The following is a 57,671-nucleotide window of genomic DNA, read 5'->3' as shown; positions in this document are numbered from 1 at the left end:
CGGGGTATGCCCGAATTTTCTCAGCTCGGGGCGCAAAAGGGAATGTTCTCCACCTTACCCTTGCATTCTGCCACGATCGACCGTCTCCGCAAGGATGATGCGATCTATATCGTTGGAAACGGCAGGATCAATCTGGCCGGCCTTACAACTGACGACGTGCCACGCTTTGTCGACAGTGTCCGGCGAGCAGTTTAAGCTGTCGAAATGCAACTCGGAAACGGATCCGCCTGTGGCACCTATCTGAAGACGTACACCTTAAGCGGGCGTCGAATATGACGCATCATCAGAGCCGATGCATCAGCATACCGGCGGGCCTCCAGGACGTCGAGCAGCCTCAGGTGTTCCTTCACGTGCCGGCGCATGCCGTCGCGATCAGCGAAGCTTCGGTATGCAAACAAGCGACGAATCGAATTTACGCGCTTAAGTGACTCGACGAAGAAGGGATTCTTGGCACCGCGCGCGATCTCCTCATGGAAATCACATCCCCATTGAAACACTTCACCTATCGTGAATTTTTCCAGCTCGCCATCAAAAATGCGCAGCTGGCGCTCGCGAAGTCGCTCGATGACCTCTGGCGCCAGAGCGTAACCAGGTTGAGCAATTGCTGCTGGTTCGATCACCGCGCGGAACGCCATAACTTGTGTCTGCGCTTCGGGACTTGATACAGTTTCAGCAAAACGCCACCCGTAGCCCGGTGAGCGCGCGATCCACCCTTCCGCTGCGATCCGATCCAGCAGTCGTTGTAATTCGGTGCGTGTTAGATCGTAACGGCGCAGCAATTCGGCTTCCGTGACATCGGCGGGAAGGCGCTTTGCGACCACGTCCGTTGCAATCGTCGCGTAGGCCTCTTCCGCGCGGCTTACCGCCGCCAGTGTGGATTGTGCGGCTACGCTCGTAGGGTCTCTTGTCAAGACAAAGCCGCGGTGCAATTCACCGCGCGCGAACCCCGCCTCTTCTAGAGCCTTTAAGCCTAGGCGAATTGGCGCGCGCGACAGGCCAAGCGCATCGGCAAGCTTTTGCTCGATGAGGCGATCGCCGGTCTTCATCCCATCGCGACGGACAACGGACAAAATGAGCCCAGCCAAGTGCTCGGCACGACCGAGCGGGCTCTTTTTCTTGGGCCGTCGTGAGATGGGCGACAACGGCCGAGCATCTCGATTCAAAGGTCTTTCTTTCCCGTTTGCCAGCATGTGGATGTAACTCGTGGCCAAGAGCGAAGTCAACTTGGAGCTATTGTACTAAGGATGCGAACATTGCCGCTGTGGCAAGGCTCCAAGTCCGCCGCCTTCCAACTTAAGGAGGCGCAACGCGAAGTTTGGCGAAGCCAGTTGCGGCTTTCGGATGGACGCGTCTGATTTCGCGCTCAATCTCGTCGAGGCGCACTTCGATCCGGCGTACTCCTGGTTCGCGTCCTCCTTTCTACGTAGATGCATCGACAAACTCGGTAACAATCTTATGCGCGAGATGCTGGCATAGCCCTCCTAATCTTGAACGCCTCAAGCCCATCGAGGTAGATTGCGCGACCGTCAACACAAGCCTTCGTCCATGGATCGAGATGAAGCGTCGGCAGATAGAACAGCCGGCGTTCCAGTTCGATGTCCTCTGATGCGGTACTTCCGGCTGCGCTCATGGCACCCCTCAACGTAACCTAATTTTTTGCGAGCAGCGTCAGCTATTTCCCGGAAGGGTATTGCTGCGGCAAGATCGCCAAGAAAGTGCCAGATCCCGAGCTGTCGTTCCAGGAAAGCGGACTTGAGGATGTCAACCATCTGGTTCGGCTGCACCCGTCCTCGGAGCTTGGGTTGCGTCTATGGACTTCTGGCCTGGGCTGCCATTCTTAATGCCGCCCGACCCGCGGGCGCGTCTCACCGCGCCCCAAATACAACCCTCCGCGGACGCACACGCCTGAAGGGGCGGTCGGCTCGGCGAGCCACGGTGAGGAGCAGCCGAATAGTCGCCACTGGTCTGCTGATCTTTCACCGGGAAAATACGGGACCGACGGCATTCATCTCCTGCTGAAATGGCCAAGATTCTGGAGAGGGTAAGATCAAACCGGAAATCAAACGGAATATTTACGCTTCGCCGAAGTGGTCCGGTAACGCATAGAAACTATACTGCCGCTTGTCCGAGTGGCAGGTTGGAATGAACGAGATCGCAGTAACATTAGCTTCCGTCGACGCCTGCGTGAACGGGCGACGGACGCGATCGATCAGATTCCCCCCGGACATCGAACGGCAATTTGAAGCCGACATGCACGACAAGCGGTGTAAGCGCTTGACGATCGGACTGCTCGTTTCGGCTCCCCTCTATAACCTTTTTCTGCTCGGAGATTGGCTGCTGGTCCCGGACGTCGTGCGGCTGGCCATGTGGGTACATTTCTCAATAGTGACTCCGTGGATGCTATTGGTCGCCTGGCTCGTATCGCGCAAACCGAGGCCCTTCGTACGGGAGCTCCTAGCAGCCAGTGTTCCGCTACTCATCATCTTGCAGATCGACCTCGGTTTTGCCCTGACGGCGAGCGAGAGCGCTGCGCACTACCAGTACGTGGTGATTCCAACTTTGCTCTACACCAATGTCTCACTGCACAGACTCGAATTCCGCTTCGCTCGTGTCGTGACTGCCGCGATCCTGTTGCTTCACACCGCGTTCGTCATATCCGCAAGCTACATCTCCGCCCCGATAGCGGTGACCATCATCGTTCAGCTCCTCATCTGCGGTTACATCACTCTGATCGCAAACTATACAATGGAGCGCGATCTCCGTAGAGCCTACCTCTATTCGCTGAGAGATCGGCTCAGGCACGCCGATGCGGACGCCGCTTCACGCCGCGATCCATTGACGGGGTTAGCAAACCGGCTGCATCTTGATGATGAACTGTCGCGAGTTTGGTCTCGCCCCGAGTGCCGAGCATCGCCCGTTTCAGCTGTCATGATCGATATCGACCATTTCAAGCACTTGAACGATCGCTACGGACATGCTGCAGGCGACCTCTGCCTGAAACGAGTCGCCGCCATACTTCAGGCAGAGATACGAAGGACGGGTGACCTCGTCGCCCGATATGGAGGCGAAGAATTCCTGATAATCCTGCCGGATATGGCGATGATGGATGCCGTGCGGCTGGCCGAACGCATTCGCCGATCGATCGAAATTGCTGCGATCCCCAATGAAGGCCGGAGCCTCTTAGGCATCGTCACCGCCAGTTTTGGCGTCGCAGCTTGTTCGCCGTCGGATTTGTCTCCTCTGGAATTAATTGCTGCGGCCGATCACGCCCTGTATGCCGCCAAAGGCAAAGGACGTAATCAGGTCTGGCCTCCACTTGTGGCCGACGCCACCGTTCGCTCGTTGACTGAACCATTGACGTTTATGGCGTCGTCCTCAGAAGCAGCACGAGGGGTTTGATTTTCCTGCTTGGGCAAACCCGTGGGAAGCTGCGTAAGCCAGGGACATACGCTAAGCTCTCGATTGCTTCCGTGCCTCCCCCGATCCGGGCTGGGGTAGCCGATCTCGCGTCGAGTCTGATCCACTTGAGCAGTCATATTCAGATTCCAGGATCTGAAAAAGCGATACTCGCTCGCTGCACGGCAGAGACTTGGCTACGGCTCTGCTTTGCCAAATGAACCTGCGTATAACTGTTCAATCCTCTCGACTTCCTCTTGGGTCAGCGCCGCGAACTCATTGGCTCGTGCGCGGTTTGATAGCTTACCTTGATTTTGCCGAAGAAAGCCGAAGAGGTTATTCAGCGTCCTCTCGGGCATATCGACTAAACGCTCGACGCCGGCGCAGAACGTGTCGAACCCTTGAAGAACTCTGGCTTCATTCGGAAGATCTTTCTCAGTTCAGCTCTCGACCGAGCAGCCACTCATACAGGAACCAGATGCGACGCCTGTAAAGACCGGTCAGCTTCTGTTTGACCAGCTCGACGATTTCGCCTTCGGCCACAGCAAGAAAAAGCCGCTTCAGGACGGCAAGATCCACGCCCTCGTATTTCAGCGCAATGTTAGATGCGCCTCAAGGGAAGCTTCTGGGGCGTGCCGAGGTGTGTAAAGGCGCCAGCCATCCTGCTCTAGGATACGATGCTTGGTCCCGATCGCCGAGAGCGTCCGTGGAATTGGAGCGGAGAGGTGATAAGCGTCGATGAGGGCGGCATAGCCGGCCGGAGCACCGGCTTCGGGCAAACGCCGGTCATGAAAAATCGTCCCTGCTCCTGAAAACTGTGCGCTCAACGACATATTCCCGAAAGTTCAGCGGCATTAGAGGAGGCGGACGTCGCCGATCTTACGAGATGAGATTCTTCAAGGCCGGATAGCTCGCGCCGAACACGAAACCGTCCACGCTGCGGGAATCGAAGGCGAGCAACCAGAGACCTTGGGCTTCATTGCCTGAGAACCTGAGAATTTCAAAGGTGCAAAAGCTGCGCCGTTTGGCCCGGGATTTCAACCTCTTGGATTGATGCGGCACCTCCGGGCACCTTAGGCAGGCCCATCGCTGGTGAGATCCGTCTTTCAAAGGTCGAGCACAATCGAGCTAGCGGACCGGAACGGCAATGGGCGGCGCAATCCGCGCTCGAGCCTCATTGTAGACCTCAATGATGCCTGGCATGGCTACGGTTACAGCAACGCCGAACGGAACTTGCTCGTCTATCTTGCTGCCTCTGTCAGGCTCGCGTTGAATGATCAGCTCGATTTCAGAATCGACTGTCAGAGCCGGCGCCTTGTCGCCCAGCCAGCGCCGAGAGAAAACGGTCCCCTTGCTTGCCTGATTGACATCAGGCTGCGTCTTGGATGGCTGCACGCGGAACTGATCGATCTCATCTGAACTCGCCAAAAGCGAAAGCTTCACTGAGCGATACGATTGTCGACCGGGATGCACGGGCGTGAACCATGCAAGCGTTGCGGTCACCGAGTGGGGGAGAGATTGGCCGCTCATGCAAGCCGGTAACGGAACAACAACCGAACGTCTTGTCTCCTGCGCCAGCGTTCCGACGGCCCAAAACGTCGCCCTGTCGGAAGCGCAATAAATTGCATCGTCCGGACTAACAACGCCGTAGCCTAAGAAGCGCCGGATATTATCCTTCTGCCTGACGAATTGCTTTGCATCAGCTGGACCTAGCACGCTCTTGATGAGCTCGGCGCTATCTTGCGGCCACGAGGCTGTATGCACTAACAGCGCCTTGAGAAGCGCGGCGCGCTGATGGTGGGGCAGGGACAGAAAGTCCTGCCCGTACGTGTCTTCCAAAGCGTCATGAATTCTGTGAGCCGTCCTGGAGGCCAGAGCTGCCGCAGCACTTGTGCCGGAAGTGTAATGCTCCCAATTGCTGCTGCCCTCGCGCGGCGGAGCTGCAACCTTGAGCCCATGCGGTCGAGCAGGTCCACTTGGCCTTACAGCAAGCGCCGTTCCACTGGCCACCATGGTTAAATGCTCACGAGAGCCAGGCATCAAAATATCCGGTTTGACGCCGTTTGCAAATCCTGGACCCAATCCGCTGGATGGATTGGTGATGATCATCGGATGATACGGATCGACCCTGCCTCTAGCGCTACGGCGATCGGCTGCGCTAACGGCGTCGATATTGGCGGAGCCTACCGTGATCCCGTTCACTGTTTCCGACGGTGAAAGCAGCCGGCGAGAAGTGATCAATCGCGACAGCGCGGACAACGTATGTCTGGCCCGATCGGGCTGGTCCGTCGCTTCATAAGCAGCCATGGTGGGGATGGATGCTATCTCGAATGAGCCGGCGTGATTGCCGGCACTCACGCAGAACAGAATTCCATATCGATGGGCCAATCTGTCGACCAACCTCGCCCAGGGCGACAGCCGCCCATGAAATGGCTTTCGGACATTGCCGAGCGAAAGATTGACGATCACAACTGACGGAGCGCTCGGATCGTCGTTGCGCCGCATCGAGACCACAGCTTGATAAACCAGGTCGACAATCAGCCGGTCCTCAGGAAATTGATCAGCAGCCCCCAAGAGCGGTATGCAATGGATGCGGCGCGCCAGCGGCGGCTCATTGGTGTTTCGGTCGCCATGCACGATCAGAGAAGCCATAGCTGTGCCGTGAGCCCTTTCAGCCACGACGGCTGCGCCCTCTAAATCGAATTGATCGTCGACATTCATTCGATCACGAAGCAGAGGGTGCTGGGAAACGGGCACGCCATCCAATAAGGCCAAAATTGGTTGGCCTTCAGAAGGAAGCGGTCCCAGTCCGCCTTGGAGCTGACTGGCGTCTTCGACTTGCACCGGCGCAACAATACTCTGTGGCCGAATGTGCATGACCGGGTCCATGCCGCTCAACCCGGTCGCGGAGCGCTCGGTAATTTGCCGGATCGCGGCAACTGGCAGGTTAGCCAAAAGGGCATGATAGGCGATGTCCGGGATCCGGCACTGCGTCACAAGAGTGCCACCGACCGCCCTAATCTCGCTGATGACTCCTTGTTGGTTCGAAGCCGCCATGTCCTCCGACGATCGAAACACAAGCTCGATCTCAACGGGGAGAATTTCCTCATCTCCCATGAGCTCGATCTCGTGCGCAAGGATCTCTCGATCACCATCTTGAACACGATCTCCCGGCCCCCATACTCTGATGTCACGGAGCGTCGCAAAGACATCCCGCCAGGGTGCGAACCCCTCCCCAATTGCTTGCCCGGATACCCATCTCTTCCAGAGCGACAGGATGTTCTGCAAAGCCGTGACATCTGGCACAAGAAGATAGGCCTCAGGCGACTTGTCCTTCTCATCGCCCTCCAGCTCCTCTTCATCGATGAGCTCCAGACCAGGCACTCTTCGGATCGCATTCGCAAAATTCGCAACTGCCCCCCGAACCTCAAAAACCAGCAGCCGCTCTGGCGCCAGCGCGGACGGGTCTGATCGCAAAGTTAAGCCGCTTGGGTCTCGACCCAAGACTTGTTCGAGGCGACGGAAGCGGGGGCCAAATGCTGCATTCTGTGCAGCAGCCGTGAATTTAGCCGGCCTGGGGATCGGTTGCGGCCTGCCTTTTGGTCTTGCCGCCTGATTGCCTGGCGTCAGTCGCAGCAGAGGCTTCGTTGGATCGGCCGCCATGCAGGTTCTCTGGCTTTACTCTCGATGACCAAAATTCGAGTTCAGTCTTGACCGCAGAATCGATCGAGATCTCACCAAGACCAAGAATTTGTCGCCGTCGAACGTTCTGACAGAAATCAAGCACTTCAGCATAGGAGGTTGCGTCAATCTTTTGCGCGAGTTCAAAAGCCGACAGCGAAGGGCGCTCGGGCCAGCCCATATAAATTCGTTCTATGAAATGTGCGATTTCCGCAACTTGCGGAGCGGGAAATGCAATCTTTATCTGAAAACGTCTCCATACGGCTCGATCAAGCAATTCAGCATGATTCGTAGCCGCTATTGTTACCACGTAACTGGGAAGTTTATCGATCTGCATCAAGAGAAACGAAACAACGCGCTTGATTTCGCCCGTTTCGTGATCATCTCCACGCTCTTTTCCAATCGCATCGAACTCGTCGAAAAACAAAACGCAAGGTTGGGTTCGCGCATAGTCGAATAGCGCGCGAAGACGCGCGTTTGTTTCGCCTAGATAGCTTCCTACGAGCGCGTCGTACCGCACCACGAAAAACGGCAGAGAAAGGCCCTCTGCAATCGCTTCTGCAAAGGAAGTTTTGCCGTTGCCTGGAGGACCAGACAGGAGAACCCGATGCCGCGGCTCATATCCGCTTGCCCGCAGCACGTCTGCCCGCACATGCTCCTCGATCAGCTGCATCCCTTCGGCGCGCGCAGGCAAGGGTAAAACCAGCTCATCGAGAGATATGCGTGGCGTAACTTCTAAAATCGTGTCGCGCCCAGCAGCTTGCGGAGACCGCTGAGAGGCAACCAGACTTGGCGGCGTCACAGCTATCGTCTGCAGCGCTCGCTCAAGCCGATCGGCCAGCGCGTGATGACTCTTTGCGCGCTCATCAGCCACAATCGCTTCGACCGCCGAGCGCATCATTGGCCGATCGCCGGTCACACCGGCGCGCACGAGAGATATGAGTAAGTCGCTCTTGGCCATGACAGACAGCCTATTACAGGATTGCGCGCCCACGCTGCTAGAAATGGTCCCAGCTTGTGAACAACTCGCCGATAACCAAGGTTCCTTGCCGGGGTCGCTCGGCGAGCCTATCCGGCGGGGATTAACATATTGAAAAGCTGCAACAAATAAGACTTCTCGTCCGCCGTCATGACTGGTCGAGTCTGTTCTGCCTGCTCAAGCATTCCCCGTCATCCTGTTGACTGCCTGCCTCTGACAAAACTAGCCAGCCTTCATAGCTAGCGCCGACCGAAAGTCCGGCAGAGCCTTCGAGCACTCGCCTCGCGCGCTTTGGCGCTTTATGCCCATCCGAGAGGGGTCGTCAGGGGATTGTTCACTTTTTGTTCAATGCCGTCAAGTCGCAGTCCAATACCGGCGTTCGACCTGTTCCGGAGCGAGAATCGTGAGCAAATGGATCAAGCCCACCGGGGGCGCCGATGCTCGTATCCGTGCATAGTCGAGCTGCTGCAAGCAATGGATGACCCTAATCCCTAAAAGGCGTTGGAATCGCATGCGCTGAACTTTCTCGCGTCGATGCAAATATTCACGGCCGCCGAGCAAAGTAGCCCCCTATCGAAAGTCATGGTCCCGATTGACCTAAGCCGCAACACTTCCGCTCGCGGAGATCAGCAAATCCGCTGGAATATGGAAACGTTCGCGCAGACGCTTCACCATCGTCATGCTCAATTCGCGCTTGCCGGACATGACCTCACTGACGCGACTAGCAGTGCCCAGAAGCGGCACAAGATCAGCGCGCGTCAAACCATGTTGTTCCACCAGATAGGTTAGCAAATCGGGCAACGGCGGCGCTTTGCGCGGCCAGCGTGCGCGTTCATAAGCCTCGATAAGGCGAGCCTGAGCTACCATACGCGCTCGATCGGCAGCCTCGTTAGATTGCATCAGCTTGCCGACAAGCGCCTTGGCCGCCTCATGATCGGCCTGGTTCTGGATAATTATCAATGTTGCCTTCATCACACCGTCTCCGCGTCCACCTTGTCACAGTCTTCATGACTGCCGAAAAAGCGGATCATCAACACGCCATCACGATATTGAACCATGGCGATCAGGCGGTAGTCATTGGCCTTGATGTTGAACACCACGCGTCCGCCTTTCAGGATGCTTGCCTTGGGATGCGATCGCTTCACCTGTTGCGGCGTCCGCCAGTCCGAAGCCTCAGCAATTGCCAGCCATGCCCTGTATTGAGCGCGCGCTGCATCGATGCCCCGATGACCAGAGCGTTCGGCAAAATAGCGCTCACCAAGGTCCGTGCCGACCACCAGCATGAAGGGATACTACCGTCGATTTCCCAAAAATGGAAGAGGGGAATTTCCATTTTTGGGAAACGCATGCCGCCCGCCGACAGTAAGATAGTCTTGCCACTCGGGGCTAATTCACGATCCGATCGGCTCGCACTTTCGCGGCGAAGCCGAAGCCCGCCGCGAACGCTTCTAGGCACGCCCCGCGGTTGATAAATCAAAATCGCATTTCGAACTCAGAATGACGCGGTCAATTGCGACTGGACAATTTTGTGCGTTAGAAGCAAAAGAATCGTCTCGCCGCAGATGCTCTCAAGACTTCCGCTAGGGAAGATTGGGCGGCTGACCAATTCGCTCCAGATCGGCGAGACACTTGTCCAGGTTGCTTTTGGCGTCCTGCAGGAACCTGCTCGTTTCGGCAAGCCGCCTGAGATCAGGCTTGACCGGTCCCTCGCTCACAGCGCTCAGCTGGTGGCAAACAGTTGCAAGATCACCCGAGATGTCTTCGAGGACGAAGGCGAGGTTTTCCAGCGGCACGAGCTCCGAAAAGAAAGACTTCAAGGCGCTTTCGTCCTGGCCAGAGGGACCTTCGAATCTGACTTCGACCAGTGGCACCAACACCTCGCGGTTGTCGCGCCCGACCCTTCCCATGCTCATGATGAGCGAGCTGAACGTCGTCGAAACAAAGGTCAACCGATCGAGCAGGGTGTTTCCATACAATACTAGCGATTCCGATTCGCCTTGCGCCTGCTCCGTTGTCGAAGCCCCGAGATCCTCATTCGACATGCTCGGAGTCCTCTCCTGCGCTCAAGTGCAGCATACCCGAAGGGAACGAGACGGGCTTTGGACTGTTCACCGCCTCAATCGATGTGGAGGCGCCGTGACCTTCGGCTTTCTTCACCTGCACGACCGTCACCGACGAGCCATGATACGAGCTCTTCGTTCGCGCCTTCATATAGCCGGGAGCTGTCGGTGCCGGCGGATGAAGCAGGTAGTCCTCCATCACCTGACGGACGCCAAGCGGGTCACGCATCACTAGTCCCGCCGCATGCAACGTAGGATGCATCGGGCTCGGCAAATCAAACAGGCTGCGAAGAACGACATTTTCTTCAGCCGTGAGGGCAGGGTGGGTTCTGAGACCCATTTTCCTGCGCATAAGCTGCGCCAATTGGCCAGCGCCCCTTGCTGTGGGCCCTTCGTGCCTTTCAAGCGCCATAAGGCCATCGCGCGTCAGCGCGAAATGAGCAAACTTTCCAGCCGCCGTTCGTTCCACAAAACGCGCATTGGTCATCAGGCGAAGAATGCGGCTGAGATTGGCATCCTTCAGATCCAGTTTCTTAGCAATGACCGTCTTCTCCAGCTGACGCGACGGTGCATCCCGCAACAACCGAAGTATCTCGACGACATGCTGACGGTGCATGACCTCGCTTGGACGAGCAACCTTGGCGGTGTTGATCGACATCTGCAGAAGATCGTAAAACGCTCTGAAGCGCTCGGCATAGGCGGCATTCTTCGGCGCGAGCGAGGCGCTCACCCGACGCAGAATATCAAACCATTCCCGCAGCTCCGGATCGCGGCGCCGGCTCTCCAGAGAATTCCAGAGCCAAGCCCCAAGTGTTGCGTAAATACGCTCCAGGCTGCTTTCGGATCCCTCTTTAAGGAATTCCGAAATGACGCTCCGCGCCTCAGTCGCGGTGGCCTCGCCGCTCTCTATCTTTTCCAATGCTACGTCCGACATGGCCATACCCTACGTCACAACCCTTAAGATCATTTTACAACGCTTTACTCTGATTTTAGTCTCTGAATCTAGGGTGTCACCGGCCCCATTTGTAGGCAGTCCAAACGGTCTTTTGACCGAGTTCCCGGGCGGAAACAGCGTTCGGCTCTTTGAGGAGGGGTAATATAGTACCAAGCCGGCCATCCCCGTAGCGGTTGTGGGTGGGATGTTGCACGACAAAACTTCGCGTGCCGAACTTCACTTCCACCTGGCTCGCAGTCGTCTGGTGGCCCTGCATGGTGCGGTCGTTCCCCATCGAGGGGACCAGCATCACATCGACATCCAGGTCCCTGAAGGGCGTGTCGCAGACGTCACAGAAGTCGAGGCAAATTGCGACGCCAATCAGGGCGCCTTCAGTCGCAAGCACGCACATCCGCTCGCCAGCAGTTATGTTTTCGATCCCCCAGTCGTCATCGGCGTAAGGGGCGATCTTGTCGTAGACGAGCCGCTCCTCGCCATAACCGTCATAAATCCGGGCCCGATTCACAATCTCCTTGCCTGCCACCTCGTGCCACGTTCCCGGAATGACGATCTCCGGAGGCTCCAGCGGGTCGGCCACATCTCGCTCGCGGATGAACTTGACGATCTTTTCTCGCAGTCCTGGTGGTACCGTGAGCTCGGGCCAGACGATTGCGATGCAGTTCTCCTGCAACGCGTTCGCCATCTGAAGCAAGACCGCGTTCCCCGCCGCCGGCGCATCGACGCCGCTGACGATGAAACGCTTGTCCCCGTCTACCGTTGCGAACTCCGCCTCAAGCTTGAGCGCCTCGAAAAGGCAGGCGCCCATTTTCCAATTCGTGGGGTCTTGAGCGGCACTATGCAAGGTACGGCTATCGACCACCTCGACGGCATAGCCGTCAATGAAGGTGGGCAGGATCCGATGAAATAGCAGGCCTCGCTTTGAATAGGCTTGGCTCCGCCGGGCAGGGCGGCCGGCGCTCACGCCCTGTCGCGGAATGAACCAGCATCCGAGCGCCTCCAGGCGCCACTCGCCCGATGCAATCGGCCATTGCGACCGCCGCTCGAGCAGCACGCGGTCGATGGCCCGGATGAGACCTCCAAGCGACACAGCAACCTGCTCGGGGGTCTCCTCGGAAACGGACCAAAGGAGGCGGCCTTCTCCGACGCTGTCACCGAAACTCCGGGCAGATTCTTCAAGACGCCGCTCCGAAAGATTGCGGTAAGCCTTGTACACGCTCGGCGGCGCCTTGCGGAACAACTTGTCGAGCTCGATCAGAGCCTTCCTCAGTTCGTCCCTTCTGGCATGCGTCATCGAGGCCTGTGATTGAGCAAGCTCACCAGCTGCCTTCTTCCACTTGCCGAACTCCGTTGTCTTCAGGCGGCTGTCCGCAGGCCCAGGCAAACGACTCGTCCAAACGACTTCGCCAATATGTGCCATTGATAGGCGTACGGTTCGCTATTTGCAATCGGCCCGACTGTGACTTACGCGCGTCTCATCATCTAGCTGCGGGCGCAGTTGCTCTGAATGTCAGAACGCGCAGAAACTCTGCATCGAATTATACGATGGCAACGAAAAGCTGCATATGGCTTCCGATACTCTTGACGAAGCACGAGCAAAGCATTTCAATCTGGGCGGGAGATCCGCGCGCGAGCGACGCGAAGCGGACAGGGGGCACAATCGATGTGGAAGATCAGCCGGGCCGCGGCTTGCCTTGGCGCCTGCTTTGCGATGGGCGGATGCACCAGCCTGTACTATGTGCACGATCCGCAGACTGGCGTGATCACAGCCGGCGAACTGCCATATTTTCTCAAATCGATCCGGTGCGAGGTCGTCACCTTTTATCAGATCGAGCGCGAAAGGCGGAAGCACTACCTCAAGATCTACAAGACCAGGCCGGAAGAGGCGTTCGACCGCTTCGCCCATTTCGACATCGACCCGTTCCTATACGGCACCTTCTTCCTGGAACTGAAAGTAACCGATACCGGCGGTGTCGGGTCCGGCACCGCCTTCGACTATAAGCGCGTTCTAAGTGCCACCACCGCCGAAGTGACCCATGTCGGCCCCACGGCTTCGGCGCAGGACACCTACGACCTGATCTGGTCATTTCTCTTGAAACAGAATGCCGAGCTTGCGTCTGATACCTTGCCGCTGGCATCTAGCCCGGCAACATATGAGCGCGGCTGCTACCGGGGAACGCCGACCGAGCTCCTCGAGCTCGAAGCTCTCGCCGAAAACAAATATCCGGAACGGGCCGCTTTCAAGCGCATCACCGTCGATGCCTCCAAGCCATTGGCGGCCTGGCTGCGCGACAATGCAATTTTGATCGCCGCCAACAACCTGACGCCGGCTATGCCATCGGAAATAGCTGAGCCAGCGCAGATGACCTATACTTTTTCGATCCAAGTGACCGGAGGCATCGAGGCCAAATACTCCCTTACATCGGCGCGCTGGACACCGGCCGCCATCCAAGCCTCCGCATCTGCGCAGCAATTCAGCAATCTCGGTATCTACATCAATGGGCCGAATGCCGTCTTGGCCAACGGAGCAAAGTCTGGCTCGGCCAGCTATGCAGCCAAACAGCCGGCGCTCGGATCAAAGGACAATCCGATTTACACGACACCAATCCCGGGAGGGGAAAAGTCGCAGGAGTTGCCGGAGAGCGGGGGGGCCGCAGCCCGCCGGCCAAGGGCTGGTGGTGGCCCGCGGACGAACGGCTTTATCTTCGCGCCGGTGCCAGTCTTCCCGCCATCTCCAACGCCTACTCAATAAAACATGACTCGTTACTGCCTGCTCGGATTGCTGGTTCTTCTCGTGCTCCTCCCCTGCAGCAGCGCGAAGGCTCAGCCTGCGCTTCCCTCAGGGGTGTCGGAGATGGAGCTCTTCGGAACTGTGATCCGCAGCTCCAAATGGGACGTGAAGGAAATCCCGGTCTGCTGGGAAAACCTCAATCCTCATGACCAGAAATATGCAGAACTCGTCCGAAAAGCCGTGGCCGAGACCTGGGAAAGCGCAGCACAAGGAGGCGTTTGGTTCGCCAAGACCTGGCCTGCCTGTAAAGAGGGCGCAGCCGGCGTCCATGTGCGCATCGCCGACGAGGGCGCGCACACCGACGTCGTCGGCAAGTATCTCGATGGCAAGTCTTCGGGCATGACCTTGAATTTCAGCTTCAATCATTGGAGTAAAGGATGCATCAATAAGCGCGAATTCTGCATTCGTGCGGTCGCTGTCCACGAATTCGGGCACGCGCTCGGCTTTACTCACGAGCAGAACCGCGACGATGCTCCGGAACAGTGCCGCAACGAGAAATTTTCAGGATCGGTCGGCGACTACAAAGTCACTAAATACGACCCCAATTCCATCATGAACTATTGTAATCCAGCATGGAACGGAAGCGGACAACTCAGCCCACTCGATATCGCAGCCGTCAGAACGTTTTATCCGTCCTGACCCTCGCCTTGCTCTTTGTCATCTCCGGGCAGGCGCTAGCCGATCGCGCCGCGGTGCAGATCGCCGCGCGCTATAACGTCAGGACTGTTCATGTCCAGTTTGTCGGCGTTATGTACAACGGCAAGCAGGAAGTCGGAGGCGGCTCCGGCCTTCTGATCGGCGACAACCTCGTGCTCACCAACAGCCATGTGGTCGGACGCGAGGAAAACTACAAGAGCTTTGAGGTCGATGCTCGCCTTGGCTCGCGCAACGCAAACCCAATCAAAGTCAGCGCGATTCACCGCGACGACGCCAACGATCTTGCCCTTCTCGAGTTGGCCCAGCCGGCCAGCAACAGCGGCGGAGCATCGCGCTGCCCAATGCCGGTCATCAATGAAAGCCAGCAGGCCCCAATGGGAACCCAACTCTATCTGCTCGGCTATCCCCTCGACCTGGATCTGAGCATATCGAGCGGCCTGATCAGCAATCAAACCAGCCCAAATGGGCGCTGGCAAACCGATACTGTCATGAACGTCGGCAACAGCGGAGGTCCCGCGTTCAACGAGTTCGGCGCGCTCCTCGGTATCGCTGTCGGCGGCATCGTCAAATGGAACGATGCCCAGGTCAACGGAGTGAATTTCATCATTCCTGCCACGGTCATAGCCGCGAGTCCGCTCTACAAGCTGATTGCGGCTATCCCCCAACCATCCGTCTGCTGGACCAAATGGGTCGACACTACAATCTCATTCGAGAACTGGAGCAAGCTCAACTCGACCCATGTGCAGACGCAAGCCAATCAGGGCGTGAAAATTCCCGAGATCCTGGCCGGCGCGCTTCACACGTTGCTTCCAGAAGACCGGCGGCTCATCGTCAATGTTCCGCTATCGCAACTCGTCGAGCTCAAGCAGATCGAGCGCTCATACACCGTCGACAAGACCAAGGATGATCATCCCGTCGTGTTTGCCGAGCATTCGGCCGACTACGCCGAGACGTTCCCAGCCGAGCCGGGCTACCGTATCACCGGCTGCTCCTGGCATGTCGAGACGGCAAACGGAGCCGGCAACATTGCTTGCGCCATCAACGATGGCGGTGCAGAGGCGCGCTTCACCTACAAGCTGACCAGTGGACCCGCCGTCGATCGGTACCGTGGATGGCTCGGTGCTACCGTCAATCTATCTCAAGTTCTTGCGAAGTAAGGAGGAGGGGCCATGGTCGTCTCGACATTGCGAGCCGATTCTTCAAATGCGCTGCACTGGCTCTCGTCGTTCCGGCAGCTCCGCGCGGCTTTAATTGCTCTGGTCTGCATGTTTGTCGTCGGCTGCGCTCATCAAGCACCTATCTCGAGACCGTCAAAGCCCCAAGCCCAAAACACGCATCAGCACCACGGGCGTGCATTGACAGGATATCACCATCATGCCGCAAGGTATTACGGCCCGAGGTATTATGGTCCGAGACGCCATGATTATGGCTATCATCGCCCCACAACGGGTGAGGCAAGTGAGGAAGCACCTCCCGAGAAACCGACGCCAACTGGCGCCGAGGCTCCCAACAAGCCCGCCATCAAGGGCTTGGTGCCCGTTTATTTTGCGACCAACCGCGAGGTGATGGGAGGCCCGAATCTGCAGCTGAAACAGATCACCTATGATCGTTCGGCCACGAATACCTATGGCTGCGTGACTGTGAGCATACCGATCGTTCACAAGATGGGCGAAGTCGAAACGCCAAAGACATATCTGTACGGCATTTGGACAGAGGCCGAGCAGGACGGAAAGCACTTTCGAATCCAGACTCTATCGAAGCTCTCACGAGAGGAGTTTGCCTCCGCGATCGCCAATCCTGCCGACAGCCTGATGCTGTTCGTCCATGGCTACAATGTTCCTTTCTCGGATGCAGCGTTCAAGGCCGCTCAGATTGCCTTCGATGCAAATTACAAGGGCCGCGTCATGATTTATTCCTGGCCCTCGAAAGGCGGGTTGGCGGATTACGATTACGACCGCGAAAGTGCTTTGCATGCCACCGATGGATTGTTCGATCTTCTCAAGCTCATCAAGACGGAGGGGAACGTTTCGCGGATCATCCTGATCGCACACAGCCTTGGCAGCGAAGTGGTATTGGGCGCCTTGCAGCAGGCAGCGCTGAGCCAAACAGCGCTTGGCATTACCGAGCTGATTTTCGCAGCACCCGACGTCGACCGTGACCTCTATCTGGAGCGGGCTAACCAGATCAAAGCGGCCGCGGGTGCGGTGACCGTGTACGCCTCGTCAACTGATCTGGCTCTGCTCGCCTCGATGAAGAAGGCGCAGTCGAAATCGCGAATGGGCTATGTGACTAAGAGCGGTCCAACTCTCGTCTCGGGCATCGAGACGATCGATGTCTCTGCGGTCGGAAGCGAAATGTTCGCGCTCAATCATAGTACCTATTCAACGAGCCGGGCGGTCCTCGACGATATCGGCCGGATCATCTCCTCATCTAGCCACCTCAAGCCACCGCAGCGGACCCCAACTTTGCGCTCGATGCCTAACGAGCTCAACGCGACCTATTGGATGTATCCTTACTAGTCATCTGGAACGCAAGTTCATCACATTAGTTGATGGCTCGAATCTTTGTAGAGGAGAGCGCTTGTGGGGAATGCAGGTGTGAGAGGCCGGCCGATCGCGCCGTTAGTGCTCAGTCCGCAGGAGCGCACGTACCTAGAGAGGCAAGTTCGTCGTCATCGTGTCGCGCGGTGCTATCTGAGCGATGCCGCGCGATCCTGCGATGTGCGGATGGCCTGCCAAGCAAGTCTGTGGCTGCTGAACTCGGCATCCATGAACACACCGTTGGCAAGTGGCGCCGTCGGTTTTTTTAGAAGGATCGCTGTGATGGCCTGCTTGATGAAGCCCGCCCGAGCCGCCCTCGCACCATCGACGACGATCAGGTTGCTGAGGTAATCGAGCGGACATTGCGTACGACGCCGGCCGACGCGACGCACTGGTTGATCCGCTCGATGGCTGCGGAAACTGGCTTTTCCCACACCACGATCCGCCGAATGTGGTCGGCGTTCAGCTTGCAACCGCACCGTAGCCAGACATTCAAGTTGTCGAGCGATCCACTGTTCGTCGACAAGGTACATTGTCGGCCTTTATCTATCCCCACCGAACCGAGCCGTTGTCCTCAGCGTTGATGAGAAAGCCAGATCCTGGCACTCGATCGCGAGCAGCCGGTCTTGCCGATGATGCCTGGGATGCCAGAACGTCGCACGCACAGTTATGTGCGACATGGCACGACCACACTGTTTGCCGCGCTCGATGTCGCTTCCGGCTTTGTCATTGGCAAATGCTACAAGCGTCATCGGGCGGTCGAGTTCTTGAAGTTCCTCAAGGAAATCGACGCTCAAATCCCCGAGGGGCTTGCGGTCCACATCGTCATGGACAACTACGCCACCCACAAGACACCTAAGATCAAGGCGTGGCTCGCTCGCCGGCCGCACAACCATGTCCACTTTACGCCGACTTCCGCGTCATGGATCAATCAGAACGAGCGCTGGTTCGCTGAACTCACCAGAAAGCAGATCCAGCGAGGTGTTCACACCTCCGTCAGACAGCTCGAGGCCGACATCCGTACCTTCATCGAACTGCACAACAATAACCCGAGGCCCTTCAAATGGACCAAGTCTGCAGACCAGATCTTGGCTTCCGTCAAACGCTTCTGCCACAAAGCCCAGCAGACTTTATGCGGCGAACTTTAGATTCACGTGACTAGGGGGGCGTGCGCATTAATCCTCGTTGATGTGCGGCTCGTTCCTATTTCGAAGCCTTTATGTAACGGCAGCAAATGTCGCGCAGCTTTCGCGGAATCGAGCAGTCTTGCACGATAGTGAGAAGCGGGCCGTGGTGAGATCGGGGACCGTACATGCATGCGCCCGGGAAGACCACAGTTTGGATCGGGATAGCGCGCATCTCGTCGTACGAGTGCCGCTTACTCAGTTGATGGTAAAAGTCCGTTCGGGCTTTTGATGTTTGAGCGTGCGACGCTCCATCATAACAGCCAGCCTTTGCGCTTTTTAGGTCTTGCCGAAGGAGGCGCCCTCTGGGTCCTCTGGCCGGGTCCGCTCTTCAGCATGAAGCCCATCAGAATGAGAGCTGAATACAGGGCTGCGCCGTCACCGCACTTGATCGCGGGGCGAGCATCTCTGAGGGGCCGCTCAGTCCGTGGTGGCGGCGCAAAGATCCGGCAGGCCAAAAGCATGATGGGCAACGACTGCAGTGTCCGAACGGATCCTCCGCTATTAATACTTCCATTATAATGGGTTGATTCTTGAGCTCACCTGCCATATACATCCCTAAAGGGATTTGTAAATGGACCTGACTGTAGAAACTTTCATAGAAGGCACGTGGCACGAGGCGGCCATTGTCAACTTGGAAGCCCCCGAAAAGGGCTACACGACGCCTTCCAGAACTAGCTACGAAATGGGCTATTTTGCCAAGTTCGGCGCCATTCCATTTGCGGAAGACCGTCCCCTTAAAGGCGTACATGCTTACTCGATCAACGCCCCAGTCGATCTGGTGGATCGCGCAGCAAGCACCTGGCCAGCTTTTCTACTGGACCTAATTCCTCAAGGTCACCACGCCGAGAGGATCGCGCGATTTCTGAACCTTCCGGTCGAGGCGCCTTCTACCCAAGTCCATCTTCTCATGAGAGCTGCGAGTTCTCCCGTCGGCAATATTCGCATCAAAGAAGCATATGATCAGGAGGTCGAACGTCTTCAGGACATATCGGTCGCGGGAATCACTATGGAAGAAATTCTCGATCGGAGCGATGCGTTTCTCGAAGTTGCTGATCGCTTTTCCTTGCTTGCCTCGGGTTCGAGTGGGCTGCAAGGTGACTGGCCCAAGGTGTCACTGACTCGCTCCCGAGACGGACTTTGGTATCCGAATTCGATGGTCCCGGACGCGGACGCCCTCGAATTTATCATCGTAAAGCTTCTGCGTAGTGATGAGCCGGTGGATCAGCGGATCCTGGAGTCTGAATCGGGCTATTCGGTGGTCGCAAAAGAGTTTGGCGTCAACGTCGAACGCACGAGCACCTACGGCAATGGTGTGCTTGTCATTCCACGGTTTGACCGCAGGGTGACGTCGGGTGGTCTAATCCGCTACGGACAAGAGAGTCTGGTCTCTGCGATTGGCGTTGCGGAGTTTGCATTTCAGAGCAGGCACGAAACTTATCTGAAAACAATCCAACAGGTCTCGTCGTGTCCGCTGGAGGACACGACGGAGTATCTGCTGCGAGATGTCTTGAACCTGGCTATGGGCAATCCCGATAATCATGGTCGAAACGCCGCGCTTAGAAAATTCCCGGATGGAAGCATACGTCTCGCCCCCTTGTTCGATTTCGCACCAATGAAGATCGCGACAGCGGGCATCGTCCGTTCCACAAGGTGGGGGTGCATGCTCGATGGTGGAGGACAGGACACCAATCCTGATTGGAGGCTCGTCTGTGAGACAGTTTCTAGCCCCAAGGTGCCCGCCCACAAATTGATGTCCGCTTTGGCAGCTAAGGAAGATCTTCTCCGGGCCCTTCCAGAGATTGCAAGAAAGTGCGGCGTGCCGGTCTCCGTCGTGACGAATGCAATCATTCGCAACGAAGATATGGCGAACGGTGTTGCCAAACTGCGCAATGTGACAGATTAGGCGAGCCTCATGGCCAGATGGCGTAAACCTACGAAAGAGGAGATCCGAGATCGTCGCGCCGCAATTGCAGCCAAAGCGCGCGCGGGTACTCTCCGCTTGCCGGAGGCTGTCGCCGAGATGCGTCAAGCCCTCGGGCTCACCCAGATTGAGTTCGCCCGACTGTTTAAGCTGACACCGCGCCAAGTCGCCGACATTGAAAGAGGAGCGGCCAATCCTACTGCGCAAACGCTAGACAAAATAGGTCGCGCATTCGGTTTCCAAATCGGCTTTATTCCGATCGCTGCTGGGGCGACAACGGCCTCTCGCGAAGATGAGAAATCTGCCGGGCCACATTGATGATGAGCGCGTCTCGAACCGAATAGATTCTTCCGAATGGCCATTCGTGAGGAATCTCTTTGGCGTGTTCGCAAACGGTCCGTAATGCTCTGGAGTTTTGAGGAGGCGCAAATCCGGTACGCTGGTCTATTTCAAGATGACACTGCCGGTGTGCCGGGCGAGCCCTTGGCCGACCAAAGGAGCGACGCTGATCGCAAAAAACAGCGGCAAGAGGTTGCGTCGAAGTGCAATTCTGCGAGATCTTGGCCTCTTTTCATCCACCTTGGTCGCCTTCGAACATCTTCGGCCGGTCGGCTTCCCCGTGGCGTTGCTGCAAGATCTTCGTTCAAACTTGACTGGAGGACGAATGTCTTGAACTGAAGAACTGACCTCGTACCCAGGAGGACAATGTCATAATCTTGAGCCGTGGGGTTCACAAACAAAGACAGCGCTCCATATCCCCAGCGAAAGTCGCGAGGCTTTTCGCATAGGAGAGAAGCCGAGCCCGGGCTGGATGCGCGTTAAACCCAAGCTCGCTCCAAGAGATTCGTATCATCAAATGTCGTGGAATGCGTAACCATTTGCGTCTTTTCGTTTCCGCTAGCGTTCACCGGACGACAGAGCCTTGAATTGCCAAGGCTCCCACCACGAAACTGACGTCATCAGCTCTACGGCGATCGGCCAAAAGATGACGTGGGGCGACGCATCCATGGCCGCGCGACCCCGTCGAAGGCCTCGAATGCGTCGATATCGCTGACATAACGCAGCGTCAGCTGGATATCGTCGAGCCCTTCAAGCAATGCTGTCCGACGCGAAGGCGACACGACAAACGGTATCGATAGCGAACACGACATCCTGATCTCACATCGCTCAAGATCGACCTTAATTTCACGCCCGGGGTCTTTCGCAAGCGCGCCTAGGATTTGCTCATAGTCGGCTTTGGGCAATGTGATCGGAAGAACGCCATTCTTGAAGCAGTTCTCGAAGAATATTTCCCCGAAGCTCTCGCGATAACGCAGCGAATACCAAATTGCTTCAGCGCCCAGACTGCTGCTTCTCGCGAGCTGCCGCAGCCAAAGTTATCGCCTGCCACGAGGATCGAGCTGCTCCGAAATGGCGGAATATTCAGCACAAAGTCGGCGCGTTCGGATCCGTCGTCCTGAAATCGGCTGTTGGCGAACAGGGCCTTACCCAAATTAGCGTTCGCAGAACGCATGAAGCGGGCAGGGATAATTGCATCTGTATCAATATTCGGGTCCGCCAGCACTGCGGCGACACCTTCCAACGTCACAAACTTTTCCATTTGCCGCCTCTATGCGTGCGCGAGCTTGCGAACGTCGGTGATGACACCCGTCACGGCGGCCGCCGCCACCGATGCCGGACTTGCAAGATGCGTGCGGCTATTTGGTCCTTGGCGATGCTCGAAGTTGCGATTAGAGGTCGCCATGCAGCGCTCACCTGGCGCGACTTGGTCGTCGTTGATCCCCAGACACATTGAACACCCGGCCTCTCTCCAGTCGAAGCCTGCATCGAGAAATACTTTGTTTAGACCGAGGGCCTCAGCCGCGCGCTTGACCGACGTCGATCCAGGCACAACCAGCGCCCGCACGCCTTTGGCGACCTTGCGCCCCTTGACGATGGCCGCTGCCGCCTGAAGGTCCGATAGGCGGCTGTTGGTGCAGGATCCAATGAAGGCGACGTTGATCGGAATGCCTTCAAGAGGCTGATTAGGTTTGAGGCCGATATAGTGCAGCGCCTGCTCCGCCATGGCGCGACGGACAGGATCGCCAATCAACACGGGATCTGGGATGTTTTCGTCGATACCTACGACATCGCCAGGTGTTGTCCCCCACGTCACCTGGGGGGCAATCTCGCTACAGTTAACCCTGATTTCCTTGTCGAAGAGAGCTTGCTCGTCTGTGTTAAGAGTGCGCCACTGATCTAATGCGGCCTGCCAATGCGCACCTTTGGGAGCATAGTCGCGGCCAGCGATATATTCATACGTGGTATCGTCCGGCCCGATCATGCCAGCACGTCCACCAAATTCAATGGACATGTTGCAGATCGTCATCCTGCCTTCCATGGACATCGCACGAATGACGGGTCCGCAATATTCGATGGCATATCCGCGCGCCGCCTGTGTTCCCTCTTTGCCGATCAAGTAAAGTATGAGGTCCTTGGCACAGACATCCTTTCCCAGACGTCCGGCGAACGTCACCCGTAGCGCCTTTGGCTTGCGCTGAAGTACGGTTTGGGTTGCTAGAACGTGCTCGACATCGCTTGTGCCAAAACCCCACGCATAGGCACCGAGCGCGCCATTTGTTGGTGTATGGCTGTCTGCGCAAACAACAGTCATCCCTGGCGTGATAAGCCCGAGCTCCGGCGCCACGACGTGTTCGATACCCTGCCTGGCATCAGCCAAGTCAAACAGCTCAATTCCGTGTTCGCTGCAGTTCCGTTCCATCAAGGTGATTAGCTCGCGCCCCTCGGGGTTCGAATCGACCGTGCGCCCAGGACGTGTCGAAACGATGTGATCCGTGACACCGAAAGTGAGATCAGGTCGACGCACAGATCGCGAGGCGCGCCGTAGCCCATCAAATGCTTGTCCGCTCGCCGATTCCTGGATGATGTGGCGATCGACATAGAGCAAGAAGACGCCGTCACCCATTTCCCGGATGACATGACTGTTCCAGATCTTTTCAAAGATAGACCGCGGTTGGATCATGTTACACCATGGCCGAGTTGCTCCCACGCTAAGAGCGGGTAGGCTTCACGCCAATTGCGTGATCGGCGACACCGGTCTTGATGCAGGAGGAGCTCGTCGACTAGTAAGAAATTGCAATTTCGAGCGGATGAGGGCTTATGGTCCGGTCGCCCACTTTTTGATATTTAGTCCTTACCCCTTCAGGCCCGATGCACCGGTAACACGGGACGGCTCTCGACTGAGCAGTCGAAACTTCTCAACCCAAGACTTGGCCTGGAACGCCAATGCGCGAGCGTCAGTGGAAAGCGTGACGAATCGAAAGCCACGCGTGACCATGCGCCACGCTTGTTCGGGACCAGGTGCGAAAATGCCTGCAATCAGACCCTTCTTAATGCACCCCTTCAAAACGCGATCGATGGCAGCGTCCACCTCGGTATCAAACTCCTCCAGCTGCGGCTTCCTGTTCAGGGACAGCGAGAGATCGCCTGGTCCGATATAGACACCATCCAGACCTGGCACATCAAGAATACTCTCGATGTTGGCGACGGCTTCAGCGGTTTCAATCATAGCGATGACGCTGAGCTCCCGGTTCGCATGCGCAGCATAGTCCTCGCCATAGGCCGTCGCCGCACGGACGGGGCCTAAGCTGCGCTGGCCCATCGGTGGATATTTGCAATATTGGACGAGGCGCTCAGCGTCCGCTGCCGTGTTGACCATAGGGCATGTCACACCAAGAGCACCTGCATCAAGCGCTTTCATGATGATTGCCGGGTCGAGCCAGGGGATGCGTACCAACGGGAGCACGTCCACGGCCGTAATGGCTTGTAGCATCGCGACGGCGGCATCGTACCCGATGAGACCATGCTGCAGGTCAAGCGTGATTACGTCGAAGCCTTGTCGAGCATAAAGTTCTGCCGAAAACGCATCGGGGATCGCGCAATAGCCGTTCAGTAAATGGCCATTTTCGGCCATGCGGCGATTTAGTCCTCGAAAGGGGGCCATAAGGAAGCTTTCTTTGCTGTGAATATGACGACTGGCCTCGATATCCTGTTGACGGCTGCTGGCATCGGAATGTCGTCGACGCCGCGCGCAACAAGTACACCACTGACCGCGTGATCACTTGACTGCTCCGATTGCGCCGGCAACCGCGCCTTGTTGTGCGCCGGAGCGGATTAGACCCTCAAGAACTCTAGACAAGCTTTTGCAAAAGGTCTGTCGCCAGTGGCGAACTTCTCATGCGCTCGATTTGCCAGCTAGCTGGTGGCTACCGCAACATAGCGCTTTGGCGTCACGCCGTGGACACGCTTGAAGTGCTTCGTGAAGTGACTTTGGTCAACGAAACCGACCTCGTAAGCTACTTGTGCCGCTGGCTCTCCCTGAAGAAGAAGATCAGCGCCGCGCGCGACGCGCCGTTTTATCAGATAGGCATGGGGCGTTACTCCCAAATCTCTTCGGAATGCCCTAATCAGTTGAAAGATACTTGCGCCCGTCTGACGCTCAAGATCGCGAAGCGTAATCCTGATCTCAGGGCTCTTCTTAATAAACGCGAGCGCAACTTCTGTAATGCTTCCGTCAGGGTCGCCGGGCGGAGCAGAGAATGCGTCTGCCGATACGACTGCCGTTTCCATCCCACAAGTCATGTCCAACTCTTGCTGCAGTGGACGAGTTTCATCGCGGGGCTGAGGATGAAGGCGATCAGCATGCCGCGCAAAGCAAGTTAACTGATGACTTGCATGAGTTTTTGCGATATAAGCGAAAACCTAGGGAGAATAATGGGTTATGGGCCAATACTTGCCCATGAATGCGCTACGAGCCTTCGATGCTGCGGCGCGTCATGGCAATTTCAGTCGAGCGGCGGAAGAGCTTTGCATTACCCAAGGGGCCGTCAGCAGGCATATCGCGGTACTTGAGACCCACCTCGGAATAAAGTTATTTGTTCGTAAGCATCGTCGCATCGAACTGACGGAAGAGGCTCGACGATATCATAAGCGGCTTCAGGTTGCGTTTGACGAGATAAGGTCCGCGACGTCCGAGATCTGCGCGTCGTCAAAACACAATGTCCTAAAGCTTAGGTGTTTACCCACCTTTGCCATGCGCTGGTTGATCCCTCGCCTCGCGAGGTTTCGCGAGCAATATCCGCAGGTGGAAATTCAGGTCTCAACCTCACAACAATCCCCTGCCAATTTTGAAGCGCAAGGCATCGATGCCTCGATCGAGTACGGATTGGGCCAGTGGCCTGGGCTCGAGGCCAAACATCTGTTCGACGAACTGCTCATCGTCGTATGCGGCCCCAAGCTTGCGAATGGAATGCCGGTCCCGCGCTATCCGCACGAACTCGATCATCACGTTCTTCTCCATTCCTTGCAGCGCCCGGATTTTTGGCGGCAATGGCTCCAGACTGCAGGCGCGCCGCAGGTCCCGGCCAACACGGGCCTACGATTTGAAAACTCGGGGCTCGCGTGCCAAGCAGCTATCGACGGCCTTGGTATTGCAATTGTGCATCTTCCCTTGATTGAAAGGGATCTCGAAACCGGCCGACTGATCGCACCGTTCAATCTCATTGTCCGCAACCAGATGGCATTCTATCTCGCTTATCCAACCGAAAAGAGCGATTTGCCGGCACTTGTCGCGTTCCGCGCAATGGCTGCTCGGTGAGGCGGCGGCAACCGTCAGATCCATCGATCTGAAATGGACGGGAAAGAAGCGACTCTCAGCCCCGGACATGGACCTTGTGACATCCGCGTAATATAGCGTGAGCAGCCCTTAACTGGTCTGCCCTCCGCGACCTGCGACTAACAGTCCCGGCGTCCCGCAAGATTATACAAGAATGCACTCCTCTAATGCCCTCTATCTGGGCCGAACGATGGGCGCAGTCGTCGCCTTGCTTGCGGCGCATGGCGGTGCACAAATAGGGGGACGGAAACAATGAAGCGCTTCAGCTTGCTGGCCTTCGCGGCGGTTCTTGCCTCACTGTCCATTTCTACAGATGCGCATTCTGCCGAGGTCAAGATCGGCATCATCGGCTCTTTTAGCGGCCCCTATGCCGAGTGGGGCGTCCAATTCAAACGAGCCGTTGACCTCTATGTCGAGAAGCACGGAGGAAAGCTTGGAGGCCACACCGTTGAGGTCCTCTATCGTGATTCTGGCGGCCCAAATCCCGCTCGAGCGAAACAACTCGCTCAAGAGCTGATCACCCGAGAGGGGGTACAATTTCTCGGCGGTATGGACTTCACGCCTAACGCGGTAGCCGTTGCCGATGTTGTGACGCAAGCGAAAATTCCCTTCGTCATTTTCAACGCAAATACCGCAGATACCACACGTAAATCGCCATATTTTTTAAGAGTGGGCTGCACCATCTGGCAATTGGCGTATGGCATCACGCGCTATGCTATTGATCAGGGCAAGAAGAAAGCTGTTGTCTTTGCCGTCGACTACGCCCCCGGTCACGACGCAATTGCAGCTTATGATGCCAATTACGGCAAGCTCGGCGGCAAGATCGTCGATGTCGTAAAGGTGCCTTTGGATACAACTGACTTCTCCAGCTACTTCCAGCGGCTGCAGGACGCGAACGCTGACGTTCTATTTACGTTCGTCCCGAACGGGCCCATCTCCGTTGCACTGTTCAAAGGGTATTTCGAGCGCGGCTTGGCACAACGGGGCTTGCAGTACTTTGGCCTCGGTGAAACCGAGGAGGCACCCCTCGCGGCATTGGGACAAACCGGCGAACTGGCCATCGGTGTATATTCCTCTCTCTTTTATGGTCCTCATTCGCCAGAAAGCACCGCGAATAAGGAGTTCGTCAATGCGCTGGAAGCAAAATACGGGAAGGGCGCCATACCTAATATCGGGACCGTTGAGGCGTGGGACGGCATACACCTGATCGCCCATATGACCGAAGCAACCGACGGGAAACTTGATGGTGAAAACGCCTTGGCGGCCGCCAAAGGGTACTCCTGGGAGAGCCCGCGCGGATCGATCCGGTCGAACGGGACCTGATCCAAAACGTCTATATCCGAAAGGTCGAGAAGATCGACGGCGTCCTCGTAAATAAACAGGTCGCCGTAATTCCGAATCTCAAAGATCCCTGGAAGGAGGCCAATCCTGCCTCGCGCTGACGACGTTTAGGCGCGCGAAAATAGGGGAGTAGAATCAGGCCGCATGACTCCAGGCCAATGCGGCGGGACGTAATGGCCATTGGCAGCATGCTTGTGATGCAGGCGGTGTTTGAGGGATCAAGTGAATAGCTACTGGACGACGGGTATATCGCTTTTGATCGACGGCCTGTCCTTCGGGATGATCCTCTTTCTGATCTCCTCTGGCCTGACGATCACGCTCGGCGTGATGCGTCTTCTAAACATTGCACATTGTGGTTTCGCCATGATCGGCGGTTACACTGCACTCTCGCTCGTCAATCATTTTGGCCTGGGTTTGCTCGCCGCGCTTCCGATTGCTGTTGCAATCACGGCGATACTCGGGGCCATTCTTGAACGGACCGTATATCGATGGATCTATGAGACGAGTGCTCTCGGTCAAATCCTGATGACAATTGGCCTCACATTCATAATGATCGCCTCGATCAACGCCGGTTATGGCTCGCTGACGCATACATTACCAACGCCTGAATTCCTGGCGGGAGCATGGCATTTTGAAGAGATATCGATTTCTGCTTACCGTAGCTTTCTTTCAATCGTCAGCCTGACAATCGCAGGCCTGATTTGGTACGTCATCGAACAGACCGATTTTGGCGCCCGCTTGCGCGCCTCCGTCGATAATCCGCGCATGGCTCGCTGTGTCGGGATCAATGTGCGGCGGGTGTTCGCTCAGACCTTCGTTGCTGGGTGCGCGTTAGCGGCCATAGCCGGCGTACTTGGAACGCAGATGCTGCCGCTGCAGCCATACTATGCCACGAACTATATGGTCATGGTTTTGATCGTCGTTGCGGTTGGCGGCTTTGGCAGTCTCAAAGGATCGCTTATCGCCGCGCTCGGCTATAGCATCTTCGATACCTATTTTCGCTATCTCTTTCCGGCGGCCGGCGCTTTCGGCATCTACATTCTTCTGGCCCTCATTCTGTCCATTCGACCTTTTGGGCTTTATGGCCGTGCTTAAGGTAACTCCCTCAAAGGACACACCTAAACGGGACATCGCCGCGTCCTTTGGATCCCACCGCTTGGGACTTAGCGATGCGCTGGTGTGGGCGCTTGCAATTTTCGCTTATTTCTTCTTGGGCGCCTATCACCAGCTCGGCACCCAAGTCATCATCATGATCATCTTGGCTCTGTCGCTCGATCTCGCCATCGGTTACTCTGGAATCGAAAGTTTAGGTCATGCCGTCTTTTTTGGTATCGGAGCCTACGCCGCCGCCCTTTTTGCGCTCAATGTTTTATCTGAACCCTTGACCGGCCTTGTGGTAGGAGGGCTAGCTGCCGGCGCGTTCGGCTTCGTCACGGGTTTGCTGGTTCTTCGTGTTCGCGGCTTGACTCAAGTCATCCTCACGATCGCCATTGGTGCCGTCGTCCTCCAAGTTGCGACAACCTGGAAATCAGTAACGGGCGGAGATGATGGCCTTGCGGGGTATCAGGTCGCACCCATCTTGGGACGTTACTCGTTCGACCTCTATGGCCATACTGCCTATCTCTATTCGCTTTGCGTGCTGGCCTTCGTGTTTGCCCTTGCCCGGATCTTGGTAAACTCGCCATTTGGATATGTTCTGCGTGGGATACGCGACAACGACCAACGCATGCGCATGCTAGGCGTACCGGTCGCCGCACGGTTGCTTCTCATCTATTCGATTTCGGCAGCAATAGCGGGTGTGGCCGGTGCAATTTCCGCACAAGTCACCGGGCTTGTCGCAACCGACTCACTCTCATTCCTGCTATCCGGAAACGTCCTCATCATGTTGCTAATCGGCGGGATGGGGCGCCTGACCGGCGCATTCATTGGGGGCATTATTTTCGTCATTTTTTCTGATCGGGCCGCGGCGATAGACCCCTTCAATTGGTTGTTTATGCTGGGTGGACTCCTCATTCTCGCCGTCAGGTTTACACCTCAAGGCGTTGGTCCCTGGATTGATCGTATGGGTGGCTATCTCCTCGATCGCAGGCGGAAACCATGAATGATACGGTCCTCGAAATCGTCGGTCTGCACAAAAGCTTCGGTGCTCTCGCCGTCACGCGTAATATCAACTTCCGCCTTGAGATTGGTGCAAGACACGCTCTGATTGGTCCGAATGGCGCAGGAAAGACCACCCTTGTAAATCTCATCACGGGAGCGTTGGCTCCATCCTCTGGGTCGATCCGACTTGAAGGACGTGACATCACACGGTATTCGCCGCAACGCCGAGTCTCTCTGGGGCTCGCGCGAACGTTTCAAATAAACTCGCTATTCCCGTCCATGACGGTGGTCGAAAATATTGCCCTCGCGGTCGTTGCAAATATGCATATCGACGCAAAACTGTGGGGCGCGCTCAATAGGCGCAAGCAGGTTCTGATCGAACTCGAGCGGCTCCTAGACGTTTTTAACCTCAGTGGTTCGGCATGCCAATTGATTTCCAATCTCGCATATGGTCAACGGCGGCTCGTTGAGCTCGCGCTGGCGCTGGCTCTCAAGCCAAAGGTGCTCATTCTCGACGAACCTGCTGCTGGCTTGCCGAAAGAAGACAGCGGAAAACTTTCGGAATTGCTGCGGCGGTTGCCCGCCGACCTCGCAGTCATCGTCATCGAGCACGACATGCAGATCGTTTTTGGTTTCGCTGACCGTATCACGGTGTTGGCAGAGGGAAGCGTGCTGACGCAGGGAACCCCGTCCGAGATTCGAGCAGATGCTAAGGTACGAGAGGTTTACCTCGGACAGGCGCGCAATGACTGATTTGCTGAGACTGGAAGCTGTCACCGCAGGATATGGCTATGGCGCCGCGGCTATTGAAAACGTGGCTCTTTCGCTCCCGAGAGGGTCGTCATTGGCCGTGTTGGGACGCAATGGTGTCGGCAAGACGTCCCTGCTTGCGACCATTATGGGCCTAACGCAAATGGCCTCCGGCAAGATCACATTTGACGGCGGCGAGATCGGAGGCATCGATACCTACGAGCGGGCTCGCCTGGGCCTCGGTTACGTGCCTCAGGAACGAGAGATCTTTCCTTCCCTGACGGTAGAGGAAAACCTTTCCGTTGCAAGGGTTGATCGGGGAAAGTGGAACATTGAATCCGTGTTTGAGCTATTCCCCCGGCTTGCTGAGCGACGGCAGAACTTCGGAAATCATTTGTCGGGTGGAGAGCAGCAGATGCTGGCTGTCGGCCGAGCGCTCGTCAGCAATCCCGCTTTGCTTATTCTCGACGAGCCGTTCGAAGGATTGGCTCCGGTCATTGTTGACCAGCTTGTGGAAGCGCTCAAACGCATCAGAAAAGAAAGCGATATGACGTTTATCCTCGTAGAACACCATGTTGATCTAGCGCTGTCACTAACGGTCCAGGCCCTAATTCTGGATCGAGGCCAAGTGGTTTGGAACGGCAAAAGCAACGATCTGGCGGGCAATAAGTCCGTTCTATCGAGCCTCGTTGGCATCAGCTAGGGAGGTAGACGACCTCCGATTACATACCTACCGGCAACGATACCAGTGCCGAGGTTACGGTACGGGACAATTGCCTCCATCGACATTAATGGCTGTTCCCGTTACGAACGAGGCTAGGTCCGAGGCTAGAAAGCAGGCCACATTCGCAACCTCGGTCACAGTTCCAAGCCGACCGAGACGCACGCTCTTTCCTTTCTGCAAAACGAAGTCTTCGTAGCTCGCTTGCGGTGCGGTGGACCGGTGCATTCGTTTCCACTGGTCGGTTTCGATCGATCCAAGGCAGATGGCGTTGATAAGGACGTTATCCGGCGCGCATTCGTTAGCCAGCAGCTTCGTCATGGATAGGCCGGCCGCCCGGCTCAGCGCCGACGGAGCGGCGCCGGTACCGGCCTTTGCCGCAATGCTGAGAATATTGACAACTCGTCCCCAGCGTCTTGCTCGCATTCCAGAGAGGCAACGCTGAGTTAAGTAAAGTGCCCCTCCGACTTTCAGCATGAAATCGGACTGGAGTGCGTCCCACTCAACTCCCGATATTGGCTCGTGGGCAGCGTTGCCTGCGTTGTTAACGAGGACGTCAACATGACTGAAGTCGGGGGAGAGCCTCGACCAGGCCTGGTCAATCTGCAATTTGTTTCCGAGATCACATGAGATTCCAATCACGCGCTGACCGGTTGTGCTACTTATCTGGTCGGCGGTATCACTCACTTGTTGTTTATCTCGGGCGAGAATTGCAACAGAAGCGCCGGCCTCGGCGAACGCCAGAGCTATCGCTCGGCCAATGCCTCGGCTTCCGCCCGTTACGATTGCGGTTCGGCTTTTCAGCGAAATCTGCACTAAACTATCCTTGCTTGCTCTAGCACCGAGATTTCCATCGCAGCAGTCCGAAAATGCGGAACCGCGGACGAGTTACGTGGCGGGCGCAGAGGCCTGGGACCGGGCAACTTTGTCGAGCGCCTGCCAGTCTCGAAGTCCGACCGCCTCAGCAAAGGCCGCGCGAGCCGCCGGAAAATCGGCCAGTGCCGGGAGAGGGGACCCGTCGGCCGTGGACAACAACAACCCTGCGAGCGCGCTCGCCATCGCTTCTGTGGTCCGCAGCATCAAATAACTCGGATAAGCGATAAGATCGTAGCCCATCACAAAGAGATCTTGTGCCCGCGGCAGTTGCGCTTTCCCATCTTCAGTTAGGGCAAGCAGCTGGTGTTTCCCCCGGAAGGCACTCCCAACCGTCACGAGATCGTCATGTGCTTTCAATCCTGGAATAAATACACCATCCGCGCCCGCGGCTAAGCTGCGCTCCGCTCGCTTTAGGGCGCCATCTAGGCCAAGCGTTGTTAAGGAGTCCGTGCGGGCGATAATCAACATGTCGCCTGAACTGCGGGCATCAACAGCTGCCCGAAGCTTTGTTTCGAATTCTGCCATCGCGACAACAGCAGGAGCAGGATTATCGCCGGGTTGCTTGCTCGGGCGAGCCTGGTCCTCCAGGATCACGGCGCCAACACCAAGCGCCTCGTACGCGCGGATCATGCGAACAACGCTCTTGATGTCACCGTAGCCGTCATCGCCATCGGTGATGAAGGGTAGATCGGAGGCCGCCGCAATATCCTGAATACCGGCGACCATCTCGCCAAGCGCCGCAATGCCTAGGTCCGGCAACCCGTAACGGGCAGCAAGCATTGCCGACCCACCAATTGCAAACGCTTTGAACCCAGCCCGCCCTATCAGCCGGGCGGCAAAAGCATCTTGAGCAACCGGAAGGACGAGCGGTCGTCCGGCTTCCATGACCTTGCGCAGAGGAATACGAGCTTTCAAAAGACACCCAATGATGCGAGTACGGCAACGACGCGAGTCCGACAACCGTGAAAGCGGTTAGTGAAGGTCGCTCCAGTGCAGAAGACCATCGTTGGACTCAGCACGTTTCATAAAGCACGTGTACTATCAACCGACAGGCGCCGGCATCACTAGGAGAAAATTGCACGATGGGCTGCCCCGATAGCATTGCAATTTCTTGCTAGCGGATCAGCGCCTAAAACCCTGTACTCGCGCAAAATCCTGTGGCGACACGGCGGGCCTCAGGGCTAGTACTGCTCAAGCCAGAGGAGAACGTCGCACTCTTCTTTCATGGACGAGGTCGCATGACGAGTGGCCACCTTAGCTAGCCAAAGGGTGCGCCATGCCATAGTGCACTCAGCCAAGCGCGTGGTCTCTTGGTTCGCTGGGTCAGTGTCCGACGTGACGACATGGAGTAGATCTCGACAGGCGCCAAGGCCGGTCGAGCCTGGCCTTTTACTCAACCGAGCTCGCAAGGCACACATCTGGGCAGCTCAGACTAATGTTGCGTCCCGATGCGTGTGGCCGGTTCTGTCAACAATCCCATTCAATCGACCAGACACGGAGACTTCCACGATGACAGGACACACCAAACAGGAGCCTCGCCTGGCGGGAGGCGAAGATGCGTCCCTCCGGGGCAAGGTTGCGATCGTAACGGGCGCAAGCCGAGGCATCGGTGCTGCCATTGCGCTCGAGCTCGCGCAAGCAGGCGTCGATTCCGTTATCGTCGCCCGGGATGAGGCCATGCTCAACAGCGTTGCCGAACGCGCACGATCATTTGGAACAAGGGTAGAGGTCGTTGCTGGCGACCTGCGAAACGTGGAAACCGTTTCCTGGACGATCGACCGGGCCTTGGCCGCTTTTCAGAAGATTGATATTCTTGTCAACAACGCCGGTGCGACCACGCGGGGGCACTTCCTGGAGCTGCCCGATAGTGATTGGGAGGATGGTTTCGGCCTAAAATTCTTTGGTGCAATGCGCCTCTGTCGGGCGGCCTGGCCTACACTTGTTCAGACGAGTGGATCCGTCGTGAATATCGCCGGTGCAGGCGGCCGAACACCCGACATCTATTTCGCTATCGGTTCGCCAGTGAATGCCGCACTCAATAGTTTCAGCAAATTCCTCGCCGAGCTTGGCATTAGGGACGGCGTGAGGGTCAATTGTATCAATCCCGGCTTGGTGAGGACAGACAGATTGACAAAGCGCCTGACGCTGGAGAGCCGCGAACGACGCATCGACCCTGCCGAAATGGAATATCAGCTCAGCCGCGAGTTGCGCATTGCGCGAATCGGCGAGCCTGAGGATATCGCGGCGCTGGTTAGATTTGTCTTGTCAGATCGCGGTCGTCTCCTGCAAGGGGCTGCTATCGATGCGGATGCAGGTCTGACAAAAACGCTTTAGATTCGCCTAACCGCGCAACTCTGGTTCGTCGGCCCCACTCAGGGAGAATGCCGAGGTTCAGGTCGCGCGTATAACCAGGGCTGGCACGCTCGGCTCTTCTGCTGGAAGTCCTCAATGTCGGCGACGAATCTTAGCGTTTGACCAATCTCGTCGAGGCCCTCTAGCAGCGTTGCGCGACGGGCAGTTGGAATGTTAAAAGCGATTGTCCTGTCGTTCGGTAATTCGATGGTGCAGCTTTCGAGATCCACCGACATCGTCGGATCGTTCGTGGTCGCCAGGTGGTGATGGATCTCATCAACCTCTGCCTGCGGTAACGTGACGAGTAGCAGCCCGTTCTTGAACGAGTTTTCGTAAAAAATGTCGCCAAAGGTGGGTGCAATCACGCAGCGAATACCGAACCGTACCAGGGCCCAAACCGCGAACTCGCGGGAGCTGCCACAACCAAAATTGGCTCCCGCAACAATAACTTTGCTCTTGCGAAAGGGGGCGCGGTTCAAGATAAAGTCCGGCACCTCTTGGCCTTGCAGATCATACCGCCAGATCGCAAACAGGCCTTCCCCCGGATTGCTCTTCAAGCTGCGTTGCCAAGCGACCGAAATGATCGCGTCTGTATCGATGTTAGGGCGCGGGAAACTGGCCGCGACACCCTCGACACGTGTGTATTTCTCCATACGAATTCTCCGGCGGCCTAGGTTAAGTACCTTCTGACGTCCGTTACCGCCCCGGCAATCGCAGCGGCGGCCACCGAGGCGGGACTGGCTAGGTGGGTGCGACTCTTTTGGCCTTGGCGCCCCTCGAAATTGCGGTTCGACGTAGAGATGCAACGCTTACCGGGTCCTACAAAGTCATCATTGATGGCGACGCACATGGAACATCCGGCCTCCCGCCACTCAAACCCAGCTTCCAGGAAGACTTTGTCGAGCCCCAGAGATTCAGCGGCATGTTTAACCTGCGCTGAGCCGGGTACCACAAGCGCGCGTACATGCGAAGCGACCTTGCGCCCCCGCACGACTTCGGCGGCAGCCTCTATATCGGAAAGGCGGCTGTTGGTGCATGAACCGATAAACGCCACGTCGACGGTGAGCCCTTCGAGAGACTGACCGGCCTCAAGACCGAGATAAGTCAGCGAACGGTCCATTGCGGCGCGACGCGCAAGGTCGTTAACCGCCGCGGGATCAGGAATCGGATCGCTGACGCTGCCAACATCCTCGGGGGTCGTCCCCCAGGTGACCTGCGGGCCGATGCTCGTGCAATCAACATCGACCTCTCGATCGAAAACCGCTTCTGGGTCGGTCGGGAGCGAACGCCAGTAAGCCAATGACTGTTCCCACATTTCTCCCTTGGGCGAATAAGGCAGATCGTGGAGATATTCGAATGTGACGTCATCGGCAGCTATAAGTCCAGCTCTCGCACCGAACTCGATCGACATATTGCAGATGGTTTGGCGTTCTTCTATCGACAAAGACCGTATGACGCTGCCGGCATATTCCACAGCGTAGCCACGTCCCGCCGCAACGCCGATCTGACCAATCAATCTCAAAATGAGATCCTTGGCGTATACCCCTCGGTTGAGCTTGCCTTCGAAATTGATACGCATGCGTTTCGGCCGCCGCTGGACGATTGTCTGGGTCGCGAGCACATGCTCCACCTCGCTGGTGCCAATGCCCCAAGCCCAACAACCAAGTCCTCCACACGTTGCCGTATGGCTGTCGCCGCATACCAGTGTTGTGCCGGGCAAGACGATGCCGAGCTCAGGTGCGATTACATGGACAATGCCTTGCCGAGGATCGTCAACATCAATGAGTTCAATCTTATGAGCCTGACAATTTTCACGTAACAGCTGCACGAATTCCCGACCACCAGCGAACGTCTCTCCCGTACGACCTTTCGCCGTGGAAAGGATGTGATCGACAACAGCATAGGTCAGTTCGGGATTACGGGTCTTGCGGCCAGCACGCTTCAAGCCCTCGAAGGCGGCAGCCGATGTGCATTCATGAACCATGTGCCGGTCCACATGAAGAAGAAACACGCCATCTTCAATCTCCCGGATAACATGCGACAGCCAGATCTTGTCGAACAGAGTTTCGCTGTTTGCCATGGCGCTAATCGACTTGTCCCAAGGGGCTTGAATTCTCACGAGGTGAGCGAGCCGTACACGAGCTTTGGGAAGTTAAGAACCTCGGACATTGCCCAATAGGAGAAAATTGCAAACACCCCTTTTGCCCGGCTAGCAAATCGATGCTGTGCGTCAGATGCGCTTAAGTACTCGCGGTCCACGCAAAATAGAACGATCGGCCTGCATCAGGCCTGCGCTATCTACAAGAGCAACTTTCTGGAAACGCGGAGCGAGCCAACGGGTATTGCCTGCGCAAACAACTACGCCGGGCACAACGATTGCAAGAGGCGAAAGCTGCCTATTGACGTCCGTTCGGATGATCTTCTTGGCGAGCCAAACCGAAAGGTTCCAATATAGGCTGATCGCTTGTCCGGAACAGAATCGATTTCTCATACGCAATATATTCGCACCACGACCAAGCCGGCTCTGCGATCACATCGCGCTCTGACCATTCGTGCTTGACGCCATCGATAATGGTGGCACCGCTTCCCTTCGCAACAACACAAAGACTACTCGATGTGCGTCGTCGTGCCTTCGAGTGGAAGCCTTTACGGAATCCGTTCACGTGACAGGCGATTGTCGGCATGACATGCCCACCCGTGATAGGATTTACGTATTCGTAAACGACACCCTCGTACGGGTCATCATCGTCGCGGTCCAGTCCGGCTTGTATCATTGCTTCGGCGGCAGCCCATTTGTACACCAACTGGGGCGAGGCCGGCGGTTGCGCGCGCGTCCGACCTTGTAGCATTCCGAGCGCGCCAATATCTTCGTAAGAGCCCACAGTATTGGTATAGGGTTCTAAGGATTTGCTAGGATGCATCTCGAAACAATCGGCTCGCATGTATGAAACGAATGGGGTATCGAGCGCATCGAACCAAACCATTGGCTCCGTCCCGCCATTGTGCGCGTGACTATGCCAGCACCCTCCAGGCGTGAGCAAAAGATCAAGCTCGTGCATATCCGCGCGCGTGCCATCGACGACCGTGAACGCACCACTTCCCGACAAGATGAAGCGCAGCGCTGAATAGGTGTGCCGGTGCGCCGGTGCGACTTCGCCAGGTAGGATCATCTGCAACGCGCCATTGAGCGTAGGCGTTGCTGCTGCGGACCGTGGCATCCCGGGATTCTCAAACAGAAGAATTCGGCGCTCAGTGCCCGGCCCGGCCAATGATGTCTTAACAGCTTCCTCGAACTCAGCGTGCAAGTCGCGCCACCGCCATACATGGCCGCGCGCCTTGTAGCCCATCTCTTCGGCGACCCCGCTGGTATTCCAGATGGGAATGATACTCAGCCGCTTCATACGATCGGCCCGCTCGGCTGTGGGATCGGCATGTTTCGGATCTGGCTGAGCCGTGCTGTTCGACATTTTGGTTCCTCAACTTTAGTTCGAGCTTGCCGCCACGCTGCGGTTGATTAGACCTGCCGGCTAGCATGAAATTGCAGGACGAGGACTGCGCCTCCTCTAATTTTTGGCTATGCGCGGTGATCGGAGCATTTCGTCCGCCGACCAATCGCCGGCCTCGATCAGGAGCGTCATTTCGCCAATATCCTGTACGCCAACGACGACGCGGTCGCCCGGTACAATTTCGGATACTCCTTCGGGAGTGCCGCTCATGATGATGTCGCCGGGATGAAGTGTATAATAGGCGGACGCGAACGCGATCAGCTTGGGAACCGACCATATGAGGTGTCGCGTATTCGATCGCTGCTTCTCCTTGCCGTTTATGCTCAGATAAAGGTCAAGAACCCCGGGATCGGGAATCTCATCTCGCGTAACCAACCAGGGTCCCAAGACGGAATAGGTGTCGATTGATTTCCGCAGGCTCCGCTCTTCGGGACCACGGACAACCGCGTCGACAGCAACGGCGTACCCAGCGACATACTGCAAGGCGTCTGCCTGCGGGATGTTGCGACCCCGTCGACCTATAACAACACCCAACTCGGCTTCGGGGTCGTGCCTTCGCGTCGGATCGCCCAGTCTGATCAGCGATCCCGGGCCCACTAGCGAACTATTGGCCTTCAAAAAAAGACCGGCTCTGTCGATCGTCTGAACCTCCGATCGGCCCTGCCGCAATTCTTGATTGTTCGTCCCCTCGTCGAGATGGAGCTGATAGTTGACAGGGGCAGCGATGATCTTAGACGGATTAGCGACGGGGCTATCAAGCCGAACCGAGCTCACGGGAATGCGTCGAGCGCGCCCGGCCAGCTCCTGTGCCTTGGCGATGACGCGGTCCAAATGCTCGATCATGATGTCGTGCTGCGGAAACGGCCACTTGAGGCTGGGCAGCACGTCCAGCGCCTCGGTAACGACGAGAATTTCGCCATCTCGCACGATACCAAGCTGATTTCCATCGAAACGACAGAGCCGCATATTATTCTCTCCTATCCAGATAGAGCGGTTAGGGCAGCCAAGCCGCCGGCTTATGCCCTAACCCTATGGCGTCGCCCCGACGTAAGTGTTGGAGTGGGCGTGGCGCCGAATCGCGCGAAAGAACTCGTCCGTCTCCGGCAGAAACTCGAACAGCGCAAAACTATGAATGCTATCGTCGAACAAGTGCAGTTCGGCATCTCCGCCCGCCGATTTAGCAGCAGCGACCAATGCACGAGCGTCGTCAGCGAGGGCTTCTCCACGCGCCGCAAAGACGCGCATCGGTGGTAGCCCGGCAAGATTTCCGCGAAGCGGCGAAATGGCGGGATCATCGGGCTCTCGGTCTTGGATGAACGCACCAGCCAAAGTCAGTAGTCGCCGCCGGGTCATCCAGGGCTCGGTTCGTCTATTGCCGTCGATACTGGCCGCCGTCAGCGTGAGATCGGCAAAGGGCGACAGGAGATAAAGGGCGGCGGGCCGAGTGACATTCTCGTGACGGAGCTTTGCGGCGAGACTTAAAGCAAGACCACCGCCCGAGCATTCGCCACTGACTGCAACTGGGTCTGCGCGCCGCGAAAGCCACGCAAAGGCCGCTCGCACATCCTCCTGCATTTGCATTGGCGTATGTTCCGGGACAAGTCGGAACTCGGGTACCAACGCCCAGCCACCGATCGCGCGCGCTAGACCAGCTGCAAGCAAAACCGAGCTCTTAGCCGAACCAAACACATATCCTCCCCCATGAAGATGAAGAACGGCAGGACCACTTTTCCCGCCGGGGGGAATGACGCATAACGCAGGCACCCCGTCGCAGTCGACGGTTTCTACCGACACATCCTCTGGCAACGCACATAGACTCGACATGAACCGCTCGTAAGCAGCCCGTTCGCTCATCCAGTCTTCATCTTCGAACTTGAGAGCATTCGACCAAAGATCGAACGCGCGGGCGGCGGCCGGCCGCGACGGCCGCACCAATGGACTGGCGTTAAACAGGTCGAATGGCTTGTTTGATTCGGCGACTTCATCATAGCCATAGAGCCACGCAAACCGCTCATACCCAGCTTGGTCGAGCTTCAGCATGCCCCGCCCCATCCGTCCGTAAGCCGCCTGACGCTCGGGTGCCTTTTCATGAAATGCCGTAAGATCGCCGCGACTTTGGTGAAGCAACCGAGTGGTCCGCGGCTTCCGCCGCGCTTGAAACTCGGAAAAAGCGGCTTCCAAGTTGCTCCCGCTCCGGTGCAAACAAGCCGCCAACGCCACCGAATCTTCGAGCGCCATCGCCGCACCGGAGCCGGATGTCGGCAGCACCGGGTGGGCCGCGTCGCCAATCAGAACTATTCGCCCGCGATGCCATTCTGGCAGGGGATAACGATAATTGATCGCCGTGATGAAAGCTTCGGTTACAGCCTCAGTGATCTCTCGGACGTCTTTGCAGGCGTCCTTAAATGAGGCGCGCAAATCCGCGACATCCCCAGCTGTGGCCCAGTCCTCACGATGGATCTCATCGGCAGGTACGTAGAAGGCTGCATAAAACTGTTTGCCGCGACGAATCGGATAGCAAACCACGTGGCGACCCGCACCGCTCCACACATTGGTATCCAATGTTAGCGCTTTGCTGAGAAGCGTCGTTGGTAGAACGGTCCGCCAGGCGAGGAGGCCCGTAGATATCGACTCGCTTTCTCCAAAAATTGCGCTTCGCACCTTGGAACGCAGGCCATCGGCTCCGATTAGGAGATCGCCAAGAACAGCCTCACCCCTCTCGAGAATGACGGTAACACTTCGATCATCTTGCTTCACATCGACAACAGAGCAGTTGAGCCGGATCTCCGTTCCGTCCAAATGTCTTGCAAGAGCGTCGATCAAATCGCGGCGATGCGTCTTGTAAAGCGGGGCGCCATACAGCTTGGCTCCCGCTTCGCCCAGTTGGGTGCGATTGCGTACCTCACCGCTCACCATATCATAAAATGTAATCGTCTCGGGCGGCTCATCCGAGCGCTTTATCTCCGCCGCAATGCCCAGCGATTCAAGAACGCGCATAGCATGAGGTCCAAGGACAACACCTGCTCCAACCTCGCTTAACTCCGCCGCTCGCTCGATGACGGTCACGTCGATGCCGTTACGACGCAAAGCAACCGCCGTAGCCAGTCCGGCCACTCCGGCTCCGACAATCAGGGCACGCATAGCCATCCTCCCGTAGTTGGACATCTGTGACCGATATCCTTTATTCGCAGGTTAAGCTCACCAGTCGTCGAACCGACCAGAGCGCTGCGGGTTAAGGCGAGCTTTCCGGGCTACTCACTGCCCGGTCAATCATCGACCTACGTCGCGCTGCCGCCTTGTCATTTTGGTAAACGTGTTTCCTATTCTGTCGTTTGTCAAGCAGCGCCCAGTCCTGGCGGCAAACCCCAAGCCAAACTCTTTCCGTCGCACAAGTATGCGGCGCAGTATTGTCCTATTCCGCTAGTCGCACCGATTGTAAGTTCCGGCGATACCCTCAAGCCCTGCGGCATGCATACGCCCGCCGCTACACAACTTTTGCTGACCTATGAAACAGCTGATCTCTCCTGTTCGGTGCAGCTTTCCACTATGCGGGGCCGTTCAAAGCGCACCGCCGCCACATAGCAGTGCGACGTGCACCAATCGATGCGACCCTGCTGCGAGCGAGGTTAAACAATAATGGCTGGCCGTCTGGCTGGACGTCACATTTTGATCTCGGGCGGCGGAAGCGGAATCGGCCATGCCACCGCCATGCGATGCGCCGAGGAAGGAGCGGTGGTGACTGTTGTCGGACGGCGGCTCGATTGCTTGAAAGAGGTCGCCAGGTTGACGCGAGGACACGCTATTGCGGCGGATCTTACCGACGAGGCGCAAGCATTTGCCGCGGTGAACGACGCCGCGGCCCTTATGGGCTGTCTCGATGGTATCATCAATTGCGTCGGCAATGCCGAGGCCGCTGTTCTAGAAGATATCGACTTAGCTCGTTGGGACGCGAGTCTTCGCACCAACCTTACGTCTCACTACCTGGTCTGCAGAGCAGCATTGCCACATCTTCGAAAGACTCGAGCAGCAGCCATCGTCAACGTGTCGGCACTGGCAGGTATACGACCCGGTGTAAGCAGCGCGGCGTACGGAGCCGCAAAGGCCGGCGTCATCCAATTTACCAAGACACTTGCTGCCCAGTTGGCGCCCGATATACGAGTGAACTGCGTCTGCCCGGGGGCCGTCGATACTGAGATGATGGACCGATTTTTGGCCGGAAAGTCAGCCTCGCAACAAGACGCTTTTCTGGCGAGGTACGCGCTGAGGCGGCTGGCAATTCCCCTAGAAATAGCAAATCTCTTGCTGTTCCTGGTCAGTTCGGAGGCTCAGTACATCACAGGCAGCAACTATGTCTGCGACGGAGGTCGGGCCTATCAGTGATAGGGAGGTCCTACCGAACGGAACTTGTCACCTGTCCAGTCGACACTGGATCATGACGGCTAGGCTAAGGCTGGCACGCTTGGATAAGGCGACCAGCCTAATTTGCAGATGAGATCGGGCCTAGACAGGCCCGCGATGGCTCGGTGTCGACAGAGCAGGCATGGCGCGCTGCCAAGCCCGCTCAGCCCTTTTGAAAGATCTGACAGTGCGAACCGCGGGTCGGACCGCTTGAACTAGGTCGGCAGCCGCGAATTCGCGGGGACGATCCGCGGCGGCCCCAGAGCGCCACGCTGGGTGCGCGGCTTCTTCACGAAGTCTGCAAACTCGGCATCGACGCCGTATGGCCAGCTGCGCTTGAGAGGGTCCTCCACTAACGTCGTCAGCCGACCGAGCCCCGTTATTTCCTGAACGATGGTATCGCCATGCTGCATCGGACCTAAACCCTGACGGTTGCAGCCTGTCGCGATTATATCGCCTGGGAAGAACGTATTGAACATCGAGGCCTTGTGAATGAGCGCCGGGATTCGATGGGCCATGTCACTTGTGTGGTAGTCCTGCCGTAGCTCGCCGTTGGCCCAAAGCCGGACCTGCAGATCGTGAGGGTCCCGCACTTCATCCTTTGTCACGACCAAGGGACCAAGAGGCGCAAACGTATCCCAATTCTTTTGCGTGAAAAATGACATCTGACCGTTCGACAATATGCCGCGTGCGGACCCGTCTTGAACGATCGTGTATCCAAAAACATAATCCAACGCTTCGCTCTCCGAGACGTCCTTGCAGGTCTTGCCTATGACCACGCCTAGTTCCAATTCGTGATGGACGATGGTCACTTCGACCTTAGGAAGAATCATTGTGTCGCCATCGCCAATGATCGCAGATGGCGATTTGTGAAAGAACTCAAGATCGCTGATATTGCCTTCGATCCCCTCTTTATAGTTCGCTGCGGCGCACAGAATTTTAGATGGTCGCGGCAGCGGCGCTCTCAGCCGCACTTCGGAGACTGGGCGGCCCTTCGTGCGCGACACGTAATCCTCCAAGAGCGGCCGGTAGGTCGCCCAGTTAGTCATCAGACCTTCCATCAGGTATTGAGGCCCGCATTTCGCGAGCGCGGAAACCGGCTTTGTGATGTCGACAATTTCATTCTCTTTGATTGCCCCGGGTATGAACTCGTTGAACAAAGCTAGTTTCATCGAAGTACTCCTCGCATCCCGCTGAAAGCCGCCGCCTAAGGTGCATAAACCAAGGCGCATCCGACGCTGCACGTCGCGACCGACGCAATGTCACTAGGCGTCAAACCCACCAATCAAAATAGTATGGAATTTTGCAAGCGCTGGAACAGCGCAATTTTTTACTCGAATTGCACAGCGAAGCACCGAATACTCTGATGTAAAGCATGGCAGGTCGGGGCTTGCATGACGGTAAGGAGAGCGGCCTCGGAAAGGCGACCGGACCGTAGCTCGCGGCCAAGTCTCTGACGGGAGGGGAGTGAAGGAGCGAGCCCGCCACCTGCGCTCGGCTTCACCTCGTCTGCGGCCATTGGCTTCCATGACCGAATGTGGACGCTGCGGCGCGGCGTGTCGAGCGGCAAGCCAATGATTGGACTTCCACAACATTCGTCCAACTGCTGGCTCTTGCGAGACCAATGCTCCTAAGTTGGCGGCTCGGCTAGGCCGCCCAGGCGCCGCGAAGCTGCTTGCGCGGCGGCGCGGAGCTTCTTTTGAAGTGCAGGTTCGCTATTGATGGACGAACCATGGACTGACCCAAAAAACGTGAGGGCCATTGGCACACGGCCGCGATGATCGAAAATCGGCGCTGCTGTGGTTTCCAATCCTAGTCTGATGACTGTGGGAAATACGGGGTCGAGCAGACCATTGCGTTGCTGCGATGGAACCGATGCTGAGAGACCGAACTCGCGAACCGCCGCACACATGCGCGTCACGTCCTGGCGCCGAATCTGCTGTTCGGGGTTCTCGCGATTCCACACGGCAAGCTCTTGCTTCACCAGCGGGGCAATTTCCCCTCCCTCGCGATAGGCCATGAGCACGCGCCCGGTTGCCGACCATAAGAGCGGGAGCACGCGGCCTTCGTCGATCCGGAAATGATAGCCCAAGCGTCCGGATTGCCAACGCACCACCGTCGGACCAAATGAGCCCCAAACGGAGAGATGTCCGTCAAAGCCGGTCTCCTCACTGAAGGCGACGAGCGCATCCACGCCGATCCGAATGTGATCCAATTGACCGAGGGCAACCAATCCTAATTCGACAACGGCTTGCCCCAAAGCGTAATGGCCTGATCTGACGTCCTGCTCCATAAAGCCCGCCGCGAGCAGGCTTGACAAATACCTATGAGCCCGGCTCGGGCTGAGTCCGCTGACGGTGGCAACATCCTTAAGCGGAAGCGGCCGGCGCTCCTTCGCGATCGCCTGTAGCATTGATAGACCAACGAGCATGGCACGGATGCCGTTGCCGGCCTCTTCCCCGTCCTCCCGTTCACGCAGCGGCATTCCCTTTGACCGGAGCCTGCCGCCAGCTGGAAGGCCCTTAGCTTTTTTCGGATCCGAGCGGAGGTTCTTTTTTCGGGCCATGTCTTTGATAGCGGTGGCTGCGCCGTGGTTCGGATCAAGATCGTTATTCGGTTCCGTGCCGTGCTTCAAGCGGCGGTCGGTTGAGACTTGGGGAGCGAGTGGCTAAAAGCCCGAGAGAAACTAACCGGCCGCTGGGCTGTTTCAAGCGCCAGGCACAACTGGGCAGCCTATCAAGATTACTGCCGGCTGAATGGCCGTGTGAGAGCGCAAACTTTGGTAGCTCCTCTGCTGGAGTAGCCGATCTGGAAGCGCAAAAGAGCCGATGTCGCCCTGCGCGGTGGCAGGTTTTGCTAGGCTACGTCGGATCAACAAACCGGACCGATGATCGTGACAGCGACGATATCGCGGGCCGTGCCGAGCCTGGAAGGACACGAACCGACGTCACGAACGTCGCACGTAGAAGGCGCCCCAGCCAAGGCCGAGCGTCACGGCTATGGCCGAGCCCAACAACACGCCCAATTTTGCTGCCCTTAAAAAACCTTCACTGGAGAAGGCCAGCATCGAGATGAAGATGGACATGGTGAAGCCGATGCCCGCTAGCAGTCCGACGAGAAAGACGCCGCCCCAAGAAACCCCGGGAGCAAGGCAGCAGAACCCCGATCGTACGGCGATCCAGGCCGCTCCGAAAATGCCAAGCGGCTTTCCCACTATCAAAGCAAGTGCGGTGCCCATCGTCACCAGCAGGCCGGCAGCGGGTAGATCCGCGCCCTTTATGCTGACCCCCGAATTCGCCAGCGCAAACATTGGCATCACTCCGTAAGCTACCCACGGATGAAGTACCATCTGCACGCGCGACGCGGGCGGCAAAATCTCACGGTGAGCTATGCGAAGGTCGCGCAACGGCTGCTGCAACAAATGCAGATCTCCTGTTTTCATCGCATCGCCAGTTTTCAACTGTCCGAGCGCTTGCGACGCCACCTCCAGCGGAGGTTCTCGCATCGCTATGGGGCGAGCCGGAGTCATCAACCCGAGCACCACTCCAGCAAGTGTTGGGTGGACCCCGGCAACGAACAATCCGACCCAAACCAACAAACCTGGCACCACATATGGCGATGCCGCACCGATCCCCATCCGCTGGAATCCCAAGACCCCGAGAACGCCAACGGCTGCGATAGCAAGGCCGCCTAATTGCAGAGTTTCGGTGTAAAAGACGGCGATGATCAAAATCGCAATGATGTCGTCGATGATCGCTAGAGCGAGTAGGAACACTCGCACATTGACCGGGATTCTTCGTCCAAGCAGGGCGAGGACGCCAACAGCAAAGGCGATGTCCGTCGCGGTCGGCACGGCCCAGCCGTGTCCCCGAGCAGCATCATTGTTGAGGCTTAGATAGATAAGCGCGGGAACGAGGACGCCACCGGCCGAAGCAATCAGCGGCAGAACGGCCTGGTCAAAGCGGCTCAGTGCGCCCTCATGAACCTCCCGCCGAATCTCCATGCCCACAACAAGGAAGAAGACGGTCATCAATGCGTCATTCACCCAGAAATGCAGCGACTGGGAAAAGACGTACTCACCAAGGCCAATGGTGACAGGGAGAGTCCAAAAGAGGTGGTAACTCGGGGCCGCGGTCGAATTCGCCCAGATCAAGGCCGCGGCTGCTGCAACGAGAAGCACCGCGCCGCTTACTGCCTCAATATGCAGAAATCGGTTAAGTGTGTTCGCAGCCTGTTCTGCCAATCGCTGAGCTGTCGGAAGATCGCCGAATTTAGGATCGTGGTTCATAGGCGCAGATCGTCCGCGTGGCGGCCCGACCATCGCGTTACCTGACGCCGCCCCAATGCAGCGAACACCCATGCGTCCCTATACAGGGTAATGGTGGCAATTCAACGTCGGGACGAGACCCTGGAACAAGGGCCAGCGGCAGATGGCTGTAAACTGCCGAGGGTCTTCATTTTGACTGTGCTCTAGATGCCTTGGCTGGCTCAGTGGCGCGCGACAATTCGCCGGCCAATTTTCGATAGGCTTCCATAGCCGTCAGCTTCAGGTCGCGCGAGAGTCGAATGGCAGATAGCAGGCAGAATTGGCGATGATTGCTCTGTGCCGGCTCCGGCAAACGGAAACGATCAACAAAATCGACCAAGTGTAGGTTGATGGCCGCTATCTCTCCTTCAACGAGCTCGATTTGCCGGTTGAGCACGGCCACAGCTTCACTGGGCGGAAGCAACCGCAATGCCGCCATCTTTACGCTGAACTCGTCCCGGACAGGCACATGGGTCGGACCTTTTCTCGCCCACTCCTTGAGAGCTTCGAGGCCGCGCTCCGTAACCTCGTAGACCTTCTTGTCCGGTTTGCTTTCCTGCGCAATGTCCTCGAACGTGACATAGCCGTGTTCCGCTAGCAGCTGCAGCGTCGGATAGACTTGGCTGTGCTTGGCCTCCCACATGTAATTGCGCGGGGGGCCCATCAATTGAGTCAGCTCATAACCGGTATGAGGATGGTGGGCCAAGCTCGTCAGAATGACATAACCAAGCGTCGGAATTGCTGGAGGAGTTGCCGCAGGGGCCTTCCGTTTTACGGTCGTCTTCTTCTTCGCCATCGCTAGTTCCAAGCTCGCCTAATCTCCAAGCACAATCACGCTCTTACGGAGCATTCAGTGACCTTGCCCTGACCCTGCATAGTCTGGAGGGCGAGCTTTTACCATCGGCAACATTTGACATATGCACATTCGCCTGTTACTCACATATGTAATATATGACATATGGAGGAAATCGATGCTTCCCGGCGTCGAATGCCCACTAAGCCCCGTTGCGCAGCCGGCGTTCGGGTTATTGCGAGGGCCTCTGAAGAATGAGTGGCATGCCCGCAGAGGGACGTTCCGGAGAGCAGCGCGCCCGGCCAATTCTCAAAAATGCAGGGCAGGGGCATGCCTCTTGGAAAGCCTCGGTCGCTGCCGAAACACCACCTCTAGCGCCGCAGCCCATTGACCGGTGCGGCCAGACGGTCTCCGGCGAGCAGTTCAATTCAGGAGGAATGTCCGTGGAAACGATCGATACGCCCGTCTTGATAGTCGGCGGAGGGCCGGTCGGCTTGTCGCTTGCAATCGATCTCGGTTGGCGCGGTGTCGAAGCGCTGCTCATAGAGCAGGAGCGGCCGACGGCCCGGATGGTTCATCCTCGCATGGACAATGTCGGCATTCGCACTATGGAATTCTGCCGACGCTGGGGAATTGTCGAGGCCATCGAAATGGCCGGGTTTCCTCGCGATCTGCCGGTCAGCATCGTCTATGCGACGGGGGTCCTCGGCCACGAACTGGCGCGCGATGTCTACCCTGATAAAGCGCACGCGGTCCCGCCACCGTTTAGCCCGCAAAAGCACGAGCTATGCCCTCAAAATTTTTTCGACCCCGTACTCCAGAACGCAGCTTCGAGCTACTCGACCAACCAGTTGCTGTATCAGCACCGCCTAGAGGAATTCGAGGACAAGGGCGACCACGTCATCGCTCACGTGCGCCCGCTGCTTGGTGGCGAACCACTATGCGTGCGTGCGCAGTACCTTGCCGCCTGCGATGGGGCAAGCAGCACAGTCGCACAGCGACTCTCGCTTGGTCCGACAAACAGCAAGGTATTGAGTTGTAGCACGAACATCTTCGTTCGGTGTCCGGCTCTGGCGCAGAAGACGCTCGCCCAACGGGCGTATCGGTACGTGTTAGTCGGGCCTGAGGGGGTTTGGGGAAGCTTCGTCAATATAGACGGGCGCGATACCTGGCGGCTTCAACTGCTCGGCGACGAGACCTGGCCCAATTGGAGCGAGGCGCAGATCAACACTTTTGTGCGACGAGGAATCGGAGCCGATGTTGACTACGAGGTGCTCTCTTGGTTGCCGTGGTCCCGTCGTGAGATCACTGCGCCGAAGTTCAGCTCCGGGCGCTGCTTCCTCGTCGGCGATTCGGCCCATCAGCTCTCTCCGACCGGCGGATACGGCATGAATACGGGCATTGCCGAGGCGGTTGATCTGTCATGGAAGATCGCAGCTGTGTTGGAGGGGTGGGGCGGCCCCACACTCCTGGAAAGCTACGACACAGAGCGGCGCCCGATCGCCATGCGCAACGTGTCGCAGGCGTCCGCGAACCTAGCCGCGATGCGCTCGGTTCCTCCAGAGCCGATGCTGCTCGACCAAGGCCCTGCGGGCGAGACGGCGCGGCGCGCAACAGGAGCCTATACCCAGCAGGCCATGCAGCGGGAATGGAGGTCGTTCGGAATTCATCTTGGGGCGGTCTATCGCAATTCGCCGATCGTCGTCGCTGAATCGTTCGAACGAGCCGAGCCCGATGTCGCGAACTTCGTGCAAGTAGCCGAGGCCGGCGGCCGCGCACCTCATGTTTGGCTCTCGCCGGGCCACTCCACGTTAGACTTATTCGGTCGTGGGTTCGTGCTGCTGGAGTTCGCATCGGAGGTGGGTGCTGCTGTGGGCGGTCTGACCCGTGCGGCGCACGCGGTTGGGCTGCCAATCCGTCATCAGCTCATCCCGGAGCCAAACACCATCGCCGTCTACGGGCGCCGCTACGCTTTGGTCCGCCCGGACGGACACATCAGCTGGATTGGGGACGCTATTCCTGAAGAGCCGGCGCGGCTCATTGATCGCATCCGCGGCGCGGGCGGCGTGCAGGGCACGTCGGCATTAAGAACGCTTCCCTTGAGCATGGGCAGCGTGGCCTCATGAGTCTGACCGGCAAAACCCTGTTCATTACCGGCGCAAGCCGAGGCATTGGGCTCGCCATTGCGCTGCGAGCCGCGCAAGACGGCGCCAACGTTGCAATTGCAGCCAAGACTGTCGAGGCGCACCGGCATCTTCCCGGCACGATCTATTCTGCCGCCGAAGCCATCGAGCGAGCTGGGGGCAGGGCGTTGCCGCTGGCCGTCGACGTCCGTGATGAATCCTCCGTCGAGGCCGGCGTTGCCCAAGCGGCAAAGACGTTCGGCGGCATCGACATTTGCATCAATAATGCATCAGCGATCCATCTGGCCGGCACCCTACAAACGGATATCCGGCGCTTCGACTTGATGGCTCAAGTCAACGCACGCGGGACCTTCATCACTACCAAGGCATGCCTTCCGCACCTGATGAAGGCAGCTAATCCGCATGTCTTGATGATATCTCCGCCGCTTGACATGACGCCCAAGTGGTTCGCGCCGCACACCGCCTACACCATGGCGAAGTTCGGCATGAGCATGTGCGTGCTCGGCATGAGCGCGGAATTTGCCGATCGCGGTATTGCTGTCAATGCTCTCTGGCCCCGAACCGCCATTGCGACGGCTGCCATCCAATTTGCATTGCTCGGAGAGAACGGAATGCGTCATTGCCGCAAGCCGGAGAGCATGGCCGACGCAGCCCATGCCATCCTCTCAAAGCCTGCGCGCGCCTTCACGGGCAACTTTCTGATTGACGACACGGTGCTCTATGACGAGGGGGTGCGCGAGTTTACGCATTATAGCGTGGATCCGGCGCTGCCTTTGATGGGAGACATGTTCGTTCCGGGCGACTTGCCGGCCCCACCCGGCGTGCAGATCAGCTCCGCTATCGATACCGCACGGAGCTAATGCCGGCGTGCCGGAAAGTCTTTTGCGCCAGCGCATCCAATGGAGTTGCGAATGAGTAATTCCTCTATCTCGCTCGATGATCGTTATTCCAAGCGCGGCGGAACAGTTCTCCTCGGCGGAGTGCAGGCGCTCGTCCGCCTGATGCTATTACAGGCCGAGCGAGATCGGATGAATGGCTTGTCGAGCGCGGGTTTCGTCAGCGGTTATCGGGGTTCACCCCTTGGTACGCTCGATGCCGCGTTTGCCTCTGCGAAGCGGCTAACGAGCGACCAAAAGATTGTGGTGCAGCCGGCGGTCAATGAAGAACTCGCGGCCACCGCCGTGGCCGGTACGCAGCAGATCCATCAATCACCCGGCGCCCGGGTCGATGGTGTTTTTGCGTTGTGGTACGGCAAGGGCCCTGGACTGGATCGCGCGGCGGACGCGATTAGGCACGGCAACTCGCAAGGTTCTTCGCCGAACGGCGGGGTGGTCGTCGCCGTGGGTGACGATCATCTGGCAAAATCCTCAACGGTCGCCTGCTACAGCGACGAGACTGTCGCCAGTCTCCTCCTCCCGCTGCTCTACCCGGCTGATCCCGGCGAGATCGTCAGCTATGGACTCCACGGCTTTGCCATGTCGCGGCTGACGGGATCTTGGGTTGCGCTAAAAGTGCTGACGGAAGTGGCCGACAGTACACGCACCGTGCCGGCCGCAGAATTAGGTAATTTGCCCGTTCGGCCCGACGTCACTGTGCCGGACATTGGCCTGCATAACCGCTGGCCTGACTTGCCGCTCGATCAGGAACGGCGGCAGCATGAATTCCGTTTGCCGGCTGCGCTTGCTTATGTCCGGGCAAACGGTCTCGATCGCGTCGCGGTGAGGCCTAAGGACGCGCGGGTCGGTTTCGTCGCGGCCGGCAAATCTTGGAATGATTTGCGCGAAGCACTCGACCTGCTGGGCCTTCACGATTCACGGCTGATCGAGCTCGGGCTGGCTCTCTACAAGCCGGCGATGATCTGGCCGCTAGAGCCTCAGGGCCTCACAGCCTTTGCCGAAGGCCTGCAGGAGCTCGTCATCGTGGAGGAGAAGGCGCCGCTGATCGAGCGCCAAGTAAAGTCTATACTCTACGGCCGGTCACAGGCTCCCTCGGTTTGGGGCAAATGTGGACCGGAGCAACACCCGATGTTTTCTGCAACGGGCGATCTAACGCCCGAGCAGATTGCTGTCCAGATCGCGGCGGTCATCGCAAGGATATCCGGTGATCAGGTCGTAGCAGCACGAGGCGAACGCTTGCGCCGGCACACGAACCAACGCGGATTTGCAGATGTGCCCGCATCCCGGCGTCCATTCTTCTGTTCCGGGTGTCCGCATAACCGGTCGACAGCCGTGCCAGATGGCAGTCGAGCTCTCGCTGGGATTGGCTGCCACGGTTTAGCCGCGCGCAATCGCCCTGACACGTTCAGCTATTCCCAGATGGGCGGCGAGGGAATCCACTGGCTCGGCCTCGCTCCGTTCACCGACGAATCGCATGTGTTTTCGAATATGGGCGATGGCACGTATTTCCATTCAGGCCTGCTCGCAATCCGCCAGGCGGTCTCTGCTAAGCTGAACATCACCTACAAGCTGCTCTACAACAGTGCTGTCGCGATGACAGGCGGTCAAGCAGTCGATGGCGACCTTTCCCTCGAGCGGCTTCTGCGCCAGCTCCGGGCCGAGGGCGTCAGCACAATAATTTTGGTCACCGATGATCTGGCGTCCTATCGTGAGCATGCCGAGGTCCACTCCCTGGCGGGAGAGGTGGTGGATCGCGACGAACTTGATGCCGTACAGCTCAAATTGCGAGCCCAACCGGGTGTAAGCATCATCGTATATGACCAGATGTGTGCTACCGAGCGCCGGCGGAAACGCAAACGTGGCCAACTGAAGGAAACCAGCCGCCGCGTCTTCATCAATCAGCTGGTCTGCGAAGGCTGCGGCGATTGCTCGATCAAGTCAAACTGCCTATCCGTGGAGCCGGTCGACACTCCACTAGGTACGAAGCGAAGAATCAATCAATCGAGCTGCAACACCGATCTCAGTTGCATTCGAGGCTTCTGTCCCAGTTTCGTAACTGTCGAGGGTGCCCGTGTGAACCGCGGGCCAAAACCGCAGCTTACGATCGACCAACCATTGCTGCCCCTGGTGAGCGCTGCGCCGCCGCAACACAGCCGCATTCTTCTTGCCGGCGTAGGTGGGACCGGAATCGTGACGACGAGCGCGGTGCTGGCAATGGCCGGACACCTGGCAGGTCGAGGGGCCGCGGTGCTGGACCAGATCGGAATGGCTCAGAAGGGCGGGGCGGTTACAAGTCACGTTCATCTTGGCGGCCCCATTCATGCTTTGCGGATTCCAGCGGAGCACTGTGACCTTCTCCTGGCTTGCGACCAGATCGTCGGCAATGCATCGGACGTGATGGCATCTCTCAACCGAGGGCGGAGCCGCGTCCTCGCCAATGCTGACGTGTCCATCACTGGAGATTTCGTCACTAATCGTCAGGCCGTCGTGAATTCGAGTTTGCTGACGAGACGGCTGAGCACACAAGTTGAACCGGAACATTTCGCGGTGTTTCCCTTCACGGCTTTGGCACAATCTTTGTTCGGCGATTCGATCGCCGCCAATTTCATGATGATCGGGTGCGCTTATCAGAAAGGCTGGCTTGGCCTTAACCTTGAGGACCTCCACCAGGCGATCGAACTCAATGGCGCCGCCAAGGAGGCAAATCTCGCTGCGCTTGAGTGGGGGCGTCGGTTAGCTTCCGACCCTCAATTCGTCTTTGTTGCAGCAGGCCTGGCCGAAAAGACTGAGCAGCGCACCCCTGAGGCGGAGATCCAAGATCTTACGACATTTCTTCGCAACTATCAGAGCAATGACTACAGCCAGCGTTTCCTTGATGTCATCAACCACATCCGTGAGGCGGAGACTAAGGTTCATACTGGCCATTCGCTAACGCTGGCTGCTGCGCGATCCCTGTTCAAGCTGATGGCCTACAAGGATGAGTACGAGGTTGCCAGACTCTATACGAGCGGAGAGTTCGAGCGGGCAGTCCGATCTCAGTTTGATAGCTTCGCAAAGCTGTCAATCTATCTTGCACCGCCTTTTCTGTCTCGCCGCGACAAGACAACGGGAGAGCCGCGCAAGATCCGGTTCGGAGCTTGGATCTTGCCCGTCTTCAGAATCTTGGCGGCCTTGAAGATCTTGCGCGGAACACCCTTCGACGTCTTCGGAAGGAGCGCCGAGCGCCGCACCGAGCGTGCTCTGATCGCCGAATTCATCGATGCCTTGAACCGCTTACCCCGTCGATTGTCAGCGGCATCGCTTCCACAGGCTGTCGCCATTGCTGAGCTACCGCTCGAGGTGCGTGGCTTCGGCCACGTGAAGCAAAAGGCGATCGAATTGTTCCGGCGGCGCCTTGGGGAGGCGCTCGCAGGTTACGAAAATGCGGCGCCTCACTTGGACGCTAGCGCGCGCACTACGCTAAAGGCATGAAAACCGAGGTGACAAATGACGAAGCGTTTCCCTGACGATCCGATTTATCATGGCTTCGACGCTCCTGGCCGTGTAGAGGCACACGTGTTCGATCTTGACGTTGAAGGACGCATTCCAACCGATCTCGACGGCACCTTTTTCGTGTAGCTCCCGAACCACAATGGCCGCCGAGCTTGGCCGTGACATCTTTTTTAACGGCGATGGCATGGTTGGCGCCTTCCGTTTCAAGGATGGTCATGTCGACTTTACGTCGAAATATGTCCTGACCGACAAGTTCGTTGCGGAGCGGGCGGCGCGCCGCGCCCTCTACGGCGCCTACCGCAATCCGTTCACTGACGATCCATCGGTTGCCGGTACTATCCGAAGCACGGCCAATACCAACGTCGTCGTTCACCATGGGCTGTTGCTCGCGCTGAAGGAGGACGGACCGCCGGTCGCGATGCGGCCAGATACGCTTGAAACGATCGGTAACTACCGTTTTGACGGAAAGATGACCAGTCAGACATTTACGGCTCACCCCAAGATCGATCCGACCAATGGCGAGCTGATTGGCTTTGGTTATGCCGCCAAGGGTGTGACGACCACCGATATCGCCTATTACGTCATCGATCGCGGCGGACACGTGGTGCATGAAGCTTGGTTTAATGCGCCGCGGGCAGCGATGATACACGACTTCGCCGTGACGGAAAACTATGTCGTCTTTCCCGTGAGCTCGCTGACGTCGGACATCGAACGCCTGAAGCAGGGCGAACCGGCCTTTGCCTGGCAGCCGAATGTGGACCAAATCTATGGGGTTCTGCCCCGCCGCGGCAGCGGAAAAGATATTCGTTGGTTTACAGTGCCGACGAACGGCTTCCAGGGCCACACCATCAATGCATGGGACGAAGGACACAAAGTCTATCTCGACCTGCCCGTCGTCAATGACAACGTGTTCTGGTTCTTCCCAGAATATAGTGGGCACGTGCCTGATCCCCGGTCCCTGCGTCAAGCCATGACGAGATGGACATTTGATCTATCTAGCAACAGCCCCGTTCCTCAGGCCGAGATCTTTACCCAAACGATGGGCGAGTTCCCCCATGTGGACGAGCGTTACGCCACGCGGCCCTATCGTCATGCCTTTCTCGCCCTTATCGACCCCTTCGCTCCGTATGACGCGGATCGCTGTGGCCCGCCCTCGGTCAACGCTTTCCTCAACGGCCTCGCTCACCTGGATATAGCGACCGGAAAGAGCGAGCGCTGGCTACCCGGTCCCACCTCGTCTGTCCAAGAACCGGTGTTTGCTCCCCGATCCCCTAATGCGCCGGAGGGAGACGGCTACGTCATTGCGCTCGTCAACAGGCTCGACGAAAGGCGGAGCGGCCTCGTCATCTTGGACACTCAACATTTTGCAGATGGCCCGGTCGCAGTCGCTCACTTACCGCTGCGGCTACGCAACGGCTTGCACGGCAACTCGGTGCCTTCAAGCGAGCTCACTGCACCAAACTGACACGGCTCCACTACGGACAGCAACCAGCTGACCTCAGCCACAGGCAACCACAAGAGGATGTAACATCTCTTGTGGTGACCTGCCTGTGGCTGATTTCGCTCGTGAGGCGACCGTCGCGCCAGGGACGGCGATCTTGGACGGCCTTGCATGTTGCCGCTTCAGCATGACGGGCGTTTGATCATTCACGAACAAGCGCCCGCGCTCAACTCCAGACAAATGCTGCATGGCGCCATATGTAATAGTTGACATATCGTCGAGCCCTGATAACCTAGAACTATAAGTCAAAAGTGTCATATGAGGAATCTGTCCCCATGAGCGTCCAATCGCTACCCGCCGACCTGCACAAGGCAACCTCCGCGCTGCCTTCGCCGCGCGTTTCGGAGATCGTTCTGCAAACTGCACAGTACGAGCTGATGCGCGACTGGTACTCATCTGTGCTGGGATTGAGCTGGAGCATCACAAATCCTGGCGGTGCCCCGGAAAACCGGCGCCGTTTCGCCGGCTCGCCCAAACAGACCCGAGCTAGCGACGTGCGATCCTGTTTCATGTTCTTGGACCGCTCGCCGGTTCATGGGCAGGTCCTGGCGCTATTCGAGCTGCCAGAGCTATCCGACTCGCCCAGCCGCGATCCCGGCTTGAATCACTTTCAATTTCGTCACGCAAATCTGGCGGCGCTGCTGGATCGCGTGGAATTGTTGCTCGGCGCTGGTCTGCAAGCCCACCGCGCTTCCAACCACGGTCCAGTGACAAGCTATTATTTCTCAGATCCAGACCAGAACGTCGTTGAGCTTTGCTGCAACAATTTTGACGACGCCGAGAAACTCAAGGCCTTCATCGACTCTGACGCTTTCAAGAACAATCCCTCTGGCATTGATGTCGACCCGAAGGATTTCTTGGCGCGCTTCCGCGCCGGCGAGCCATTAGACCAGCTGCTTAAGATCTGAGGGCCCATGCAGCGGGATAGGCTAGAACGAGCGGCGGATATCCTCGAGGCTCAAGCGACGGTCTTGAGCTTCATGGAGCATTTTGACTATGGCAATGCCGAGGCCGCTGCAGGGCTCTTCACAGAAGATGGTGTCTGGCACCGCGGCGATGGCCTTGTACGCGGCAAGGGCATGCTTGTTGATCTTATCAATCGCCGCGATCGCAACCTGGTCGTCCGACACCTGATCTCCAACATCAGATCGGAATGGCTGAACGAAGATCGCATTCTTATTCACGCGTACGTAACTCTGCTCAGCCAGCGCAGTGAGACCACTCCTCAACAGTTTCCTCTGCCATTTGATGGCGTAGCAGGATTTGGCCGTTACGAAGACGAGCTGCATCGGAGCGACGGGCGCTGGTTGATCGCAAGAAAGAAAACGGTGACCGAACTCAAGAAAAAATAAAACATGAGCTGAAAAGGGGAGGAAGATGATGACGAGCGTTAATACGCCTGCGCTGCCGGCCGTTGGCGACCTGTCGCCGCAGGTTCAGCTACGTGGAATAGAGGCAACAAAGGTCGTGCTCGGTTCCGGAATTGGCATGTTGACCAATTTCGGGCCGATCGTAATCTATACTTTCGGAACATTCCTGCTGCCAATTGTCAACGATACGGGCTGGTCGAGGGCCAGCGTGGCTGCCGCTCTTGCGCCAGCTGCTCTCTGCTCCGGCTTCTCGCAGCCAATCGTCGGGTGGCTGGTCGACCGATATGGGCCGCGCGTCTTTGCAGGCTTTTCTTTCGCTTTGTTTGCGCTCGGCCTGATTGCACTCGGTCAACTTCCACGTGATCCCTTAAGTTTTGCAATCTTTATGGGCCTGCTCGGACTCCTTGGCGCGGGGCAAGGGATCACGGCTTTCACCTACATAGTCACTCGGACTTTTTCGACCTTTCGTGGGTTTGCGCTCGGCATCATTAATGCAGCCTCGGCCGCCGGCATCATGTTAATGCCCGCGATCGCCACCTTTTCCATTGCAGAATACGGCTGGCGCAACAGCTACGCAGCGATCGGCGCTGGGGTCGCAATCCTTGGCGCAGTAGCCGTCATCTGGCTCATTCCCGGCAAGGAGCGCTTTCAGAAGTCCGCCGCTTCCGCGCAATCCTCCAAGCTTGTCTTCGGTGAGCTTTTGTCTGCTCCAATTTTTTGGATGCTTGCGTTGGCATTCCTACTGATGACGCTCGCCATTCAAGGTATGATTGTCCACATGACACCGTTGTTGATCGATCGCGGCTTTCGGCCCGTCGATGCGGCGGCTGTGATGGCGACATACGGCATGACGATGCTGGTAGCCCGCTTCTTGCTCGGGTCCATGCTTGATCGATGGTCTCCACGGTTGGTAGCGGTCGTTGGTTGCCTCGGTCCTGTGGCTGCCGGACTGCTGTTGGTCTCGACACGGCAGACTTCTATGGTTTATTTGGCCGCAGCTCTTCTTGCGCTTGGAGCGGGAGCAGAGTCGGATCTCATCCCATACACTGTCGCACGGCAATTCGGCGTTGCCCAGCTGGGGCAAAAGATCGGGCTGTTTATCGTCGTGTTCGCCATTGGCGTAGCCATTGGCCCGCTGATGTTTTCCGCGGTTCAAGCCTTGCGGGGAAACTACGACATCGCGCTCATCGCCAGTAGCGCCCTGATGCTGGCGGCGTCAGTCATCTTTGCTTTGATCCCATCCGCCTCGTTAAGCCAAAACGGCGAAAAGAGCGGCTGAGTCAGCCT

47 protein-coding genes and 2 pseudogenes (1 of these 49 only partly in view) are annotated in these 57,671 nt (G+C 57.4%); 25 read left to right on the top strand and 24 right to left on the bottom strand.

The genetic code is table 11. The annotated features are described in order from the left end of the window. On the top strand, nt 1-195 hold the 3' end of the coding sequence (locus tag L6639_RS29830) for an amino acid aminotransferase (RefSeq protein ID WP_128929963.1). It extends 966 nt beyond the left edge of the window; 195 of the gene's 1,161 nt are visible here — the last part of the coding sequence; the start codon falls outside the window, past its left edge; it ends in the stop codon at nt 193-195. Nucleotides 196-236: 41 nt separating this feature from the next. Here L6639_RS29830 and L6639_RS29825 read toward each other — a convergent pair whose 3' ends face one another. Continuing rightward, complete coding sequence (locus tag L6639_RS29825; protein ID WP_128929964.1) at nt 237-1,190, bottom strand: GntR family transcriptional regulator; 954 nt, start codon at nt 1,188-1,190, stop codon at nt 237-239. A 952-nt stretch (nt 1,191-2,142) separates the two neighbouring features. Here L6639_RS29825 and L6639_RS29820 point away from each other — a divergent pair. Next, nucleotides 2,143-3,399 (top strand): GGDEF domain-containing protein, encoded by a 1,257-nt coding sequence (locus L6639_RS29820; RefSeq protein ID WP_128929965.1) that lies wholly within the window; start codon nt 2,143-2,145, stop codon nt 3,397-3,399. 432 nt (nt 3,400-3,831) lie between these two features. Here the strand turns inward: L6639_RS29820 and L6639_RS29815 are convergent, their stop codons facing one another. The 8 genes from L6639_RS29815 to L6639_RS29780 all read right to left on the bottom strand — a co-directional run bounded on the left by L6639_RS29815 (nt 3,832) and on the right by L6639_RS29780 (nt 12,452). After that, entirely contained in the window at nt 3,832-3,975 is a 144-nt protein-coding gene (locus L6639_RS29815) for a hypothetical protein (RefSeq protein WP_232995543.1), read from the bottom strand. 549 nt (nt 3,976-4,524) lie between these two features. Further along, complete coding sequence (locus L6639_RS29810) at nt 4,525-7,059, bottom strand: S8 family serine peptidase (RefSeq protein WP_128929966.1); 2,535 nt, start codon at nt 7,057-7,059, stop codon at nt 4,525-4,527. Beyond that, complete coding sequence (locus L6639_RS29805; protein WP_128929967.1) at nt 6,962-8,038, bottom strand: AAA family ATPase; 1,077 nt, start codon at nt 8,036-8,038, stop codon at nt 6,962-6,964. The genes L6639_RS29810 and L6639_RS29805 overlap by 98 nt, the downstream gene beginning before the upstream one ends. Nucleotides 8,039-8,653: 615 nt before the next feature. Continuing rightward, nucleotides 8,654-9,028, bottom strand: a complete 375-nt coding sequence (locus L6639_RS29800) for a helix-turn-helix domain-containing protein (protein ID WP_074274398.1) — start codon at nt 9,026-9,028, stop codon at nt 8,654-8,656. Then, nucleotides 9,028-9,339: a type II toxin-antitoxin system HigB family toxin gene (locus L6639_RS29795; RefSeq protein ID WP_128929968.1), complete on the bottom strand. Its 312-nt coding sequence runs from the start codon at nt 9,337-9,339 to the stop codon at nt 9,028-9,030. Before L6639_RS29795 ends, L6639_RS29800 begins: the two co-directional genes overlap by 1 nt. A gap of 297 nt (nt 9,340-9,636) precedes the next feature. Next, nucleotides 9,637-10,098: a hypothetical protein gene (locus L6639_RS29790; RefSeq protein ID WP_128929969.1), complete on the bottom strand. Its 462-nt coding sequence runs from the start codon at nt 10,096-10,098 to the stop codon at nt 9,637-9,639. Next, nucleotides 10,088-11,050, bottom strand: coding sequence for a helix-turn-helix domain-containing protein (locus L6639_RS29785; RefSeq protein WP_128955131.1), 963 nt, complete (start codon nt 11,048-11,050; stop codon nt 10,088-10,090). Before L6639_RS29785 ends, L6639_RS29790 begins: the two co-directional genes overlap by 11 nt. A gap of 76 nt (nt 11,051-11,126) precedes the next feature. Beyond that, nucleotides 11,127-12,452 (bottom strand): carbon-nitrogen hydrolase family protein, encoded by a 1,326-nt coding sequence (locus tag L6639_RS29780; RefSeq protein WP_128929971.1) that lies wholly within the window; start codon nt 12,450-12,452, stop codon nt 11,127-11,129. Nucleotides 12,453-12,731: 279 nt separating this feature from the next. Between L6639_RS29780 and L6639_RS29775 the strand changes: the two genes are divergently transcribed. The 7 genes and pseudogenes from L6639_RS29775 to L6639_RS29745 all read left to right on the top strand — a co-directional run bounded on the left by L6639_RS29775 (nt 12,732) and on the right by L6639_RS29745 (nt 20,482). Further along, the gene (locus tag L6639_RS29775; RefSeq protein WP_128955132.1) at nt 12,732-13,820 is read left to right on the top strand and encodes a hypothetical protein; all 1,089 of its coding nucleotides are present in this window, start codon (nt 12,732-12,734) and stop codon (nt 13,818-13,820) included. A 102-nt stretch (nt 13,821-13,922) separates the two neighbouring features. Then, the gene (locus L6639_RS29770; protein ID WP_237864942.1) at nt 13,923-14,498 is read left to right on the top strand and encodes a M12 family metallopeptidase; all 576 of its coding nucleotides are present in this window, start codon (nt 13,923-13,925) and stop codon (nt 14,496-14,498) included. Nucleotides 14,499-14,506: 8 nt separating this feature from the next. Continuing rightward, nucleotides 14,507-15,673, top strand: a complete 1,167-nt coding sequence (locus tag L6639_RS29765) for a S1 family peptidase (RefSeq protein ID WP_232995545.1) — start codon at nt 14,507-14,509, stop codon at nt 15,671-15,673. Nucleotides 15,674-15,685: 12 nt separating this feature from the next. Continuing rightward, on the top strand, nt 15,686-17,035 hold the full coding sequence (locus L6639_RS29760; protein WP_128929974.1) for an alpha/beta hydrolase: 1,350 nt from the start codon (nt 15,686-15,688) through the stop codon (nt 17,033-17,035). A gap of 63 nt (nt 17,036-17,098) precedes the next feature. Beyond that, nucleotides 17,099-18,204: pseudogene (locus L6639_RS29755) on the top strand (IS630 family transposase). A 610-nt stretch (nt 18,205-18,814) separates the two neighbouring features. Beyond that, a complete protein-coding gene (locus tag L6639_RS29750) occupies nt 18,815-20,146 on the top strand; it encodes a type II toxin-antitoxin system HipA family toxin (RefSeq protein WP_128929975.1) in 1,332 nt (443 codons plus the stop codon). A 9-nt stretch (nt 20,147-20,155) separates the two neighbouring features. Further along, a complete protein-coding gene (locus L6639_RS29745) occupies nt 20,156-20,482 on the top strand; it encodes a helix-turn-helix domain-containing protein (protein WP_128929976.1) in 327 nt (108 codons plus the stop codon). 647 nt (nt 20,483-21,129) lie between these two features. Here L6639_RS29745 and leuD (L6639_RS29740) read toward each other — a convergent pair. The 4 genes and pseudogenes from leuD (L6639_RS29740) to L6639_RS43525 form a co-directional block, all read right to left on the bottom strand. Continuing rightward, a pseudogene (gene leuD / locus L6639_RS29740) lies at nt 21,130-21,764 on the bottom strand (3-isopropylmalate dehydratase small subunit). A gap of 9 nt (nt 21,765-21,773) precedes the next feature. Further along, the gene (gene leuC / locus L6639_RS29735; protein ID WP_128929977.1) at nt 21,774-23,186 is read right to left on the bottom strand and encodes a 3-isopropylmalate dehydratase large subunit; all 1,413 of its coding nucleotides are present in this window, start codon (nt 23,184-23,186) and stop codon (nt 21,774-21,776) included. 171 nt (nt 23,187-23,357) lie between these two features. Further along, a complete protein-coding gene (locus L6639_RS29730; RefSeq protein ID WP_206733115.1) occupies nt 23,358-24,137 on the bottom strand; it encodes an HpcH/HpaI aldolase family protein in 780 nt (259 codons plus the stop codon). A 281-nt stretch (nt 24,138-24,418) separates the two neighbouring features. Next, on the bottom strand, nt 24,419-24,793 hold the full coding sequence (locus L6639_RS43525; RefSeq protein ID WP_164933582.1) for a helix-turn-helix transcriptional regulator: 375 nt from the start codon (nt 24,791-24,793) through the stop codon (nt 24,419-24,421). Nucleotides 24,794-24,944: 151 nt separating this feature from the next. On the opposite strand from L6639_RS43525, the gene gcvA reads away from it, so the two are divergent. From gcvA to L6639_RS29695, 6 genes are all read left to right on the top strand, one after another. Beyond that, nucleotides 24,945-25,820 carry a transcriptional regulator GcvA gene (gene gcvA, locus L6639_RS29720; protein WP_128929980.1) on the top strand — a complete coding sequence of 292 codons (876 nt, stop codon included), beginning with the start codon at nt 24,945-24,947 and terminating at the stop codon, nt 25,818-25,820. Nucleotides 25,821-26,090: 270 nt separating this feature from the next. Beyond that, on the top strand, nt 26,091-27,161 hold the full coding sequence (locus L6639_RS29715) for an ABC transporter substrate-binding protein (protein ID WP_237864941.1): 1,071 nt from the start codon (nt 26,091-26,093) through the stop codon (nt 27,159-27,161). A gap of 240 nt (nt 27,162-27,401) precedes the next feature. Beyond that, a complete protein-coding gene (locus tag L6639_RS29710) occupies nt 27,402-28,274 on the top strand; it encodes a branched-chain amino acid ABC transporter permease (RefSeq protein ID WP_128955133.1) in 873 nt (290 codons plus the stop codon). 61 nt (nt 28,275-28,335) lie between these two features. Continuing rightward, nucleotides 28,336-29,280 (top strand): branched-chain amino acid ABC transporter permease, encoded by a 945-nt coding sequence (locus L6639_RS29705; RefSeq protein WP_206733114.1) that lies wholly within the window; start codon nt 28,336-28,338, stop codon nt 29,278-29,280. Then, nucleotides 29,277-30,032, top strand: a complete 756-nt coding sequence (locus tag L6639_RS29700) for an ABC transporter ATP-binding protein (protein WP_128929984.1) — start codon at nt 29,277-29,279, stop codon at nt 30,030-30,032. The genes L6639_RS29705 and L6639_RS29700 overlap by 4 nt, the downstream gene beginning before the upstream one ends. Next, nucleotides 30,025-30,732, top strand: coding sequence for an ABC transporter ATP-binding protein (locus tag L6639_RS29695; protein ID WP_128929985.1), 708 nt, complete (start codon nt 30,025-30,027; stop codon nt 30,730-30,732). The genes L6639_RS29700 and L6639_RS29695 overlap by 8 nt, the downstream gene beginning before the upstream one ends. Nucleotides 30,733-30,786: 54 nt before the next feature. Here the strand turns inward: L6639_RS29695 and L6639_RS29690 are convergent, their stop codons facing one another. Together L6639_RS29690 and L6639_RS29685 are read right to left on the bottom strand one after the other, a co-directional pair. After that, nucleotides 30,787-31,566: an SDR family NAD(P)-dependent oxidoreductase gene (locus L6639_RS29690; RefSeq protein WP_128955134.1), complete on the bottom strand. Its 780-nt coding sequence runs from the start codon at nt 31,564-31,566 to the stop codon at nt 30,787-30,789. 72 nt (nt 31,567-31,638) lie between these two features. Next, nucleotides 31,639-32,541, bottom strand: a complete 903-nt coding sequence (locus tag L6639_RS29685; protein WP_128929987.1) for an isocitrate lyase/PEP mutase family protein — start codon at nt 32,539-32,541, stop codon at nt 31,639-31,641. Nucleotides 32,542-33,135: 594 nt separating this feature from the next. Here L6639_RS29685 and L6639_RS29680 point away from each other — a divergent pair. Further along, nucleotides 33,136-33,960 carry an SDR family NAD(P)-dependent oxidoreductase gene (locus L6639_RS29680; RefSeq protein WP_128929988.1) on the top strand — a complete coding sequence of 275 codons (825 nt, stop codon included), beginning with the start codon at nt 33,136-33,138 and terminating at the stop codon, nt 33,958-33,960. Between the two features lie 38 nt (nt 33,961-33,998). On the opposite strand, the gene leuD (L6639_RS29675) is transcribed toward L6639_RS29680, so the two are convergent. From leuD (L6639_RS29675) to L6639_RS29655, 5 genes are all read right to left on the bottom strand, one after another. After that, on the bottom strand, nt 33,999-34,631 hold the full coding sequence (gene leuD, locus L6639_RS29675; protein WP_128929989.1) for a 3-isopropylmalate dehydratase small subunit: 633 nt from the start codon (nt 34,629-34,631) through the stop codon (nt 33,999-34,001). A 17-nt stretch (nt 34,632-34,648) separates the two neighbouring features. Next, a complete protein-coding gene (gene leuC, locus L6639_RS29670) occupies nt 34,649-36,058 on the bottom strand; it encodes a 3-isopropylmalate dehydratase large subunit (RefSeq protein WP_128929990.1) in 1,410 nt (469 codons plus the stop codon). A gap of 316 nt (nt 36,059-36,374) precedes the next feature. Next, nucleotides 36,375-37,445, bottom strand: coding sequence for a cupin domain-containing protein (locus L6639_RS29665; RefSeq protein ID WP_128929991.1), 1,071 nt, complete (start codon nt 37,443-37,445; stop codon nt 36,375-36,377). Between the two features lie 96 nt (nt 37,446-37,541). Next, the gene (locus L6639_RS29660; protein WP_128929992.1) at nt 37,542-38,450 is read right to left on the bottom strand and encodes a fumarylacetoacetate hydrolase family protein; all 909 of its coding nucleotides are present in this window, start codon (nt 38,448-38,450) and stop codon (nt 37,542-37,544) included. A gap of 63 nt (nt 38,451-38,513) precedes the next feature. Beyond that, nucleotides 38,514-40,625 (bottom strand): FAD-dependent monooxygenase, encoded by a 2,112-nt coding sequence (locus L6639_RS29655; RefSeq protein ID WP_164933583.1) that lies wholly within the window; start codon nt 40,623-40,625, stop codon nt 38,514-38,516. A gap of 495 nt (nt 40,626-41,120) precedes the next feature. Between L6639_RS29655 and L6639_RS29650 the strand changes: the two genes are divergently transcribed. Further along, a complete protein-coding gene (locus L6639_RS29650; protein ID WP_128929994.1) occupies nt 41,121-41,864 on the top strand; it encodes an SDR family NAD(P)-dependent oxidoreductase in 744 nt (247 codons plus the stop codon). 233 nt (nt 41,865-42,097) lie between these two features. On the opposite strand, the gene L6639_RS29645 is transcribed toward L6639_RS29650, so the two are convergent. From L6639_RS29645 to L6639_RS29630, 4 genes are all read right to left on the bottom strand, one after another. Next, complete coding sequence (locus L6639_RS29645) at nt 42,098-43,054, bottom strand: fumarylacetoacetate hydrolase family protein (RefSeq protein WP_164933584.1); 957 nt, start codon at nt 43,052-43,054, stop codon at nt 42,098-42,100. Between the two features lie 458 nt (nt 43,055-43,512). Then, entirely contained in the window at nt 43,513-44,517 is a 1,005-nt protein-coding gene (locus L6639_RS29640; protein WP_128929996.1) for an IclR family transcriptional regulator, read from the bottom strand. Nucleotides 44,518-44,829: 312 nt separating this feature from the next. Next, complete coding sequence (nhaA, locus tag L6639_RS29635; RefSeq protein ID WP_128929997.1) at nt 44,830-46,170, bottom strand: Na+/H+ antiporter NhaA; 1,341 nt, start codon at nt 46,168-46,170, stop codon at nt 44,830-44,832. A 166-nt stretch (nt 46,171-46,336) separates the two neighbouring features. Then, nucleotides 46,337-46,984 carry a PadR family transcriptional regulator gene (locus L6639_RS29630; RefSeq protein ID WP_128929998.1) on the bottom strand — a complete coding sequence of 216 codons (648 nt, stop codon included), beginning with the start codon at nt 46,982-46,984 and terminating at the stop codon, nt 46,337-46,339. A 440-nt stretch (nt 46,985-47,424) separates the two neighbouring features. Between L6639_RS29630 and L6639_RS29625 the strand changes: the two genes are divergently transcribed. The 8 genes from L6639_RS29625 to L6639_RS29595 all read left to right on the top strand — a co-directional run bounded on the left by L6639_RS29625 (nt 47,425) and on the right by L6639_RS29595 (nt 57,663). Next, nucleotides 47,425-49,107 (top strand): FAD-dependent oxidoreductase, encoded by a 1,683-nt coding sequence (locus L6639_RS29625; protein ID WP_164933585.1) that lies wholly within the window; start codon nt 47,425-47,427, stop codon nt 49,105-49,107. Beyond that, nucleotides 49,104-49,985 (top strand): SDR family oxidoreductase, encoded by an 882-nt coding sequence (locus L6639_RS29620; RefSeq protein WP_128930000.1) that lies wholly within the window; start codon nt 49,104-49,106, stop codon nt 49,983-49,985. Before L6639_RS29625 ends, L6639_RS29620 begins: the two co-directional genes overlap by 4 nt. 51 nt (nt 49,986-50,036) lie before the next feature. Next, entirely contained in the window at nt 50,037-53,492 is a 3,456-nt protein-coding gene (locus L6639_RS29615) for an indolepyruvate ferredoxin oxidoreductase family protein (protein ID WP_164933586.1), read from the top strand. Between the two features lie 15 nt (nt 53,493-53,507). After that, a complete protein-coding gene (locus tag L6639_RS43120; RefSeq protein ID WP_276575769.1) occupies nt 53,508-53,639 on the top strand; it encodes a hypothetical protein in 132 nt (43 codons plus the stop codon). 13 nt (nt 53,640-53,652) lie between these two features. After that, the gene (locus L6639_RS29610; protein ID WP_206733113.1) at nt 53,653-54,978 is read left to right on the top strand and encodes a carotenoid oxygenase family protein; all 1,326 of its coding nucleotides are present in this window, start codon (nt 53,653-53,655) and stop codon (nt 54,976-54,978) included. Nucleotides 54,979-55,289: 311 nt separating this feature from the next. Continuing rightward, entirely contained in the window at nt 55,290-55,922 is a 633-nt protein-coding gene (locus L6639_RS29605; RefSeq protein WP_128930002.1) for a VOC family protein, read from the top strand. A gap of 6 nt (nt 55,923-55,928) precedes the next feature. Further along, complete coding sequence (locus L6639_RS29600; protein ID WP_128930003.1) at nt 55,929-56,366, top strand: nuclear transport factor 2 family protein; 438 nt, start codon at nt 55,929-55,931, stop codon at nt 56,364-56,366. Between the two features lie 25 nt (nt 56,367-56,391). Next, nucleotides 56,392-57,663: an MFS transporter gene (locus L6639_RS29595; protein ID WP_128930004.1), complete on the top strand. Its 1,272-nt coding sequence runs from the start codon at nt 56,392-56,394 to the stop codon at nt 57,661-57,663. Nucleotides 57,664-57,671 lie beyond the last annotated feature (8 nt).

This window comes from Bradyrhizobium zhengyangense, assembly GCF_022012555.1.
GTDB classification, from domain to species: domain Bacteria; phylum Pseudomonadota; class Alphaproteobacteria; order Rhizobiales; family Xanthobacteraceae; genus Bradyrhizobium; species Bradyrhizobium zhengyangense.
Note: the sequence above shows the minus strand (reverse complement) of the source record. Positions and strands in the feature narration are given on the sequence as shown.

Bases quoted from the DNA above. Each gene is read 5' to 3' on its own strand.
- L6639_RS29825 (WP_128929964.1), bottom strand. From the start codon at position 1,190: ATGCTGGCAAACGGGAAAGAAAGACCTTTGAATCGAGATGCTCGGCCG.
- L6639_RS29820 (WP_128929965.1), top strand. From the start codon at position 2,143: ATGAACGAGATCGCAGTAACATTAGCTTCCGTCGACGCCTGCGTGAAC.
- L6639_RS29810 (WP_128929966.1), bottom strand. From the start codon at position 7,059: ATGGCGGCCGATCCAACGAAGCCTCTGCTGCGACTGACGCCAGGCAAT.
- L6639_RS29805 (WP_128929967.1), bottom strand. From the start codon at position 8,038: ATGGCCAAGAGCGACTTACTCATATCTCTCGTGCGCGCCGGTGTGACC.
- L6639_RS29800 (WP_074274398.1), bottom strand. From the start codon at position 9,028: ATGAAGGCAACATTGATAATTATCCAGAACCAGGCCGATCATGAGGCG.
- L6639_RS29795 (WP_128929968.1), bottom strand. From the start codon at position 9,339: ATGCTGGTGGTCGGCACGGACCTTGGTGAGCGCTATTTTGCCGAACGC.
- L6639_RS29790 (WP_128929969.1), bottom strand. From the start codon at position 10,098: ATGTCGAATGAGGATCTCGGGGCTTCGACAACGGAGCAGGCGCAAGGC.
- L6639_RS29785 (WP_128955131.1), bottom strand. From the start codon at position 11,050: ATGTCGGACGTAGCATTGGAAAAGATAGAGAGCGGCGAGGCCACCGCG.
- L6639_RS29775 (WP_128955132.1), top strand. From the start codon at position 12,732: ATGTGGAAGATCAGCCGGGCCGCGGCTTGCCTTGGCGCCTGCTTTGCG.
- L6639_RS29770 (WP_237864942.1), top strand. From the start codon at position 13,923: ATGGAGCTCTTCGGAACTGTGATCCGCAGCTCCAAATGGGACGTGAAG.
- L6639_RS29760 (WP_128929974.1), top strand. From the start codon at position 15,686: ATGGTCGTCTCGACATTGCGAGCCGATTCTTCAAATGCGCTGCACTGG.
- L6639_RS29750 (WP_128929975.1), top strand. From the start codon at position 18,815: ATGGACCTGACTGTAGAAACTTTCATAGAAGGCACGTGGCACGAGGCG.
- L6639_RS29745 (WP_128929976.1), top strand. From the start codon at position 20,156: ATGGCCAGATGGCGTAAACCTACGAAAGAGGAGATCCGAGATCGTCGC.
- leuC (WP_128929977.1), bottom strand. From the start codon at position 23,186: ATGATCCAACCGCGGTCTATCTTTGAAAAGATCTGGAACAGTCATGTC.
- L6639_RS29730 (WP_206733115.1), bottom strand. From the start codon at position 24,137: ATGGCCGAAAATGGCCATTTACTGAACGGCTATTGCGCGATCCCCGAT.
- L6639_RS43525 (WP_164933582.1), bottom strand. From the start codon at position 24,793: ATGGAAACGGCAGTCGTATCGGCAGACGCATTCTCTGCTCCGCCCGGC.
- gcvA (WP_128929980.1), top strand. From the start codon at position 24,945: ATGGGCCAATACTTGCCCATGAATGCGCTACGAGCCTTCGATGCTGCG.
- L6639_RS29715 (WP_237864941.1), top strand. From the start codon at position 26,091: ATGAAGCGCTTCAGCTTGCTGGCCTTCGCGGCGGTTCTTGCCTCACTG.
- L6639_RS29700 (WP_128929984.1), top strand. From the start codon at position 29,277: ATGAATGATACGGTCCTCGAAATCGTCGGTCTGCACAAAAGCTTCGGT.
- L6639_RS29695 (WP_128929985.1), top strand. From the start codon at position 30,025: ATGACTGATTTGCTGAGACTGGAAGCTGTCACCGCAGGATATGGCTAT.
- L6639_RS29680 (WP_128929988.1), top strand. From the start codon at position 33,136: ATGACAGGACACACCAAACAGGAGCCTCGCCTGGCGGGAGGCGAAGAT.
- leuD (WP_128929989.1), bottom strand. From the start codon at position 34,631: ATGGAGAAATACACACGTGTCGAGGGTGTCGCGGCCAGTTTCCCGCGC.
- leuC (WP_128929990.1), bottom strand. From the start codon at position 36,058: ATGGCAAACAGCGAAACTCTGTTCGACAAGATCTGGCTGTCGCATGTT.
- L6639_RS29665 (WP_128929991.1), bottom strand. From the start codon at position 37,445: ATGTCGAACAGCACGGCTCAGCCAGATCCGAAACATGCCGATCCCACA.
- L6639_RS29660 (WP_128929992.1), bottom strand. From the start codon at position 38,450: ATGCGGCTCTGTCGTTTCGATGGAAATCAGCTTGGTATCGTGCGAGAT.
- L6639_RS29655 (WP_164933583.1), bottom strand. From the start codon at position 40,625: ATGCGTGCCCTGATTGTCGGAGCCGGAGTGGCCGGACTGGCTACGGCG.
- L6639_RS29650 (WP_128929994.1), top strand. From the start codon at position 41,121: ATGGCTGGCCGTCTGGCTGGACGTCACATTTTGATCTCGGGCGGCGGA.
- L6639_RS29645 (WP_164933584.1), bottom strand. From the start codon at position 43,054: ATGAAACTAGCTTTGTTCAACGAGTTCATACCCGGGGCAATCAAAGAG.
- nhaA (WP_128929997.1), bottom strand. From the start codon at position 46,170: ATGAACCACGATCCTAAATTCGGCGATCTTCCGACAGCTCAGCGATTG.
- L6639_RS29630 (WP_128929998.1), bottom strand. From the start codon at position 46,984: ATGGCGAAGAAGAAGACGACCGTAAAACGGAAGGCCCCTGCGGCAACT.
- L6639_RS29620 (WP_128930000.1), top strand. From the start codon at position 49,104: ATGAGTCTGACCGGCAAAACCCTGTTCATTACCGGCGCAAGCCGAGGC.
- L6639_RS29615 (WP_164933586.1), top strand. From the start codon at position 50,037: ATGAGTAATTCCTCTATCTCGCTCGATGATCGTTATTCCAAGCGCGGC.
- L6639_RS43120 (WP_276575769.1), top strand. From the start codon at position 53,508: ATGACGAAGCGTTTCCCTGACGATCCGATTTATCATGGCTTCGACGCT.
- L6639_RS29610 (WP_206733113.1), top strand. From the start codon at position 53,653: ATGGCCGCCGAGCTTGGCCGTGACATCTTTTTTAACGGCGATGGCATG.
- L6639_RS29605 (WP_128930002.1), top strand. From the start codon at position 55,290: ATGAGCGTCCAATCGCTACCCGCCGACCTGCACAAGGCAACCTCCGCG.
- L6639_RS29600 (WP_128930003.1), top strand. From the start codon at position 55,929: ATGCAGCGGGATAGGCTAGAACGAGCGGCGGATATCCTCGAGGCTCAA.
- L6639_RS29595 (WP_128930004.1), top strand. From the start codon at position 56,392: ATGATGACGAGCGTTAATACGCCTGCGCTGCCGGCCGTTGGCGACCTG.